The sequence below is a fragment of the Vallitalea longa genome (assembly GCF_027923465.1).
Taxonomy (GTDB): Bacteria; Bacillota; Clostridia; order Lachnospirales; family Vallitaleaceae; genus Vallitalea; species Vallitalea longa.
The window spans coordinates 576,715-634,385 of the sequence record NZ_BRLB01000001.1; the positions used below are offsets into that span (position 1 = coordinate 576,715).

Annotated in this window: 50 protein-coding genes and 1 riboswitch (1 of these 51 running past the window's edge); of the genes, 9 read left to right on the forward strand and 41 right to left on the reverse strand. The window is 30.2% G+C overall.

Annotated features, from left to right (window positions below; genetic code table 11):
- The 3 genes from QMG30_RS02485 to QMG30_RS02495 form a co-directional block, all read right to left on the reverse strand.
- A protein-coding gene (locus QMG30_RS02485; protein WP_281811886.1) for an S-layer homology domain-containing protein crosses the window boundary here: on the reverse strand, nt 1-329 show its 5' end (the start). The gene continues 2,758 nt to the left of window position 1, outside the view; 329 of the gene's 3,087 nt are visible here — the first part of the coding sequence; the start codon lies at nt 327-329; its stop codon lies off the left edge, out of view.
- 25 nt (nt 330-354) lie between these two features.
- Nucleotides 355-4,383 carry a DUF4430 domain-containing protein gene (locus QMG30_RS02490; RefSeq protein ID WP_281811888.1) on the reverse strand — a complete coding sequence of 1,343 codons (4,029 nt, stop codon included), beginning with the start codon at nt 4,381-4,383 and terminating at the stop codon, nt 355-357.
- A 154-nt stretch (nt 4,384-4,537) separates the two neighbouring features.
- A riboswitch (cobalamin riboswitch) is annotated at nt 4,538-4,725 on the reverse strand.
- Nucleotides 4,726-4,869: 144 nt separating this feature from the next.
- Nucleotides 4,870-6,093: an MFS transporter gene (locus QMG30_RS02495; RefSeq protein ID WP_281811891.1), complete on the reverse strand. Its 1,224-nt coding sequence runs from the start codon at nt 6,091-6,093 to the stop codon at nt 4,870-4,872.
- 318 nt (nt 6,094-6,411) lie between these two features.
- Between QMG30_RS02495 and QMG30_RS02500 the strand changes: the two genes are divergently transcribed.
- Nucleotides 6,412-7,329: a helix-turn-helix domain-containing protein gene (locus QMG30_RS02500; RefSeq protein WP_281811893.1), complete on the forward strand. Its 918-nt coding sequence runs from the start codon at nt 6,412-6,414 to the stop codon at nt 7,327-7,329.
- A gap of 76 nt (nt 7,330-7,405) precedes the next feature.
- Here QMG30_RS02500 and pyrE read toward each other — a convergent pair whose 3' ends face one another.
- The 17 genes from pyrE to mgtE form a co-directional block, all read right to left on the reverse strand.
- Nucleotides 7,406-8,080 carry an orotate phosphoribosyltransferase gene (gene pyrE / locus QMG30_RS02505; protein WP_281811895.1) on the reverse strand — a complete coding sequence of 225 codons (675 nt, stop codon included), beginning with the start codon at nt 8,078-8,080 and terminating at the stop codon, nt 7,406-7,408.
- Between the two features lie 134 nt (nt 8,081-8,214).
- A complete protein-coding gene (locus QMG30_RS02510) occupies nt 8,215-9,117 on the reverse strand; it encodes a dihydroorotate dehydrogenase (RefSeq protein ID WP_281811897.1) in 903 nt (300 codons plus the stop codon).
- A complete protein-coding gene (locus QMG30_RS02515) occupies nt 9,114-9,983 on the reverse strand; it encodes a dihydroorotate dehydrogenase electron transfer subunit (protein WP_281811899.1) in 870 nt (289 codons plus the stop codon). The genes QMG30_RS02510 and QMG30_RS02515 overlap by 4 nt, the downstream gene beginning before the upstream one ends.
- A 94-nt stretch (nt 9,984-10,077) precedes the next feature.
- Nucleotides 10,078-13,296, reverse strand: a complete 3,219-nt coding sequence (gene carB / locus QMG30_RS02520; protein WP_281811901.1) for a carbamoyl-phosphate synthase large subunit — start codon at nt 13,294-13,296, stop codon at nt 10,078-10,080.
- Nucleotides 13,289-14,365: a carbamoyl phosphate synthase small subunit gene (locus QMG30_RS02525; protein WP_281811903.1), complete on the reverse strand. Its 1,077-nt coding sequence runs from the start codon at nt 14,363-14,365 to the stop codon at nt 13,289-13,291. The genes carB and QMG30_RS02525 overlap by 8 nt, the downstream gene beginning before the upstream one ends.
- 186 nt (nt 14,366-14,551) lie before the next feature.
- Nucleotides 14,552-15,475 (reverse strand): orotidine-5'-phosphate decarboxylase, encoded by a 924-nt coding sequence (pyrF, locus tag QMG30_RS02530; RefSeq protein WP_281811904.1) that lies wholly within the window; start codon nt 15,473-15,475, stop codon nt 14,552-14,554.
- A gap of 21 nt (nt 15,476-15,496) precedes the next feature.
- Nucleotides 15,497-16,768 carry a dihydroorotase gene (locus QMG30_RS02535; protein WP_281811907.1) on the reverse strand — a complete coding sequence of 424 codons (1,272 nt, stop codon included), beginning with the start codon at nt 16,766-16,768 and terminating at the stop codon, nt 15,497-15,499.
- Between the two features lie 694 nt (nt 16,769-17,462).
- Nucleotides 17,463-17,894: a CBS domain-containing protein gene (locus QMG30_RS02540; protein WP_281811908.1), complete on the reverse strand. Its 432-nt coding sequence runs from the start codon at nt 17,892-17,894 to the stop codon at nt 17,463-17,465.
- A gap of 242 nt (nt 17,895-18,136) precedes the next feature.
- Nucleotides 18,137-18,490, reverse strand: coding sequence for a hypothetical protein (locus tag QMG30_RS02545; protein ID WP_281811910.1), 354 nt, complete (start codon nt 18,488-18,490; stop codon nt 18,137-18,139).
- 31 nt (nt 18,491-18,521) lie between these two features.
- Nucleotides 18,522-18,929, reverse strand: coding sequence for a P-II family nitrogen regulator (locus tag QMG30_RS02550; protein WP_281811912.1), 408 nt, complete (start codon nt 18,927-18,929; stop codon nt 18,522-18,524).
- 118 nt (nt 18,930-19,047) lie between these two features.
- On the reverse strand, nt 19,048-20,283 hold the full coding sequence (locus QMG30_RS02555) for a cation:proton antiporter (RefSeq protein ID WP_281811914.1): 1,236 nt from the start codon (nt 20,281-20,283) through the stop codon (nt 19,048-19,050).
- Between the two features lie 273 nt (nt 20,284-20,556).
- On the reverse strand, nt 20,557-21,630 hold the full coding sequence (prfA, locus tag QMG30_RS02560; RefSeq protein ID WP_281811917.1) for a peptide chain release factor 1: 1,074 nt from the start codon (nt 21,628-21,630) through the stop codon (nt 20,557-20,559).
- Between the two features lie 67 nt (nt 21,631-21,697).
- A complete protein-coding gene (prmC, locus tag QMG30_RS02565) occupies nt 21,698-22,555 on the reverse strand; it encodes a peptide chain release factor N(5)-glutamine methyltransferase (protein ID WP_281811919.1) in 858 nt (285 codons plus the stop codon).
- A complete protein-coding gene (locus QMG30_RS02570) occupies nt 22,524-23,465 on the reverse strand; it encodes a DUF1385 domain-containing protein (protein WP_281811921.1) in 942 nt (313 codons plus the stop codon). Before QMG30_RS02570 ends, prmC begins: the two co-directional genes overlap by 32 nt.
- Nucleotides 23,466-23,664: 199 nt before the next feature.
- Nucleotides 23,665-23,877, reverse strand: a complete 213-nt coding sequence (rpmE, locus tag QMG30_RS02575) for a 50S ribosomal protein L31 (protein WP_281811924.1) — start codon at nt 23,875-23,877, stop codon at nt 23,665-23,667.
- 144 nt (nt 23,878-24,021) lie between these two features.
- Nucleotides 24,022-25,662, reverse strand: coding sequence for a transcription termination factor Rho (gene rho, locus QMG30_RS02580; protein WP_281811927.1), 1,641 nt, complete (start codon nt 25,660-25,662; stop codon nt 24,022-24,024).
- A 740-nt stretch (nt 25,663-26,402) separates the two neighbouring features.
- Nucleotides 26,403-27,731 (reverse strand): magnesium transporter, encoded by a 1,329-nt coding sequence (gene mgtE / locus QMG30_RS02585; RefSeq protein ID WP_281811929.1) that lies wholly within the window; start codon nt 27,729-27,731, stop codon nt 26,403-26,405.
- Nucleotides 27,732-28,188: 457 nt separating this feature from the next.
- On the opposite strand from mgtE, the gene QMG30_RS02590 reads away from it, so the two are divergent.
- From QMG30_RS02590 to QMG30_RS02605, 4 genes are all read left to right on the forward strand, one after another.
- A complete protein-coding gene (locus QMG30_RS02590; RefSeq protein WP_281811931.1) occupies nt 28,189-28,725 on the forward strand; it encodes a MotA/TolQ/ExbB proton channel family protein in 537 nt (178 codons plus the stop codon).
- Nucleotides 28,703-29,449 (forward strand): coiled-coil domain-containing protein, encoded by a 747-nt coding sequence (locus QMG30_RS02595; RefSeq protein ID WP_281811934.1) that lies wholly within the window; start codon nt 28,703-28,705, stop codon nt 29,447-29,449. Before QMG30_RS02590 ends, QMG30_RS02595 begins: the two co-directional genes overlap by 23 nt.
- Before the next feature lie 20 nt (nt 29,450-29,469).
- A complete protein-coding gene (locus tag QMG30_RS02600; RefSeq protein ID WP_281811937.1) occupies nt 29,470-29,862 on the forward strand; it encodes a hypothetical protein in 393 nt (130 codons plus the stop codon).
- A gap of 146 nt (nt 29,863-30,008) precedes the next feature.
- Complete coding sequence (locus tag QMG30_RS02605; protein WP_281811939.1) at nt 30,009-30,869, forward strand: DegV family protein; 861 nt, start codon at nt 30,009-30,011, stop codon at nt 30,867-30,869.
- A gap of 56 nt (nt 30,870-30,925) precedes the next feature.
- Here the strand turns inward: QMG30_RS02605 and QMG30_RS02610 are convergent, their stop codons facing one another.
- Nucleotides 30,926-31,954: a beta-propeller domain-containing protein gene (locus QMG30_RS02610; RefSeq protein ID WP_281811942.1), complete on the reverse strand. Its 1,029-nt coding sequence runs from the start codon at nt 31,952-31,954 to the stop codon at nt 30,926-30,928.
- Between the two features lie 336 nt (nt 31,955-32,290).
- Here QMG30_RS02610 and QMG30_RS02615 point away from each other — a divergent pair, with 336 nt between their 5' ends.
- The gene (locus QMG30_RS02615) at nt 32,291-32,470 is read left to right on the forward strand and encodes a DUF1540 domain-containing protein (protein ID WP_281811944.1); all 180 of its coding nucleotides are present in this window, start codon (nt 32,291-32,293) and stop codon (nt 32,468-32,470) included.
- 47 nt (nt 32,471-32,517) lie between these two features.
- Here the strand turns inward: QMG30_RS02615 and QMG30_RS02620 are convergent, their stop codons facing one another.
- Nucleotides 32,518-32,676 (reverse strand): hypothetical protein, encoded by a 159-nt coding sequence (locus tag QMG30_RS02620; protein ID WP_281811947.1) that lies wholly within the window; start codon nt 32,674-32,676, stop codon nt 32,518-32,520.
- A 173-nt stretch (nt 32,677-32,849) separates the two neighbouring features.
- On the opposite strand from QMG30_RS02620, the gene QMG30_RS02625 reads away from it, so the two are divergent.
- Nucleotides 32,850-33,398 carry a hypothetical protein gene (locus QMG30_RS02625; protein WP_281811949.1) on the forward strand — a complete coding sequence of 183 codons (549 nt, stop codon included), beginning with the start codon at nt 32,850-32,852 and terminating at the stop codon, nt 33,396-33,398.
- Between the two features lie 70 nt (nt 33,399-33,468).
- Here QMG30_RS02625 and QMG30_RS02630 read toward each other — a convergent pair whose 3' ends face one another.
- Nucleotides 33,469-34,455 (reverse strand): YeiH family protein, encoded by a 987-nt coding sequence (locus tag QMG30_RS02630; RefSeq protein ID WP_281811951.1) that lies wholly within the window; start codon nt 34,453-34,455, stop codon nt 33,469-33,471.
- Between the two features lie 125 nt (nt 34,456-34,580).
- The gene (locus QMG30_RS02635; RefSeq protein ID WP_281811954.1) at nt 34,581-35,465 is read right to left on the reverse strand and encodes a LysR family transcriptional regulator; all 885 of its coding nucleotides are present in this window, start codon (nt 35,463-35,465) and stop codon (nt 34,581-34,583) included.
- 300 nt (nt 35,466-35,765) lie between these two features.
- Here QMG30_RS02635 and QMG30_RS02640 point away from each other — a divergent pair, with 300 nt between their 5' ends.
- A complete protein-coding gene (locus tag QMG30_RS02640) occupies nt 35,766-36,761 on the forward strand; it encodes a Gfo/Idh/MocA family protein (RefSeq protein ID WP_281811956.1) in 996 nt (331 codons plus the stop codon).
- A 99-nt stretch (nt 36,762-36,860) separates the two neighbouring features.
- Here QMG30_RS02640 and QMG30_RS02645 read toward each other — a convergent pair whose 3' ends face one another.
- The 10 genes from QMG30_RS02645 to QMG30_RS02690 all read right to left on the reverse strand — a co-directional run bounded on the left by QMG30_RS02645 (nt 36,861) and on the right by QMG30_RS02690 (nt 48,304).
- Nucleotides 36,861-37,979, reverse strand: a complete 1,119-nt coding sequence (locus tag QMG30_RS02645; protein ID WP_281811958.1) for a PRK06851 family protein — start codon at nt 37,977-37,979, stop codon at nt 36,861-36,863.
- Between the two features lie 125 nt (nt 37,980-38,104).
- Nucleotides 38,105-39,589 (reverse strand): SLC13 family permease, encoded by a 1,485-nt coding sequence (locus QMG30_RS02650; protein WP_281811960.1) that lies wholly within the window; start codon nt 39,587-39,589, stop codon nt 38,105-38,107.
- 180 nt (nt 39,590-39,769) lie between these two features.
- Complete coding sequence (locus tag QMG30_RS02655; RefSeq protein WP_281811962.1) at nt 39,770-41,020, reverse strand: MFS transporter; 1,251 nt, start codon at nt 41,018-41,020, stop codon at nt 39,770-39,772.
- An 85-nt stretch (nt 41,021-41,105) separates the two neighbouring features.
- On the reverse strand, nt 41,106-43,112 hold the full coding sequence (locus tag QMG30_RS02660) for an FAD-dependent oxidoreductase (RefSeq protein WP_281811964.1): 2,007 nt from the start codon (nt 43,110-43,112) through the stop codon (nt 41,106-41,108).
- 458 nt (nt 43,113-43,570) lie between these two features.
- Nucleotides 43,571-45,136: a PucR family transcriptional regulator gene (locus QMG30_RS02665; RefSeq protein WP_281811966.1), complete on the reverse strand. Its 1,566-nt coding sequence runs from the start codon at nt 45,134-45,136 to the stop codon at nt 43,571-43,573.
- A 167-nt stretch (nt 45,137-45,303) separates the two neighbouring features.
- Entirely contained in the window at nt 45,304-46,197 is an 894-nt protein-coding gene (locus QMG30_RS02670) for a hypothetical protein (protein WP_281811969.1), read from the reverse strand.
- 35 nt (nt 46,198-46,232) lie between these two features.
- Nucleotides 46,233-47,039, reverse strand: a complete 807-nt coding sequence (locus tag QMG30_RS02675; RefSeq protein WP_281811972.1) for a nucleotidyltransferase domain-containing protein — start codon at nt 47,037-47,039, stop codon at nt 46,233-46,235.
- Nucleotides 47,032-47,544, reverse strand: coding sequence for a hypothetical protein (locus QMG30_RS02680; protein ID WP_281811974.1), 513 nt, complete (start codon nt 47,542-47,544; stop codon nt 47,032-47,034). Before QMG30_RS02680 ends, QMG30_RS02675 begins: the two co-directional genes overlap by 8 nt.
- 31 nt (nt 47,545-47,575) lie before the next feature.
- Nucleotides 47,576-47,758 (reverse strand): DUF6472 family protein, encoded by a 183-nt coding sequence (locus QMG30_RS02685; RefSeq protein ID WP_281811976.1) that lies wholly within the window; start codon nt 47,756-47,758, stop codon nt 47,576-47,578.
- Between the two features lie 102 nt (nt 47,759-47,860).
- Nucleotides 47,861-48,304 (reverse strand): 3'-5' exonuclease, encoded by a 444-nt coding sequence (locus QMG30_RS02690; RefSeq protein WP_281813384.1) that lies wholly within the window; start codon nt 48,302-48,304, stop codon nt 47,861-47,863.
- A 245-nt stretch (nt 48,305-48,549) separates the two neighbouring features.
- On the opposite strand from QMG30_RS02690, the gene QMG30_RS02695 reads away from it, so the two are divergent.
- Nucleotides 48,550-48,951, forward strand: a complete 402-nt coding sequence (locus tag QMG30_RS02695) for a DUF805 domain-containing protein (protein WP_281811978.1) — start codon at nt 48,550-48,552, stop codon at nt 48,949-48,951.
- Nucleotides 48,952-49,097: 146 nt separating this feature from the next.
- On the opposite strand, the gene QMG30_RS02700 is transcribed toward QMG30_RS02695, so the two are convergent.
- From QMG30_RS02700 to QMG30_RS02730, 7 genes are all read right to left on the reverse strand, one after another.
- Nucleotides 49,098-50,270 (reverse strand): iron-containing alcohol dehydrogenase, encoded by a 1,173-nt coding sequence (locus QMG30_RS02700; RefSeq protein ID WP_281811980.1) that lies wholly within the window; start codon nt 50,268-50,270, stop codon nt 49,098-49,100.
- 56 nt (nt 50,271-50,326) lie between these two features.
- Entirely contained in the window at nt 50,327-51,274 is a 948-nt protein-coding gene (locus QMG30_RS02705) for an alpha/beta hydrolase (protein WP_281811982.1), read from the reverse strand.
- A 219-nt stretch (nt 51,275-51,493) separates the two neighbouring features.
- On the reverse strand, nt 51,494-52,954 hold the full coding sequence (locus tag QMG30_RS02710) for a sensor histidine kinase (protein ID WP_281811984.1): 1,461 nt from the start codon (nt 52,952-52,954) through the stop codon (nt 51,494-51,496).
- The gene (locus tag QMG30_RS02715; RefSeq protein WP_281811986.1) at nt 52,951-53,640 is read right to left on the reverse strand and encodes a response regulator transcription factor; all 690 of its coding nucleotides are present in this window, start codon (nt 53,638-53,640) and stop codon (nt 52,951-52,953) included. Before QMG30_RS02715 ends, QMG30_RS02710 begins: the two co-directional genes overlap by 4 nt.
- 119 nt (nt 53,641-53,759) lie before the next feature.
- On the reverse strand, nt 53,760-54,995 hold the full coding sequence (locus QMG30_RS02720) for a hypothetical protein (protein ID WP_281811988.1): 1,236 nt from the start codon (nt 54,993-54,995) through the stop codon (nt 53,760-53,762).
- A 79-nt stretch (nt 54,996-55,074) separates the two neighbouring features.
- The gene (locus tag QMG30_RS02725; protein ID WP_281811990.1) at nt 55,075-56,307 is read right to left on the reverse strand and encodes a hypothetical protein; all 1,233 of its coding nucleotides are present in this window, start codon (nt 56,305-56,307) and stop codon (nt 55,075-55,077) included.
- A gap of 212 nt (nt 56,308-56,519) precedes the next feature.
- Nucleotides 56,520-57,605 (reverse strand): VanZ family protein, encoded by a 1,086-nt coding sequence (locus tag QMG30_RS02730; RefSeq protein WP_281811992.1) that lies wholly within the window; start codon nt 57,603-57,605, stop codon nt 56,520-56,522.
- Nucleotides 57,606-57,671: the final 66 nt, after the last annotated feature.

The following is a 57,671-nucleotide window of genomic DNA, read 5'->3' on the forward strand; positions in this document are numbered from 1 at the left end:
TCTGAATCATTTCCATCGTCATTCTTACTGATTTGGAAGTCTTGTCTGTTTCCATCTATAGTCACTACAGCATCATAATCTTTATCAACTGGGACTACAGTATTAAAACTGTAGTTCCCATCATTATCTGCTGATGTTGAATCGATATAGTATCTTTTATTCTCTTTTTGTATAACAACATTAACATTTTCATTAGGATTGGCCTTACCAGTAATAGTGATTTCTCCTGTTTGATTATCTCTTATGACTTGAGGAGAATCTTGTGCAAATGCTGTTGCAGATGACAACATCATGAATACTACCAGTAAAAGCGATAATAGCTTTTTCATTATACTTTCCTCCATTATATTTTATCTATTCCACTATTAATTGTATATCAGGTAAAGAACCAAAATTACCACTTGTACCTATTCCATCTATTCCTGGACTCCATTCATTGGCTGCTTCGTATATAGAACCATCAGTTAATCCTATCTCTCCAACAAAACCCTCTGGAACTAAAACTTTAAGTTCATCTGTATTTCCATTTTCAGATTGTACTACTTCCAAGCCTTCTACATCTGTATTATATGTTATCATCAATTTTCCAGCATAAGTAGAATTCCATTGACCTGCTACTGATCCTATTGGTGTTGATAGACCATTGAATCTGATTACGATCTCTTCTCCTGCAGAGATGATGTCATCATCACCTTTATCAATGCTATAACTTAGCTCTTTATTCCTTAATCCAACTTCTTCAGCACCATAACTGATTGTATCACCATCTACAAAAGTTACTTCTTGTCCATCAATAACATAAGTTTCATCAGCTAGGTAATAAAATACATCATAATCATTTTGATCTAATTGTTTTTCTGTTATTTCAATACCGGATATAGGGTCTTGTCCTGTACCTTGTTCTTGGTCTTCTTCTTTCTCTAAATCATCTATTGCCGATTGTAATTGCAATCTGATATCATCTATTTCGTCTTGAGTGATATCTTCTTTATCAACTGCATCTTTAGCAGTATCCAATACAGTCAATAGACCATTATAGCTCTTTTCTGTATATGATGTTTTATCAAGTTTCTCTGCTTCATCTATCAATTGTGTCAATTTAGTCTTATCTGTTTTCTTGCCTGTATCTTTTACTGTTACTTGGCAAGTAGCTGTAATATCATTATCTACATTGCTTTTTACAGTTATAGTTGCCTCCCCTTCACTTATACCAGTGATTACTCCATCTACTACTGTAGCTATTTTTTCATCACTTGATTCCCATATGATACTTTTATCTACAGCATCATCAGGTAGTATTGTAGCATAGAGATTCTCAGTATCACCTGTACTTATAGATAATTCATTTTTATCTAGTTCTATTTGTGTAGGCAATATATCATCATTCTCTTCCACAACTATTGAAAAATCAGGTAATGTGGAGAAAGTATCACTGCATACATCAGCTCCGAGGTTAGGTTCTCCTGGACCTGTCATATCTCTTTCTGAACCTAATGAAGAACCCCACCAAGATTCATCAATATGTCCATCAGTGAAATCGTAGACTCCTTCTTTATCGAATGTTATCTTTATCCCATTTGCTGTAGCTAAAGAATATTGTCCAACATTGTCATTGGATTTAACTTCGCCTAGAATTTCATTATCATATTTAACTCTCGTATAATCATCATTTCCCCATGGAGATGGGAAAGTAGGATTATAGATTGTAGCTAATTTATAAACTGGAAGTGTTATTCCTCTGAAACTTACTTTTACTTCATCTCCAGCTTTTATTGTTTCATCTTCTCTTGACATATTTTCTATATCTATTTCTATTTTTCTTGCATCTATAACATAGAATAATTTTTCTGTACCATTTTCATTTGTAGCGTTTATCTCTATGATATTGCTTCTATTTTCAAGAGATACAGTATATTTATTATCATTTGGCTCTATTATATTGTCATTACATAATACTTTTACATCGTTACTACCTGTTAAATCTACGTCAAAAGTATAATCAGTTGTATTTCCCTCAGCATAATATATAGTGTCATAGTTCCTTTGGTCTATACTTGTTTTTATATCTATACCTTTATCTTCCCCATCTGTTACATCTACAACGATATACGCTTTGTTAACGTCAGAACAAGCACCGAAATCTCTATTATATTGGTGAGTCGCATCATATGTAACTTCAATAACACTAGTTCCCACGCTGACAGCTTCTATTTTGTTGACTCCATTATCGGATGTTGCACCAATTTCTACACTATCACCTTTTATAACATTGTAATGGTATGTAGGATGAGCTACTCTGTTACTTATAGGATCATCAATTATTTCAGGTACACGTCTTGCTGTTAAGTCATATGTATCTCCTACTTCCATGATTCTGAAATTGGAATTAAGCCATAAGTCATTTTCAAAATCCTCTGGAATAGTATCAGGAGCAACTACAGGCTTATCATTTTTGTCTTCTACCAATCCTTCAATAGCTTTGTTTAATTCACCTATCTTGGCACTTATTATTAATTCTTTTGAATCCTCGGTACTATTATAACTGTCATCTTCAGTAATTACCTTGGCATCACTGATAGCATCTTCAAGCACTTGGAAAGATCCAACAGTATAATCATCCTTAGAGTATTTTTCTGCTTCTGTGATTTTATGTTTTAATACATCTACTAGAGGTTCTTCCAACGCACCCCAATTCGTAGTATATCTTAATCTGATAACATCTCCATCTTCAGGGAAATACGCTGATACACCAACGTTAGGCAATTCACCGTTTACATAATACATCCACCCTGAACCATTACCATGGTCAAATTCTCCATCTCCATCTATTGATACAATATAACGACTTCCGTATTTATCATTATATGTACACTTCATAGATAAGCCTTTTTCATCTACAAGCCTTTTCAATACATCAAATACATTATCTTTTTCATATAAATCTACGGATGTTCGACTTACTGTATCACCTTTACCTATTATTCTCTTTTCAATAGATAATTGAACTGTTCCTACTGAACTGAAATCGACATCAGACATATCGTATAATGTATTTTTGCCTTCTACTAATCTATCATAAGCAACTAATGCATATAGTCCTTGATCAGTAGCCATACCATCAACATTCTCGTCAAGAACATGTTTAAATCCACCAGTAGAATCTATGTATGTAAGTAAAGCAGTTATTAAACTATTATCATTTTTGACGAATCTACTATCAGTATGAGGATTGATACCAAGTGAAGTCAATGCAACTATGATCTGTGATATTGTCTCTGATGGTTTAGTCAATTCACTACCAACAAATGAGATTTCATATTTTCCATCACTGCCCTGTAGCTTAGATAATTTATCAACAGCTTTATCTATAGCAGCTTTCACATCTTCATTACTATCATAATAAGGTGCTAGAGCTTGAATAGTCATTGCAGTAGTATCTACATCTAATGTATCACCACTTAATGCAAATCCTCCATCTTTGATTTGATAGTCATTAAGTATTCTATTTATTATCTTTTCTCTTGTTATGCCAGTTTCACTTTTATAATCTTTCGCATCTATAGCCAATAATGCAAAACTTAGTTCATTGACACCTTGTCTATGTCCTAATTCTCCATCTGGTTTTATCTCTGGGAAATTCTCAGCCTTATTAAATATATAGTCTAGTAAATTAATACCATCTACATTTGCTGGATTTTTTCCAATTGAAGAAAGGGCTAAGCAGACTCTCTCAACATCTGTGACTTTATCATCCCATCTTCTTTTATCTTTGATACTTTCTTCTTTTACTCTACCTACAACTTTATCATAATAAGTTTCATAATACTTTTCTGGTATTTCTAATCCTGACCTTGCTAGAGAAAATACTGTCCAATCTCCTCCAATAGTAGCAACTCCTGGTTCACCTACCGCATCCAATTGATACTTGACTGCTTGCTTAATGGCCTCATCAACTTTTTCATCTATACTTATAACTTCTTGATGCTGGTTAACTATCAAAGTGTTACTTAAAGTAACTGGATTATGCATATTATCCCATGCGAAAGCCTTGATTTTATATTCGCCATCAGCAGGAATTGGTATACAAGTACCCCAATTCTTATCACTGTTTGCCTTGATTTCATCATTAACATAGTTATATGTAATCATTTTGTTAGTGTTATTCTCGTAAAGTCCAACAATCAAATTGGCTTGTAACGTTTCATTAGTTGTATTTACTACACTAAAGTTAAACATTGCATCTTGATTGTTATCAAAATTTTCTACACTTGCTAGTGTAATATCAAGGGTTCCCCTCTCCTGTGCGTATATAGGTGTAATGCATGATACAATCATTAAGATTGAAAATAAAATTGGTAATACTTTTGTTTTGATCCTTTTCATATTATCCTCCAAAAATTATATTTGGATAGTTAATAATAATTGATATCAAAAAAAGCTATCTCCATATGAGATAGCTTAATTATATAATCAACACATTATTATAAGCATTATAAAAGTTTTAACAGCTTTTACAATTAACCTCCTATCCCAAAGGTTTGTAATAAGATAATTGGCAGGTCTCCTGACTCATGACTTAACCTTAGCTTCTCCTTCTCAAACCTATGGTTCAATGGTTATAAAAGCCTTGTATTCATTTACAGTAATGGGTGTTGTGCTAGAATCTCACTAGCTTCCCTTTTAACAACTAAAATTAATTAGCTGACCAAATATCAATCTTCAATTGTTACTCAATTATAACAGCCTATAATTATCATTTCAATACCCTATAGTACTAATAATAAAAAATTACAAAAAACATTATAATATTAATAAATTCTAATAATTAGTTAATTAAATTAACCTACAACTGAATTTCATTTCATTCTATCATTTCTCGAATATATACTCTTTATCATTTTTTCTACTATATGCTTTTATCAACAAATTCAATATATTAGGAATGAGTATTATGATTATGCATATAAACAAAGTCAACATAAAATGCTCTTTCAGTACAGCTCCCAATATACCTAAAGAGATAGTTATCCCTCCATAAGTAATAAATAAAAATGTGCCACTTACCCTACCAACAAATGCTTCGTCCACCAAAACCATATAGCTACCTTCTGTATAAGTTTGTAAGAATATACTAACTCCCCCTACAATACCAGTGGCAACAAGAGCCACATAGAAATTAGGTGCTAACATAAGTATTATGAATCCAAATACGAAAACAATTGCACCATAAGCCATATATTTATTACTATATTCTTTTGTTTTTATTATACCATTAAGCCATGCTCCAATTATTGATCCTACCCCAATGCTTGCAAATATGAATCCTGTACCCTCTTCTCCATAATTAAATCTGCCTAAAGCAATAATAGCTGGCAAGATATTAAGTATTCCTCCTGCAACAGTATAAAACATCTTATACAAAGCGATTTCTTTTAATGTACCATTTGAAAATATATATTTAAATCCTTCTTTTTGTAGATTTATAAAACTAATTTTTTCCTCTTTTTCTACAACTACAGAAGTTTTATTATTATATCTGATCAATAGCACGAATATCATAGCTACTACGAATGAAGCTGAATTAACTATAACTACTGTATAGAAACCCAAGTAAGCCAATATCATTCCACCACACATAGAACCGAAAATGACAGTAAGTTCATAATACATTCTAAGTCTTGAAATAACTTTTCTAAGTTCAACTCCTTTAAATAACTTTTGAATGATGACATTTTTAGAAATAGTATGTAAAGCACCACATATTGAATTCATGAAGGCAACTACATATACAATATATAATGTATCTGATGATTTAAAAAACAAAACAAACAATATACTAACAGCTCTCACTGCATCCATTAATATTAATGTTTTTTTTGCATTAAAACGATCACTAATACCTCCACCCACGAATGAAAAAATAGCAGAAGGAAGCAAACTGAAAATTAATGTAAAAGACAAAGCTAAAGATGACTGGGTAATAATATATACCATAGCACTTAAAGCCGCTGTGTAAAACCAATTTCCTAGATCAGAAATTATTTGAGCCAATACTAGATATCTAAAACCATTTTTATTTATTTTTGTTGACATAAAACTCCTCCTATAATTACTACTAAATATTATATTATTTGACACTACAATTTATGGATATTCTATTTTCGCTTTACACTAATAAATATTAATTACTCAACTTTCCCATTTCAATATTATATGGGAGTAAGCCAATAATCTACAATAATAATTCAGCTGCATGCAAAATGCTTCTTGGCAGATTGTTTTTATTACTTGTAGTATTATTTTTACTGATATATAATAATTATAATTAATATATTATCTAGTAGTCTAATTATATCATCATAGCCCATAAACATTAAAGAGTATGATATTTCTCAATATAGGAGTGAAATAATGAATTTGTATAGATTTGGAAAAGAATTTAGTGAAATAAGACGTTCTAATAATATCTCTCAACAAAGATTAGCTGATACTATACAATGTAGCCGTAAATATATTAGTCTAATCGAAACAGGAAAAGTAGCTCCATCAACTAATATGATAGTTGAAATGTCTAAAATACTAGGTAACGACATAATAGATTTATTAAAATTTTCTGACTATGATGATCCTGATTTTATGATATCAACTAAAAAGAAAGTAAGTTTATTAATAAATTCATGTGATTATACTGGTCTCAACGACCAACTGACTATAATGGAACATCATACCGATTTTCAAACCCCGCAAAACGAGCAGTATATATTATATCTAAAATCAATATGTGAAATGGAGATAAATCACGATTATTATAAATCAATAGACCTTATCAAAGAATCTTTATTCCTTAAAAAAAATGATGATTTATTATTGTTTTTACATAAAAACAAACTATCCTCTGATAAAATTCGTTCTTATCATAGTTTAGCTATTATATTTCATTTCATAAATGGCTATAAATATAGCATTGAGATATTAGAATATTTATTGACACATAGCAATATTTCATCAAGTCTTTCCAACTTGTCGAAAGTAAAAATGTATAATACTTTAGCTAACACATATATTCTTATGGATAAACATACAAATGCTCTTAATGTGATAAATAAAGCACTATCAATAATAGATTGCATGGATTTAAATGTTCTGAGCATCTTACATTTTAATAAAGCCTATATACTATTTAAATGTAATGAGATTAAAAATAGCAAGGAATACTTTGTCATGACTTACTATGACTATAAAAATCTAAATAACCAAAAACTAATGAAGTACTTAATACATTTTGCTCAAAACAACTGCTCCATAGATATTACTCCCTATATTTTATAATATATGAAACTCCCTATACAAAAAAACTATAATAGCTATCTAATTATAGAATAACTATCATAGTTAATTATTTTGCCTATTTTCCTCTATAAATACTGTAATATTCGTCAATTTTGTCTTTTATATCATCATCAATAAGTACCTTTCCATCAATCTCTCTTTTATATAGATGCTCAACAACCTCATCCATAGTCACTATAGCACATGTTTTCATATTGAACTTCTCTGCCAATTCATTAAGAGCACTCTCATCTCCCTGCCCTTTTTCCATTCTATCCACAGAGATAATCAATCCTTTCACATCTACATCCCCATTAGCTTTAATAATAGGCATAGTCTCATATATGGAAGTCCCTGCAGTAGTAACATCCTCAATGATAATAACCTTGTCACCATCTTTCAACTTACTTCCAAGCAAAATTCCCTTATCACCATGATCCTTAATCTCTTTCCTATTGGAACAATATGAAACTTCCTTTCCATAGCTGTTACTAAGAGCTACAGCCGTAGTAACACTCAAAGGAATCCCCTTGTAAGCTGGTCCAAACAACACATTGAAATCACCATCAAAATTACCCATAATCGCCTTTGCATAAAACTCACTAAGCCTACTTAACTGACTACCAGTCCTATAATTCCCAGTATTAACGAAGAACGGAGTCTTCCTCCCACTCTTAGTCACAAAATCACCAAAAGTAAGAACCCCACACTCCACCATGAACTCGATAAACTCTCTCTTATACTGCTCCATAATATTAATCCTCCTATATCTTCCAATCTTATTATATAACCAAAATTCTTACTTACATCTATCCCAACTTCCACCACCGATGGGAGTAAAGGGGTATGTGAAGTAGCGAACCATACTCCTTTACTCCCCGACCGTTAATCTATATTCCCAATCAATTCATTAACATCTCCAACTCCCATAACATCCATATACCTCTCTATACCTTCAACCACATCAATCGTAGCTCTAGGATTACTAAAATTAGCAGTACCAACAGCAACTCCCGTTGCTCCCGCCAAAATAAATTCTATAGCATCTTCACCAGTACATATTCCTCCAAGCCCTATTATAGGCAGTTTAATACTATTATATACCTGATTCACCATTCTCACCGCTACTGGTTTTATTGCTGGGCCAGAAAAACCTCCAACTCTGTTAGCTAGGATAGGTTTCCTCTTATATATATCAATCTTCATTCCAAGCAAAGTATTAATTAATGATACAGCATCAGCCCCACCTGCTTCTACAGCCCTTGCTATTTCCGTAATATCAGTAACATTAGGACTTAATTTAACAATCAACGGTTGCTTAGCATACTTCTTAACCTCACTAGTCACATACTCAGCCATCTTAGGATCTGTACCAAAAGCTACACCGCCCTCTTTCACATTAGGACAAGATATATTAAGCTCTATCATATCAATATCAGCATCTCTTAGTCTTTTGGCCACTTCAACATACTCTTCAACTGTCTTTCCAGCTATATTAACAATTATATTAGTATCATATTGTCTCAGAAAAGGTATGTCCTCTTCAATAAACACATCAACTCCTGGATTCTGCAATCCAACCGCATTAAGCATACCTCCATATGTTTCCGCAATTCTTGGTGCAGGATTCCCTAACCATTCTTTACTGGCTACACCTTTAACGACTACTCCTCCCAGCCTATTAAGATCAACAAACTTAGAATATTCTCTACCTGATCCAAAAGTTCCAGAAGCAGTCATAACAGGATTCTTAAAATCAACCCCTGCAATATTTACCGAAGTCATCATTCAAACATTACCTCCTTAGCATCAAAAATTGGTCCATCTTTACATACCTTCTTATAAGTATACCCTACTTCATTATCTGCTTTTATCTTACAAATGCATCCAACACAAGCACCAATACCACAACCCATTCTCTCTTCCAAAGAAATCTGAGCATTAATCCCTAATTCTTCTGCCATATCCTGCACAGCAGCCAACATAGGTTTAGGTCCACAAGAATATATATTTCCACTCTTCACTCCAACTTTTCTCATCAAATCAACAACAGTACCTTTATCTCCTACCGAACCATCATCCGTAGCCACATAAACTTCTGCATACTTCCTGAATTCATCAACCAGAAAAGCTCCACTCCTAAACCCAAGAAAGACTCTCTTCTTACCTGGCAATCTCTTAACAACCTCAAGTAGAGGTGGTGCACCTACTCCACCACCAACAATAACATTATCTTCACAATCTCTTAGTGTAAACCCATTACCTAATGGACCTAACACCTCAACTTTATCCCCCGTTTTCAACTCAGAGAACTCTTTTGTCCCCATTCCAACGATCATATATACAATAGTAACTAACCCATTCTCTCTATCTACCTCACAAATACTAATAGGTCTAGGCAATATCCTACTTTCCGCCTTACAATAAACATTAATGAACTGTCCCGCTCTCGCTTCCTCAGCAATCTGCTTCTCTCTAAAAACCATCCTATAAACTCTATCCGCAATTTTTTCATTAACAACTATCTCAGCCAACACTTTATCATTATAACTTTCCTGACACATAATATCTTCCCTTTCTAATCCTATACTCATATGATAACCTAATAAATCATTTCTATATACAATAGTTCCTCTTCCACTATCATTCCCCACGCAATCCCTTTACACTCTCCCGTCTTGCAAAAACCGAAGGGTAAAGTGTTAGAATCACGCAGACCGACCGCTTCTCAGGGTAAGGCAAGTGATTCTAACACTTTACCCTGACCCCTAAATTATATACCTCGGTATCTTCACTACCTAGCTCTGAATCAAGTATATCCAACAACCCTCTAGCCGTATCAAGAGAAGTCAATACAGGAACCGAAGCCTCTATTGCAGCTCTTCTTATCCTAAATCCATCCCTAGTAGAATCATTTGCCTTAGTAGGTGTATTTATTACCAAGTCAAGCATACCGCTTCTTATTAAATCCAGTATATTAGGCACACCTTCACTTATTTTCTTAACTATGCTTACATCAATATTATGTTCTCTAAGAATCTTAGCTGTTCCTTCTGTGGCAAGAAATCTATATCCTCTATTTGCAAATCCTTTTGCAATAGGAATAAATTCTTCTTGGTCATATGGTTTGATAGTCGCTAATATTGTTCCGCCCTTTTTCGGCATATTCATCCCAGATGCTATGAATCCTTTGAAAAGTGCCTCTTCAAAAGTCTTTCCTACTCCTAACACTTCACCTGTTGATCTCATTTCAGGTCCTAAACTAACTTCAACATCAGGAAGTTTTTGTGTTGAGAACACTGGTACTTTTATTGCAATGGTATCCGCTTCCTTATATACTCCCGTACCATATCCTAAATCTTCTAATTTGCTTCCTAACATAACTTTTGTTGCTAGATCTATCATTGGTACTCCTGTTACTTTACTTATATAAGGCACGGTCCTTGAAGATCTTGGATTCACTTCTATGATGTACAATTCGTTTTTATATTCTATATATTGGATGTTAATCATTCCGATAACTTTTAATGCTACTGCTATCTGCTTGGTATGATTAAGTATTTTATCCTTAATTTCTTGTTCTATATTGATAGAAGGATATATTGATATACTATCACCTGAATGAACACCAGCTCTTTCAAGATGTTCCATAATTCCCGGTATTAGAATATCTTGACCATCGCATATAGCATCTACTTCTATTTCTCTACCAATTAAGTACCTGTCAATCAATACAGGATTCTTACTATCTCTTTCAAAAGCTTGAACTAGATATCTCTCTAATTCTATTTTATCATAAGTAATTTCCATTCCCTGTCCACCAAGTACATATGATGGTCTAACAAGTACCGGATAACCTAATAATTCTGCTTCATCTAATCCTTCTTCGAGATTCCATACTGCTTTACCTTTCGGTCTCTCTATTCCAAGTGATTCCATCAGTTCATCAAATTTCTCTCTATCTTCTGCTTCATCGATCTGCTCAGGTTTAGTTCCTAATACGTTTACATTCATTTCATCTAAGAAACCTGCAAGCTTAATAGCTGTTTGTCCTCCGAATTGAAGTATCACTCCATCAGGATTTTCTTTTTCTATTATGTTGAGAACATCTTCTTCTGTTAACGGTTCAAAATATAGTTTATCGGCAGTATCAAAATCTGTACTAACGGTTTCTGGATTATTATTAGCTATTATTGTTTCTATCCCTGCTTTTCTAAGGGCTATGATACTGTGTACACTACAGTAATCAAATTCTATACCCTGACCGATTCTAATAGGACCAGAACCTATAACCATGACTTTCTTCTTATCCGATACTTCTACTTCATCGTATTCGTCATATGTTGAATAATAATAAGGAGATAATGCTTCAAACTCTCCTCCACATGTGTCTACCATCTTGAATACTGCTTTTATATGATATGCTTTTCTAAGATTATAGACTTCTACAGGTTTACATCCTACAAAATCAGCGATTGCTTTATCTGAAAATCCTTTTTTCTTAAGGAATAACATCCATTCTCTATCTATATCATCTATTGTATTACTTCTAAGTTTCTCTTCTTCATTAACTATTCCTTTTATCTTATTTACAAAAAATTCGTCTATTCCAGTAATCTTGCATACTTTATCTATTCTATAATTTCTTCGTAATAATTCTGCTAAATCGAATAATCTCTCGTCATCAGGTATCTGAACTCTTCTTTTTAGTTCTGCTAAACTTCTTGTAGCTGCTTTCTTATGGTATAACGAATATTCTCCTATTTCCAGAGAACGAATTGCTTTTAATAATGCAGCTTCGAAGTTATTTCCTATGGCCATGACTTCACCGGTTGCCATCATTTTGGTTCCCAAAGTCTTCTTAGCCCTTCTGAATTTATCGAAAGGCCATTTTGGTATCTTTATTACACAATAATCTAATGTAGGTTCAAAACATGCTTTCGTTTTTTTAGTTACAGCATTACTGATTTCATCTAATCCATAACCGAGAGCTATCTTAGCACTCACTTTCGCTATAGGATATCCTGTAGCTTTTGATGCTAAAGCAGAGGAACGACTTACTCTTGGGTTAATCTCAATAACTGCATACTCAAAACTTTCTGGATGAAGTGCTAACTGAACGTTACATCCTCCTTCGATTCCAATTGCATTTATAATATCTATGGAAGCTTTTCTTAGCATCTGATATTCAACGTCCGATAGAGTCTGTGAAGGAGCTACTACAATACTATCTCCAGTGTGTACACCAACAGGATCGATATTTTCCATATTACAAACTGTAATACAGTTACCAAATGAGTCTCTCATTACCTCATATTCTATCTCTTTCCAGCCTTTTATTGATTTTTCAAGGAGTACTTGACCAACTCTACTAAGTTGAAGTCCCTTTGCTAATATTTGTTTTAACTCTTCTCTGTCTTCGGCGATTCCTCCACCGCTGCCTCCTAGTGTATATGCAGGTCTTACAACAACTGGATAACCAATCTTACCAGCGAATTCTACTCCTTCTTCCATACTGGTCACTATTTTACTTTCGATAACAGGTTGATTGATTTTCTCCATTAATTTCTTGAAATCTTCCCTATCTTCACCTTCTTTTATTGCTTCTATAGAAGTTCCTATTACCCTGACATCATATTTATCCAATATACCACTGTCATAGAGCTCTACAGCTATATTTAATCCTGTTTGTCCACCCATTCCTGCTATCAAACTATCTGGTCTTTCTATCTTGATGACTTTTTCTAGATACTCAACAGTAAGGGGTTCAATATAAACTTTATCCGCAATTTCCTTATCTGTCATGATTGTCGCAGGATTACTGTTAACAAGTACAGTTTCAATTCCTTCTTCTCTAAGTGCTTGACAAGCTTGAGTCCCTGAATAATCAAACTCAGCTGCTTGACCGATTACGATAGGTCCTGAACCAATTACTAAAACTTTTTTTATACTCATATCTTTAGGCATTATGTCTTCCTCCCTTACTTATAGTATCAATAAACTCATCAAAAATCCCAGCTGTATCATATGGTCCAGGACAAGCTTCTGGATGAAATTGTATACTATATATGCTGTATTTATTATGTCTCATTCCTTCAATTGTATTGTCATTAACATTTATATGTGTCACATTGACATCTTCAGGAAGTCCTTCACCAGTTACCACATAACCATGATTCTGAGAAGTTATCATTATTTTACCTGTCTTCATGTCTTTCACAGGATGATTGGCTCCTCTATGACCAAATTTCAATTTCTCGGTATTACCTCCCAAAGCTAATGCTAATAGCTGATGCCCTAGACAAATACCAGTTATAGGTTTTTTCCCCACTAACTTCTTAATCTCAACTATAGATTCTGGTATATCTTTAGGATCTCCAGGTCCATTTGATAAAAACACCCCATCAGGTTCAACCGCCAAAATGTCCTCTGCATTTGCACCGGCAGGAAATATTGTTAATTTACATCCTCTTTTTTTGAAAGAATCTATGATATTCTGTTTGATTCCAAAATCCATTATAGCTATATGTAATCCTTGTCCATCTTGTACCTTAATTTCTTTGGTCGTAACCTCTTTAACAGCATTCTTGTTGCTAAATCCATCCAACTTTAATTTGATCTGACTATCTGTCAAGTCTCTTACAGTAATAATTCCCTTCATAGTACCATAATTTCTTATAATCTTAGTAAGTGCCCTAGTATCTACACCTTCTATACCTAATATTCTATTTTCCTTAAGATATGTATCAAGTTCAAACTCACATCTCCAGTTGCTAGGCTCATTACATTTCTCTCTAACTACGAACCCTCTAACCTTAGCTCCTTTAGACTGCATATCATCAATATTGATTCCATAATTACCAATCAAAGGATATGTCATTGTAACTATCTGTCCATAATAAGACGGATCTGTCAACACTTCCTGATAACCTGTCATCCCTGTATTAAAAACAACCTCTCCAACTGTTTCCTTAAGATACCCAAAAGCTCTCCCATGAAAAACAGTACCATTCTCAAGAATCAATCTAGCCTTCATATTAGCAAACTCCTTTTAAAGTCATCTATTATCTATAAACAGTAACTAAATTTTACTTTTATCTTTTTTATCTATATACCACAGACGGTGAGCCAGGCAATTTAAACACGGACGTTTGACTTGACGGCAAAACATACTTCTTGACTCCCTGACCGTGCTACACTAAATACTTATAATTAAGAGATTCTATCTCACCCTATTCAGGTCATCCCTCATCCTAATAACAGCTTCTCTAGCTGCCTTACCAAATTCCTCTTCTCTAAACTTCTTCTTATACTCATCCTTAGTATAAGCCGCTATAATCCCTCTTGATGAATTCACTATAGCTCCTAATCCATCCTTATTGAAGCATCCTGCCAAATCCTCAGCAGTAGCACCCTGTGCTCCATATCCAGGCACTAAGAAGAAAATCTTAGGCATAATCTTTCTAAGCTCCGTACTCTGTTTTGGATAAGTCGCTCCAACAACAGCTCCTATCCTGCTATATCCAAGCTCACCCATTGACTTCTCGCCCCACTGAGCTACGAGCTTTCCTACTCTTTCATATATCTTCTCACCATCAACTACAAGATCCTGTATTTCACCACTATTTGGATTAGATGTCTTAACTAAAACAAACAGTCCTTTATCATATTTATTGCAATTTCCTATATAAGGTTCAATAGAATCATATCCTAGGTATGGATTAAGAGTGATATAATCCTCTCTATACACCTCAAATGACTCTTCCTCAACTTCAACCCTACCAATATGTCCGTTAGAATAAGCCATTGCAGTAGAAGCTATATCACTTCTTTTTATATCTCCTATTACTATAAGCCCTTTTTCCTTAGCATAATTGATTGTATTGATGTAAGCGTTCAAACCATGAACACCAAACTGCTCATACATTGCAACTTGAGGTTTTACCGCTGGTACCAAATCAAATATATTATCTATTATCTCTTTATTGAAGTTATAAAACGCATCTGAAGCACCTTGAAGAGTCTTTCCATACTTATCATATGATTTTTCTTTTATATACTCTGGTACAAAATTAAGTCTTGGATCTAACCCTACAACAGTTGCATTATTCATCTCTTTTATTTTTCTTATTAAACTATCTATCATCTTTCTATTCCTCCTTGATTATTATTCAAATACTACTTTTCCATTAACTATTGTATATTTAACCTTTCCTTTTACATGTCTATTATGGAAAGGACTGTTTTTGCTTTTGGAACTGAATTTGTTTATATCGATTTCATATTCTTGTTTAGGATCAATGATTGTTATATCCGCTACTTTTCCAATCTCTAAATTACCTTTATCAATACCTAACATTTTAGCTGGAGTATAACTCATTTTCTTAATCAGTTCTATAGGTGTTAATATTCCTGTTTCAACTAATTCAGTAATTCCTAGTGGAACAGCTGTTTCTAATCCTACAATTCCATTAGGAGCTTTTTCATATCCTCTATTTTTTTCTTCTGAACTATGTGGAGCATGATCTGTAGCTATTATTTCAATCAATCCATCTTTCAGAGCTTTTTTTATAGCTTCAACATCCTCTTTACTTCTTAATGGCGGATTCATTTTTGTATTAGTATTATCTAATGTAACATCTTCTTCTGTTAATGTATAATGGTGTGGACAAACTTCAGCAGTTACATCTACGCCTCTATCTTTAGCATTTCTTAAGAACTCTATACTTTCTTTTGTACTAATATGACAGATATGAAGTTTAACTCCCGTTTTGGATGCTAATATTATATCTCTTGAAACTATTATATCTTCTGCTTCTGTAGGTATTCCTATAACACCTAACTTATTAGCAACTCCTTCATTCATTATCCCTTCTTTAGCCATATTAGCATCTTCACAATGTGATAATATAGGTATGTTCTTTGTTTTTGCAATCTTCATTGCATCATTTAACATTTTTGCATTCATAACTGATTTACCGTCTTCACTAAAAGCACATGCTCCAGCCTCTACCATAGCTTCAATATCTACCAATTTTTCCCCGTCTTGACCTAAAGTTATTGCTCCGATAGGCAAAACGTTTACAACTGATTCTTTTTTAGCTTTATCCCTAATAAATCTAATTAATTCTGGTGTGTCTATAGCAGGATTCGTATTTGGCATAGCACATATAGTAGTAAATCCTCCTGCTGCTGCACTTCTGCTTCCTGTAGCTATTGTTTCCTTATGTTCGAAACCTGGTTCTCTTAGATGTACATGTACATCTATAAGTCCTGGTGTCACCCATAAACCATCTGCTTCCAATATTTTATCTGCTTCTTGGCAACTAATATTTTGTTCTATTTTATTTATCATCTCATTCTCAATAAGTATATCTAGCTTTTTCATTGAACTATATTTTGGATTAATAACCGTTCCATTTTTAATCAATAACTTCATTTAATAAACCTCCTTCAACTTATAACCTTATTAATAAAGTCTACATACAGAATTGAATATAAATATCTTTTTTTAAAAAAGGGAATACATATGATAATAACTAAGTGTTATCATATATATTCCCTAATATAGCAAAATTTATTTTTTTCAATTACAAATGAGGACAGCATTTCCATAATAATATTATCTGTCTTACCATTATCATTTACAATATTTCTATAATTTTTTATACAATAAAAGAACGCACCGATGTCTCGCATCATTATTTCCTCCCTTGCTGGTCTCTCTGTACCAATTTAAAGGTCGACTTGCGTACTGTCGAATTTGCCTTATACATTTTTATAAATGATAGCATAACCAATTGCAAAAGTCAATAACTTTCTATTTAATTTTAGTGCTTATAAATATATAATATAATAATTTTAATAAGTATTAATTTTATTAAAATTGCTTATATAACCTTTAATAAATTAAGCAATTTCTAAATATTTTTTATTATTTCAATTTATCAAATACATTTTATTAATATTATATTATTTATTAGGTATATTTAGATATATTGGTATATATTTTAATGACTTTTTATGGTTTGTTTTGAAATAATGGCAGTTCTATCCAAATAGAACTGCCTTCGTCAATAAAAACTATAATTAATATAATCAATTAAACATTTATCAATATAACAGAAGCTACTTTAACTAAATCTGTCATAATCATCTTCAGTTATATCATTTAATACTTCCCCAGCCTCGTCTTCATAAGTTCTAGCCTGTGATAAATCCTTTAATGAGATTATTCCTACTACATTTTTGTCTTCCACAACAGGAATTCTTTTGACTTGATTATGAGACATAAGATCTGCAACATCTTTTACATTCATATCTGGTGTAGCAGTAACAACATCTTTTGTCATTATATCTTTACATTTTGCATTTTCAACATTAACATCTTCAGCAATAGTTTTTAATACAATATCTCGATCAGTTACAATTCCTATCAATTGATTATTATCTTCAACAGGAACTGATCCAATATCTTCATCTCTCATCTTCCTAGCAACTTCTTTTATAGAAGTATCCTCACAAACAGAAACTATATCTGATGTCATAATTTCTTTAGCTTTCATAATAGTCACCTCTCCTTTTAATAAATATATACACAAATATTATTAGAAGAAAGATAATTTTATATACATAAAGTTAATGAACTACTAAATATACCCTTATAAAATGTAAGTTGCCAACCATATAAATCAACCTGAATATAATATGGTCAATTATTTAATATATATATCATTTTTATCAATTGCATATATATATATATGATAAAAAAAATCTCCAACCCTTTTTAGCTGGAGATTACTTATAACTATATTCTTATACCATGACTTCTATAAATAGGGACAGTAAACATGATTCCTTTTCCTGTACCACCTTTATCTAATTCTAGTATTTTTTCAATTTCATTCATAGTCTTTAATACAGCTTCCTCTGTTGGAAGTGCAACAAATATTGTTTTATTATATTTTTTATTATCCGCATTGTTCATATAATTAAATGTCTTGTGGGATATTTTTGCATTAAAGCCATCCAATGTTGATAATCCAAATGTATCAACAACTGTATACCGTGATATATTTAATTCTGCTAACTTTTTCTTTATGCTTTTGGACTTTTTAATATCATTTATCACTATAAAAAGAATATATTTACAATTTACCATATATCATCCTCTTTTCTTAAATAGGATTAAATTAATAATATTCACTTTCAAATTCTTTAGCCAAAATCTTCTTATTTTCTCTACTTTCGATGTGACGTTGTAATTCTCCGCCTCTCATATGTGTAACTGGCAATACAAACATAATCCCTTTATTAGGCTTTTTCATATCGCCACCCAATACTTTTTCGATATGATTCATTACCAAGTCAACTTGGTCTTCACGTTCAATAACAGAAAATAATGTTTTGTTATAATGAGTATCACCATCAATAGATTTCATAAAACCGCCAATTACAGGTATGCTATAAATGTCTTTGCTGATAGCAGTAGCACCCATACTATCAATTACAGTTGCCCCTCTTATACCTAATTGTTTCATTTTGAATAAGACTTCTGGTAAATATTCAGGCTCATTCAATACTATAAACAATACAAACACACTATCACTCCTTTATGCTTTATTATTATTAAGTCCAAATTTGGACTATTAATAGTCATTGATTAGAACTTATTAATTATCTCAATAATATGACATTCCCTATTAAAATATCATTATACTATTTGCCGTCTGATACTTCAACAGGTTTTTCTTTTTTAAATAATAATTTTAGAAGCGGAGGTGTCACAATTGTTGATATCACTACTAATAAAACAACACTTGTAAAAGTTTGATTTGTTATTATTCCACTGCTTAGTCCCTGATTAGCAACTATTAATGCTACCTCAGCCCGGGCTATCATACCAACACCTATTTGTAATGAATGCTTTCCATTAAATCCTGATATCCTTGCACTAACACCACAACCAACAATTTTACCTACAACAGCTATTGTTACAATTACTAAAGCATAGCCAATATAATTAACTATATCACTTGTTATTACTGCATTAAGTCCTATACTAACAAAAAATATTGGTGTAAATAACGCATATGCAAATGATTGTATTTTACTAACAACACGGTGTCTGTAAGGAGTTGCAGCAAGAGCTACTCCTGCAAAATATGCACCTGTAATTGCTGCTACACTAAACATTTCAGCCATATAAGCAAATATGAAACATAAAATTATCGCAAATGTTACGATTCTATCTCTCCACACAGAACCTTGCGCAAATTTTGTTATTCCTTTTGAAATAATTATTCCTGCTAAAACAGCTATAATGAAGAATGATACTATTTTTATCATCAATTGTTTTATATCTGTATCTCCTGAAGGATTAACCATACCTGATACTACCGCTAATAGAACGATTCCCAATACATCATCAATTATAGCCGCACCTAATATGGAAATTCCTTGTTTACTACCTAATTGTTTCATATCTCTAAGAACTGAAACAGAAATACTAACAGAAGTTGCTGTTAATATTGTACCTATATATAAAGCAAACATTAATTGATGATGAGCGTCACCATCAGGTAAAAAATTCTTAAAAAACAATAAAGGAACCAAAGTTCCTAATCCTAACGGTAACAGAACACCACCCATTGCTATTATTGAAGCACCTTTTCCAGATGACTTAAGTTCTTTCAAATCAGTTTCCAAACCGGCTAAAAACATTAAAAATATAACACCTATTTGTGATATATCATGTATTAGATCATTTTTGCCATCTACTAAATTAAATACTGTCGGACCAATTATTATTCCCACTAATATTTGTCCAAGAACTGGTGGCATTGATACCTTTGAAGCCAACCATCCACCAATTGCGGCTGCTACTAAAAGTATTGCCAGCTGTAGTAAAAATTCATACCCTTGTGCATGTTGCATCATTGCTGATAAATCCATTTTTTATGCCCCCTAATATAATTTTAAATTAGCACAAATTAGATTCTACTACTATTATGTGCAATATGCAATGGTAATAATGTCAAATATAAAAGTATATTAGTTATTTTTTTCGTAATATATATAGAATTTTTGTCGAAAAACGCTATTATTTTAGTTTAATATGACAAAAGTGCACAATAAAATATGAGTTTACTCATACCCAAAGATACTTATTTGAATTATGTAACTTCAAAATAGTCAAAGTTAATATATTAACTTTGACTATTTTTATTATACATTTGCAATGTTTTTTAATTTTTGAGTTTGATCAGCTGTTATTAAACTATCAACGATTTCTTCTATATCTCCATCCAAAATACTATCTAGCCTGTGTAGAGTAAGTTTTATTCTGTGATCCGTAACTCTTCCTTGAGGGAAATTATAGGTACGTATTTTTTCACTTCTATCACCTGTACCTACCTGGCTTTTTCTATTCTCAGCTAATTCTTTTTGTTGTTTCGCTTGTTCCATGTCAAACAATCTCGAACGAAGTACTTTCATAGCTTTATCTTTATTCTTGAGCTGAGATTTCTCATCTTGGCAACTAACTACTAAACCAGTTGGCAAGTGAGTTATTCTAACAGCAGAATCAGTTGTATTTACACACTGACCTCCATTACCAGAAGCTCTGAAAACATCTACTCTTACATCATTCATATTAATCTCAACTGCCACATCTTCAACTTCTGGCAAAACAGCTACTGTTACTGTGGAAGTATGAATTCTTCCTCCTGATTCTGTAACAGGAACTCTCTGAACACGATGCACACCACTTTCATATTTTAATTTTGAGTAAGCACCTTTTCCTGTAATCATGAATACTACTTCTTTAAAACCGCCAACACCACATTCATTAAAACTTATTAATTCAACTTTCCATCTACTTCTTTCAGCATATCTTGAATACATACGGAATAGACTTCCAGCAAATAGAGCTGCTTCATCTCCTCCAGCTCCGCCTCTAATTTCAACAAACACGTTTTTATCGTCATTAGGGTCTTTGGGTAATAATAAAATTTTTATTTCTTCTTCTATTTCAGTTAATCGTTCTTTACTTTCATTAAGTTCTTCTTTAGCCATTTCCTTCATTTCTGGATCTTCTTCTTCTTCGAGAATAGCTAAACTGTCGTCTATATTAATTTTAGTATTCTTATATTCCTTATATTTTTCAACAATGGGCATTAAATCACTATGTTCCTTCATAAGCTTACGCCATTTGTCTTGCTGACTAATAATCTCCGGATCATTAATCATTTCTGATATTTCTTCAAATTTACTTACTATGCCGTCTAATTTACCAAACATAACTACACCTCTCTATATTAAGTTAGGGAATTTATAATTATGAATATTATATTTTATTTGTAATCCCTTATTTATTATATGCACCAGCAACCACTCTATTAATACCTGCAAGATCTTTATATATTCTAATATCATCGTATCCTAGTGCTTCTAGAATATTTTTAACGTCTATACCTTGATCATATCCTACTTCATATAAAACATAACTCCTTTTCTTGGTCCTATTTTTTATTTGTCTGGAGATCTCTCTATAAAAATATAGTCCATCTATTCCTCCATCCAAAGCTTTTATAGGTTCGTATTCTTTTACTTCTTTCATCAATCCATCGATATCACTACTTCTTATATAAGGTGGATTAGATATGAATAGTTGAAACTCTATACCTTCATCTATATTTTCAAATAGATTACTTTGTATGAATTGGATTCTATCATCGACATCATTAATTATTGCATTATGTTTAGCGATATCTATAGCTTCACTTGAGATATCAACTGTAGTAGCATGTACATTTTGGCAATCACAACATATACTGATAGGTATACATCCTGTACCTGTACCAATTTCCAATATACTGGTTATATCGTTTTCTTTTATATATTTAATTGCTTCTATTACAAGAATTTCCGTATCTTGTCTTGGAATCAATACATTTCTATCCACTTTAAATGTTAATCCCATGAATTCTTGATATCCAATTATATATTGAAGGGGTTTCCCCTTAGCTCTTATATTTATAAGATTATTATATCTATCATAATCTTCATCTGATAACAATTCATTTCCATTAACTAATGTATATATTTTATCTACCTGAAGTACATGTTCCAATAATAGATTTGCATCTATTCTAGCATCAAGTACATCATTTTTAGATAGAGTCTTTATACCATCATCCAATACATTCCTTATGGTCTTCTTCATCAGTAACTAAGACCCCTTTCAAAGAAGCTATAGCAACTTCTATCTGTGAATCATCTGGTTCTCTTGTTGTCAAATTTTGTAACAATAATCCTGGTTTAGCTATAATATTAGCTAATTTTGATTCTGATCTGCCTAACCATCTGATAATTTCATAAGATAAACCAGCTATCAATGGCAAGCATAATAATCTCACTGCGAATCTTAACCAAAATGTTCTAACATCAATAATCATCAATACCAATATACTCATAAGAACTACTATCAATAAAAAGTTAGTACCACATCTTTTATGTTGTCTTGATTGTTTTCTAATATTTTCAACTGTCAATTCTTCTTCACTTTCTAAACAATTTATTGATTTATGCTCTGCTCCATGATATTGAAAGACTCTTTGTATATCTTTCATCAATGATATTATCTTTAAGTATGATAGGAATATTACAACACGTATTACACCATCAACTAGATTAATTAGATTTTCACTTGGCAATATGTCTTTTACCAACTGTGATATACCTAATGGTAATAATACAAATAATCCTATAGCTAATATTATTGACATTACCACTGAAAAACCAACTATAACATTATCTAATTTATCTCCGAATATTTTACTAAGAAACTTATCGAATTTATCAGGTTCTTTTTCCTTATCCTCTTCTTCAACTTCAAAGAATTCTGCTGAGAAAGTGAGGATCTTCATACCAATCACCAATGATTCGATAAATGCCAACATACCTCGAAACAATGGTAATTTAAAAAATTTCACTTTTTCTGAAAAACTGGTATATTCTTTTTTATCAACAATAATCTCTTTATCTGGCTTTCTGATAGCTACAGCATAGGTGTTTTTATTCTTCATCATAACACCTTCTATTACAGCTTGACCTCCTATATCAACTCTTTTCAATTTATATCACTTCCATATATTATTATTTTTAGGACTAATTAATTATAACATGATATCTTTTATTAATCTACTTTTCATTTATATATTAAAAAACCAAGAAAAAAGGGAATATGTCACATTTTAGAATTTCAAAAAAACAGAAAAATATTTACATTTAATGAGAAAAAAAGTTGAGGTTAATCCTCAACTTATCTACTTATTAGTTATTTTCTTGATTAATACCGTATTTACGGTTGAATTTATCTATACGTCCGCGAGCAGAAACTGCTTTTTGTGTTCCTGTGTAGAATGGATGACATTTGGAACAAATTTCAACATGAATATCCTCATTTGTTGATCCTGTTACAAATTCATTACCACAGTTACATTTAACTTTAGCTTGATGATATTTTGGATGAATCCCTTGCTTCATTTGTTTCACCTCTTTCAAATATTAGCCTTAATATTTATATGCCGACCTAAGTCGAACTTATATTTTAAAACAGCTTTTATATTATAACACATGAAATTACAGTATGCAATACTTTTAATTATCGTATTTAAAATAATTTATGATCTATCTGTATTTATCCAATAAATTGTTGTTGATTGTATTGAAGAAATCTTTATTGTTTTTGGATTTGACAAAAACTTTCAAGATACTTTCTGTAACTTCATCTGAACGCATATTACTACTTGCTTTTCTAAGCCTGTAAACTGCATCCATCTCTTCTTTAGTATATAGAAGGTCTTCTCTTCTAGTACTGGATTTTGCAATATCAATAGCTGGGAAAATTCTTTTTTCAGATAGTTTTCTATCAAGAACCAACTCCATATTTCCTGTTCCTTTGAATTCTTCAAATACAACTTCATCCATTTTACTTCCCGTTTCTACAAGTGCAGTAGCGAGTATTGTAAGGCTTCCACCTTCTTCAATATTTCTAGCCGCACCAAAGAATTTCTTAGGCATATGGAGTGCTGCTGGGTCAAGACCTCCAGATAAAGTTCTACCACTAGGTGGAATAGTTAAGTTATAAGCTCTGGCAAGCCTTGTAATACTGTCAAGTAATATATATAGGTCTTTTTTCTGTTCGACCATTCTTTTTGCTCTTGCCAATACCATTTCTGAAACTCTTTTATGATGTTCAGGCAATTCATCAAAAGTAGAATATATAACTTCTACATTTTCGCCCTTAATAGAACGTCTGATATCAGTTACTTCTTCTGGTCGTTCATCGATTAATAAAACAATAAGATGACAATTTGGATGATTGGTTGTTATGGCATTAGCAATTTTTTTGAGTAGCGTTGTTTTTCCTGCTTTTGGAGGAGCTACAATCATACCTCTTTGACCTTTACCAATTGGTGCAACAAAATCAATTAGTCTTGTAGCATACTCTGAAGAAACGGTTTCAAGACGAACTCTTTCATTTGGGAAGATAGGTGTCAAATCTTCAAAATTTGGTCTCTTTGAAGCATTAGCAGGTGAATCGCCATTTACAGACTGGACATATAGTAATGCTCTAAATTTTTCATTTTCTTTTGGAACTCTAATATTACCAATTATTAAATCTCCAGTCTTTAAATTAAATCTTCTAATTTGTGATGGTGATACATAAACATCATCTTCACCCGGTAGATAATTAGCACATCTAATAAAACCGAATCCATCTGGTAATACTTCTAATACTCCATAAGCTATTTCGCCACTATTTAGATCTTGAAAATCTGAAGGTACATTTTTATTAGGTTTATCCCTATGAACTTCCTTTTTGATTTCCCTATTCACTTCTTTGGCTACATTAGTGACTTCTCTTTTTATTTCTTTTTTTTCTTCTTTTATTTTAATGTTTTTATTTTCTACTTTATTAACAACATTTTCTTTATTTTTAAGTTCCTTGTTATTCTCTTCTTTTTCAACAACTTTTGGTTGAACCTTTTTTTCCTTTTTGGATTTAGGCTGTTTCATTTCTTTTTTCTCTAATTTCAATTCAGGTTGTGAGGTCTTTTCTACTTTTTTTTCTTGTTTCAATTCTAGTTCTTGTTCTGGTTTTTTTTCTGGTTCTACATTATTTTCTTCTTTTTGTTGTTTAGCTTCAACTTCTGTAAGAATTTGCACAAGTTCTGCTTTTTTGAATGTTGTAACACTTCTAATGCCAATCTCTTTTGCTTTCTTGCGAAGCTCAGCTAAAGTGAATTTTTTGAAATCTGTACTCATTAGAGCACCCCTTCCGTTTTTAATTAATTATTACTCCAACCGAAACTATGTAAATAATTATATCAAATAAGTTATATTAGTTAGACTTAAAATATTAATAAAAATTTTCCAATATAAATATTTGCTAAAGTTTGTCCCCCTAATGATTATTAATAAGCAAACATTAATAAATTAAATTTATTACAATTTAATATTTAATATATAAAATACATATTATATTAGGAATACTAATGATAAGTCATATGAATATAAATTGGACATGCTTATATTGAACTATATTTAGTTAAGATTTGTTTTAGTCCAATATCGTTTTAGTTTTAGCAATGCTAATTGTCTGTTAAATGATAATAATATAATAACTAATTTATTATATATGGAAATATCTTATACATCATATATATTATACCATAAAAAAGTAAATTAACACATTTTTATGGTAAATATTTTTATTTTTATTTAAGCTCTATAATTACTATCAAATATGTTTTTCTAATTTATTTAATAGTCTTTTGTTGGAGCTAAAGTATTTATTGAATTATATACATGGTTATTTTTCTATAACTTTTACATAACTGTTCTAAATAATCAACTCTAATCAAATTTAGTTGTTATTACTATTTTTTCCTCCTCGTTTGCATTCCATACAATATATTATAATAATCAAATTTACCTTAATAATATTCTCTATATTTGATATTCAAGTTATTGTATCATAAATAACTATAATAATGCAAATAATTCTATGCCAAAATTAGTGATGCTACTCTAAAAAATATTAGTAAAGTTGTTACATCCACTATTGTGGTAATCATTGGACTTGCCATTATCGCTGGATCAAGTTTTAACTTCTTAGCTAATATTGGAAGTGTTCCACCAATAATCGCTGCAAAAGTAGTTGTACATATTAATGTTAAACCTACCATGCCAGCTTTTAATATGTTTCCATCTGTAAAATATATTCTAATGCAGTTTAATACGCCAAGTGTACTACCAACAATTAAGCCTACTCTTATTTCTTTCCATAACACACGAAAAAAATCTGGAAATTTTATATCCCCTAAAGTAATACTTCTTATTATTAAAGTTGCTGATTGTGCACCAGCATTACCACCTGTAGACATAAGCATGGGAGTATATATTGCAAGTGCAAATTGAGCGATTAGATAATTATTCTGATCCATAACCATTTCAGTTAAATAAGCTGAAAACATAAGTATAACTAGCCAAGGTAATCTTTTTTTTGCTAATACAAGCACTGATGCATCTAAATATTCTATTTCTGTAGGCTCTATCGCAGCCATACGTTGAAAGTCCTCAGTTGTTTCTTCTTCCATTACATCAACTATATCATCAATGGTAATAATACCAACTAATCTATTCTCATTATCAACCACTGGTAATGATAAGAAATTGTATTTCTTAAACACTTCTGCAATATACTCTTGGTCATCATGAGTATTAACAGATATAACACCTTTTTCCATAATACTTGAAATAATAGTATCCTTTTCACTTAAAACCAGATCTTTTAATGATACAATACCTTCTAGTGTTCTCTTTGTACCTGTCACATAACTTGTATAAATAGTCTCTGTATCAAGACCGATACGTCGTATTTTATCCATGGCTTGATTTACTGTCATCTCTTTTTTCAGACCGACAAATTCTATAGTCATAAGACTTCCAGCTGAATCTTCTGGATAATTCAGAAACTGATTAATTAATCTACGCTCAACTGCTGTAGAATGTTGTAATATCCTATTTACTAAATTAGCAGGCACTTCTTCAATCAAGTCGATTTTATCATCGAAATTCAATTCATTTATTATATCTGCAAGTTCCTTATCACTAACTAATGATGAAATTTCTGATTGTCTTTCAACATCAAAATAGGAAAAGACCTCAGCAGCTACTTCTTTTGGCAGCAATCTAAAAATTAATAAGGATTCTTTTACTTCTATGTTTTCTAGTAATTCAGCTATATCAGCCTCTTGGAGAACTGATAATCCATTTTTTATCTCAGATAGTTGTTTGTTCCTTAATAGCTCTCTTAGTGTTTTTAAATCCATATAAATCCTCCCTTTATGTATTTCTACCATACATAAAACAAAGAGAATCTTTATTTAAAACTCTTGGTTTAAAGATGGTAGAAAATATTTAATTTTATTATGACTACACCCAGGTCCTGCGTCCATGCTACCATCTCCTTTCCAAGTTATATTTATAAATTATATTACATATAGAATTTCAGTTGAATTTTATATAATAATTGAGATTTTACATGACATGATTACTTTTTAATATTCTTTACCATATTAACTTAATTAAATAAGCTATAGAACATTTTTTCTTATCATTGTTACTTTACTACACTATTTAAATATTGTCTAGCTTTTTTTAATATATTCATTCCTTGATCACTTGGTGACAAATTACATTTTTTTCTATGCAATAGCTCATTTTATGGTATAATTTGTTATGTGAAAATTAATCTATTATATAAACATAATTTTTAGGGGGTAACCTATGAAGTTTTTTGTAATTATATTTAAAAATTTACTTGGCTATGATGGCTTAATTATTATTCTAGCTTTAGTTAATCTTTTTTATATTCTACCGAAATTAAAAAAATCTAATGCTAAGTTAGAACACTCACTACATCCAACCATATATATTCCTATACAACAGATTATTGATTCAATTAGAAAGAATAATGATTCTGAAATAGATTTACACTTATTACGTAAATTGAAAGAAGAAGAAACAAAATGTTATCATGTGTTTGTATCAATAACAACAATTTTCCCTTTAATGGGTATACTCGGAACCATTATATCACTACTTAGACTGGTTTCTTTTAGTAGTGATACAATAATGCTGAATTTCACAACAGCATTAACTTCAACTTTTTGGGGATTAGTTTGTGCTATAATCTTTAAAGCCATAGATGGAACCATATCTCCTAAAATAGCTTTCAATGATGACAATTTCAATCTTTTGATTAATAGAATAGATAGATATACTAATAAAGGTGATGAAAATGAACCAAAAAACATTTCTTGATTTAACCCCATTGCTTGACGTTGTTTTAATATTACTTTTTGCATTTATGTTAAATGTGAATGCTACTAATTCTGAGAAAGATAGCGAACTTAATGGTGAGCAACAAATAAATAGTGAGTTACAGTCTACAATAGAAGAAAAAGACGAACAAATAGCTAAGTTAGAAAATAATATTATAGAACTTAAAAATAAAGTTGATAATCTAAGTAAGGATATGGACGAAATCTCTTTTGATATCGCTAATGAAAGAGAGACGTTAATGACCGTATCTAATAATATGGCTGAATGGTTTACTAATAATAAACACACATTAGAAGAATTAGCTGATAGTGAAGATATAGGAAAATTGGCTGATGATGATTCCATACTTGAACAAATACACAAATATGAAACAATATCAAAAAAATATTTCTTTATTGATATTAAACTAAAATCCAATAAAAACAAGTTCTTTATTAATGGAAAAGATACCAATACTTATATTGCACTAGAAGAAATGACATCTGTTGAATCTAAGGAAAACAAAAAAGAACAAATAAAAGATATAATCGAAAAGATTATTGACGATAGAGAAGGTGGCTATACTTTTATACTAATTACATTAAGTGAAGAGGACCATGTATATAGATATGCATTCAATTTAGTTTGGGATGCTATAAAAGAACTGCAACAAAAACATGGTACAGATAAAATATTTAAGACTAAATACGTTTTACAAAATTAATTGAAAAGGAGAATTTCAAAATGTCACAAGGCAGAAGAAAAAAAAGAAAAGGTAAATTATTCTTAACTCTAATAATACTAGGGTTACTGGTTTTTCTAGGAGCTGATAATTTTGGGTTTAATTGGTTCAACTTCAAGATTGATTTAAATAATTCTTCTAATACTGCACAATCCAACAGTAGTAATAATCAAGAGAATGACTACATTAATATTGTTGTTAAAGATGATATAATTACATTCAATGATAAGGCAATCAGTATAGATGACCTTGAGTCAAAATTAGCTAAATTAGATCCTGAAAATACCACAATCAATCTTATGGACAATGGAGCTTATAATGAAACTTTTACCAAAATAGAAAATTTATTAAACAATAAGAATCTCCAAACGATAACATCAACAATAATAGAATAATACAAATTATATATTGCATATACCTTTATATAAGATGAACTAATTATATGATATATTTACAATCCACCCCAAAAATAGCAAAACATATAGTATTAATCAAAAAATTAGTGTACAATATAATTATAATTATCTGAGGAGGGAAACGTATGAACGTAAAAATTATAACAGACAGCGCATGTGATTTACCTGACGATATTATTAGTAAATTTGATATAGACGTTTTTCCATTAATGGTTTATATGAATGATAAAGAATATAGAGATAACGTAGATGTTAAACCTGCAGAACTTTTTAAATATATGCGTGCAGGTGGTGTAGCGAAAACAGCTCAAGCCACTTATGAAAGTATTCATTCCATGTTCAAGAAATATGCTACTTCTAATGAGCCATGTATCTATATAGCCTTTTCTTCAGAACTATCTGGTACTTTTCAGACTGCTAAAATAGTTGAACAAGATATTAAAGAAGAATACCCTGATTTTGATTTAACTGTTATCGACTCCAAAGCCGCTTCTTTAGGTTTTGGTTTAATAGTTTATCTAACTGCACTACAAGCAAAAAAAGGCGTTCAAAAAGAAGAGCTTATAGAAAAGGTATACTATTATAAAGAACACATGGAACATATATTTACCGTAGATGATCTAGAATATCTCTATAGGGGTGGTCGTGTTTCAAAAACAGCTGCTGTACTTGGAACAGTACTTAATATTAAACCGATCCTTGATGTAGAAGATGGTAAATTGATTCCTATTGAAAAAGTAAGAGGAAGAAAAAAATCCATCAGCAGAATGATTGAAATAACTGAAAAGCGCGGTGACAGACTCGGTGAACAGATTGTTGCCATAAATCATGCTGATGATATTGAAACAGCTCTAACAATAAAAGATAAGCTGCAAGAGAAATTTGGTATCAAAGAATTTGTAATAAGAGATGTTGGATGTGCAATAGGTGCTCATTCGGGACCAGGTACATTATCTATATTCTTCTTAAATAAATTAGATGATTAAACAATATATGCGTAAAACCTTTAGTTAAAAAACTAAAGGTTTTTTACTGTTTTCTTTTATCTTTTTCCATTCTCTTTAATATGACCATTATTCAGTAGAAATTCATATATTGTAGTGTTATCGTTTTTACAATCATATGAACTCACACATAAGTAATTTTCTGATAGATAAATATTTCCTGAAGTGTCTAAATAAACATCAACATCAGGTCCATCTTCCATAGTAACTAAATTAATTCCAATAGTTACTAAATAGGAAGTTTCTATAGAACCAGGGAAATATTTAATTTCATCATAATCAACTATATTTCTCTGTCTTGTTATATTATCCATAAAAACTGGTAGTAGTGTTTCATTAACATTACATTCCAGAATAACATTACTATAATAATTAACATATCTAGAAGATACCATGTAAAGATTATGTTCTATAATTTCACCTAAAATATAATTACCGTCAAAAGTATAGTCTTTTACTATTTTGGGTGAATAAATATTATTTAAATCATAAATTTTAACATAACATGTACCTCTATTCACATCATAACGATGTTGATACTCAACTGTAGTCTTTTCCTCTTTAGTAGAAACAGGTAATTCACCTAAATGAAATCCGGATCTATTTCCAATGATTATCAACTTATCATCGTCAATAAAAATTTCAGATATGTTTGTCTCATGTTTCAAATAGATTTTTGTTATAACTTCTAATTTTTGATGATTAGTAGCTACAATATATAATATATTATTGTTAACGATATATATGTACTTATTATCTATTCTTATCACATCCCCTCCAACCATACCTTCATTATCATCATCAAAAATCAGATTTTCTCTATCAGATGAGTTATTGAATCCAGTTATATTTCCAGTACTATGAAGTGCATTATTATATACTATATTATCTTGTATTAATCTGACAAATTCTTTTTTTGATTTTATTGTAGGTAATTCAAATGAATTGATTTCTTTAATACTATCTACTTCATTTTTCACACATGCAGATTTATTGATTATTATATAACTACCTATACTGACCAATACAATCAAAAGCATTCCTATTCTACAAATATTTTTTTTCATAGCTGATCCCCTATTATTTTATATTGTTTTAGACGATTTTATTATCCATATTGTTCCATATATACTATAATAAACTTCTTTTTTGATTTTTTCCTACTATTGTAAATAATATATTTTTTTGTTTGATATACATTTTTTGATATGCATAATACATCTATTTTAGGAGAAATTAATATTATGGTTAATTCATAAAAAGAGCTAAATATATATGATAGTCATAAAATATTTTTATGTATTAATCTATAACTTTTTTTGTCGTTGTGCACAAATCTTCCAACATTAAAGAATTAGAAACAAATATTTATCTTGAAAATGAATTAGAGAGGAGTTTTATTAATGGAATTAGGAAATTATAATGCTAGTATTGGATGTACGGTAGAAGAGTGTAAGTACCACACTAACAATGATTACTGTTCACTTGATCACATAAAAGTAGTTAATTCAAGTGAATCCAATTTATCTAATTCAATTAAGACACAAGAAATTACTGATTGCGCTAGTTTTGAAGCTAAATAATTCAAAAATAGATAACCTTGAAATAAAGGTTATCTATTCTTCATTAATCATTCAAAATCATCAGGATTTAATTCTTTTGCAAATTCATCATAATCATCTGTCGGAGTAGGATTAAGTTTATTATTCATATTGTAGCTATAATCTGGTACATCTTTATTATAATTGACATTTTTATTTTTATTTCCATTTTCTTCTTTTTTATTCATATCATTACTCCTATCATTATTTATTTTATAAAATAGTTATATAAGTATTTTAACCATATATCTTTTCAATATTACATAAATTGTTCTAGAATATTTAAAATCATATTTTTATATATAAATACTTATCCCCAAATTAACAGCTTTTCCATAATATAATATAGGAGGTGATTTATGTGAGTCCTTACATTAAGACAGATGAAAAAAAACATTACGATATAGATGAAAATCCTAATCAACAACAATATAATCCCTGGAGTGTTTTCCCAGGTCTAAGATTTGATGGTTATTATGAAGGAGAACCTCATCAACAGAATCCTTATGATTTTAATCCACCGATGCAACAACCAAACTATAATGATAATGACACTAATAATGAAATGCCTAATGAGTATAACAATAATTTTAATCCATGGAATGTATTTCCTGCTTTTAGAAATACCCCCCCTAGAAATGAAAGGAATCCTAATCCAAAAAAATCTAAGCCTAGAAGAAAAGATGGTAAAAAGGAACCCTCATTAAAATATATTCCTGCACCAGTTATTAAAGATAATATTGGTAAGATAATAAGCACTTATATTCCTGGTTATGGCAGAGTTAATGTTTATATCAAAGGTATAAATAGAGATGGAATGGTACATTTGGTTATTATCGAACCAGAACCAAAAGACTATATCTACATTCATAATTCAGATATGGTTGGTATCTACCCGCCAACATTATAAATTAAGGTATATAATATCATATTAATAAAAAACGTGTGCTTTAGCACACGTTTTTTTCACAAATTATTAATCATAAGATATTCCTAATTACCAGAAGACTTCCTGTTGATAAAATAGCAAATAATACTGTTCCTATAATTAATGCTTTTACACCTTTATTTAATATACTTTTTAAATTAACGGATAATCCCATAGCTGTCATAGCCATTAATATAAATATCGAGCTTACTTTAGTCAATATATCAGTGATACTAGTTGGAATTATCCCCAATGAATTTATAATTCCCGCTATTGCAAAATATAGTACATACATAGGAAACTTAGCTTTCTTACTATCAGTTCCTCTCTTGTTGAATGTAAGACTTAAAACTATTGATACTGGAACAAGCATTAGAACTCTTGTCATTTTAACAATAGTTCCTATTTCTCCAGCTTCATTACCTCTAGCAAATGCAGCAGCAAGAGCATGTGCAACACCATGTAGCGAAAGTCCTGACCAAGCTCCATATTGAATCGCTGATAAGTCCATTTGGCTAGCTGCTACCCCTGAATAGATTAACACCCCAATTGCACCTAAAAAGCTCACTATAGATACTGATATTACTGAGTCATCATCATCTGCACCAATACATGGAGCCATAGCAACTACAGCAGATGCACCACATATACATGATCCAACACCAATAAGAGTAGATAATTTCTTGTTAACTTTAAATATTTTTCCTAACATCACTGATAAAATTAGAGCCACTGGTACATATACCATAACCATTATTAGTATTTTGGGTCCCAATTGTAATAATGAATTAATATTTAATTTAAATCCCAGTAAAACTATTCCTACCTTAAGTAATTTTTTCAAAGAAAACTTTACTCCATCATTAAAAACTTTTTGTGTCCCTATAGTATTATTGTAGATAATACCTATTATAATAGCTATTGTAAGTGCCTCTAAGTTGATATAGACCTTAAGTGTATCATTTAGTAACATTGATGCAATAGAAATAGCTAATACAAAAACAATACCTGGTACATACTTTTTAATCATTTTATCCATTAATATTCATTCCCTTTTATTTTTTTCAAAAGTAATTATACCAGTACATACTCATAAGTGGAAATTATAAAAAATTATATTAGCATAAAATTATCTTATATCAAATTAATACGATGTATGATCTCTCAATTATCTCCTTTGCAAAAACCAATGAAATCATTTATGAAATCATATTGAGACTCATCTAAATATACAAAATTAAATTCTCTAATGATATCAAAATTCTTAATAGGAATTATTTTTATTGTATTGGCATTTACAGATGCTTTTATTGCCTCTTTTGATATGATAGTACACCCTAAATTAGATTCTACCAGAGATATCAATGCTGTTATATCACCTATTTCCATATAGATGTTCATATCTTTTAAACTATACCCACTATTAATAAGCTTATTTTCAAAAACTTTCCTAGTTCCTGAACCTTTTTCTCTTAGAATTAATTTGTTTTTCAACACTTCCTCTATTGTTACTGATTCCTTTGATGCAAATGGATGTAAATAAGAAACTGCCAATACTAATTCATCATCTCTAAGTTTTTCATAATTAACTTTAGATTTATTAAAAGGTCCTTCAATCACACCTAAATAAATATCTCCGTTATATAGTCTTTTTATTATTGATTCAGTATTTTCCACATATAAAATAATATCTGTATTTTCATGTTTTTTCCTATATCTACCGATAAGCTTAGGTAGCACATAACCTCCTATTGTCAATGTAGCACCTACGTAATATCTATTGAAGATAGATGATTTATTATGGAGTTCGTATTTAATCAGTTTACTCATTCTATTAACTTCTTCTGCATGATTAAAAAGCAACGTCCCTTCACTTGTCAACTCCATTTGTTTGCCTTTTTTGTTAAATAACTTTACTTTATAATACTCTTCCAATGCTTTTATATGTTGAGAAACTCCAGGTTGAGTAATATTCAAAATATCTGCTGCTTTAGTAAAATTTTTAGTTTTGGCTACTGTAATAAATGTTAATAATTTGAAATCAATCATGGCATTCCCTCTATTCGATAATTAATATTTATTCTATCAATAAATTACTATATTTAAAAGGATTAAAAAAAAAATATAGAAATATTTAATTAAGATAATTGCATAATTACCTTCCAGTAATTTCTATATTACAATGTGTTTGATTCCTTTTATCCTTATAAGCTACATATTTTGCGTATAGAATTAAATTAGGAATTATGTGATTATCTCAATATTTATGTATTGTATATTACTATGTAATATTATAAAATTAGGTTGTATAATAATAACTAAAAACTCCAAGAAAGGATTTAATAAATTATGAAACCATTGAAACTCGGAATTCTAGGTATTTCTCGTCATTTCTTCTTAAGATGTTATCAGCCATTGAAAGATTCTAATAGCATTGAGATTACTGCTATAGCATCACGAAGTGAACAAAAAGCTAAAGAAGCTGCAACCAAATGGAATATCGACACATATTATAATTCTTATGAGAAATTATTACAAGATGATAATATAGAAGCGGTTTATATCCCATTACCTAATCATCTTCATAAAGAATGGATTAAAAAAAGTATTGATGCTAGTAAACATGTTATTTGTGAAAAACCTATTACCTTAAATTCGCAAGAAGCATTAGAAATTTCTGATTATGCTAATAAAAAGGGTAAAGGTATTAAATTGATGGAAGGTTTTATGTATAGATTTCATCCCAAATGGATAAAAGTCTATCAAATCATTGAACAAGGTGAAATTGGAGATGTACTATCAACTCATATTATATTCACCTTTAATAACACTAACCCTAATAATATAAGAAATATTAAAGAATATGGAGGAGGTTCAATATATGATTTAGGATGTTATGCCGTATCTACAGCTAGATATATTTCAAATTCTGAACCAACTCGTGCTATAGGTGTCGCTACGTTTGACCCAAATTTCAACACTGATATTCTTACATCTGCAATTATTGACTTTGGTAAATCCAGATGTTTATTTACAATCAGTACTCAATCCTATCCTCAGCAAGAAGTTTCCATATATGGTACAAGTGGCAAGATTACTATACCCATACCATATAATGACTTCTATGATACCAAAAGCAATATAATTATTGAAACTAGTGTTGGTAAAAGAAATGTTGAATTCAACCCTGTTAATCAATATCAATTGGAGTTTGAAGCTTTTGCTAAAGCTGTAAGAGAAGATCTTGACGTACCTTTAAACATTAATGAAAGTATTAATAATATGAAAGTGATTGATGCTATTTTTGAATCTATTGATATGAATAGATGGATAGATATTCAATAAACCTCTATTACGCAAAACAATAAAAATGGATATATTATAATCTCTATAGGCTTGTTAACAGATTATTTATATACCCATTTTATTATTTATGAATAGAATTTATGATTTTACATTAACTTCTTGTATATATTCTAGTATTTTATTTAATGTGTTCTTCTCATTTTCTTTAACCTTATCAAAATCCATATGTGGAACATACAATGTTTCTAAATAGTCATGTGATTTCTTAGCATCATGTATAGTTTTAACTGCAGTATCAAGTAATTCTTTATATAATCTATAATCATATTGTAGTACATCAAAATACTGATTGAGAATAGTATAATCGATGTATTTATTCATATCAATAATTTTAGAGTTAACAACATCTAGATTGTGGAAATCATTGGTTGTAATAAAGGCTACCCCTAATTCTTTAATAATGAGATGTTCAAGTTTATTAACAGGATCTATAGGACAATAAAAGGCTTCAACATCAAGACCTCTCTTCATTGCCTCTTCCATAATTAAATGGAGGAGTTTTGATGTATAAGTTCCTGGTTCACCAATTATTCTATATACTTTATCATTACAACCTACAACGGAATCCAGATGATTAACGAATCCTTTTGGAGTTATGGCACTAGCGAATAGTTTTCTAATTTCTCCTACTTTTTCAGATACAGCTACATCTTTAAATACTTTTGTTATTACTTTATCTGCTTCTATATAAACTCCTGATTTATTAACTGCATCTTGATGTATTAGAAGAATATCGTTATATAGATTTTTAGCTGCTGCTAAATATTTATATGCACGTTTAAATAATTTACTTACAGCACTATTGACTTGAAGTATTTGTTTTCTGTTTTTTCTTATGCCTTTTTCATCCCAGTATTCACCTAAATTGATAATGTAATCTACTGCTCCTGGATTTTTCGGATCAACTACATGTGGTGAAGTCCCATCAACTATTGCAACTTTTATAGCTGGTATCAATACACCATCTAGCGAATCAGGGTCAGATGAACAATGCAAGTATTCTACGCTATAGTTCTTTTCCTCCATAGCTTTACCAATTCTTTTCATATATGTTGATTTGCCAACCCCTGGTCCTCCCTTTAGACAGATAATTCTAGTTGCTTCCTCTTGACTTAAAATATTATCATAGTATGAAAAAAATCCTTGTGTAGTATTACCGCCAGGAAATAGATGTCTGATTTTACATGTTTTTTCCATGAATCAAAAACCTCACTAAAAATTATTTATATATTAATAATATTATTAGTGAGGTTGAAAATATGTGATAAATTTATAATGGTTAATTAATAAATTATTAGTTTTTCCCATAATGTATTATTGTATCATAGCAATCCAAAAATTAAATTAGCTACTGGCACACCTATCAAAGAAGTCACTATAATTATAATAACAATCATAATAGACTCATATTTATAGATAAGTTTCGGAGTTAACCATTCATTACCGTGTGTTATAGCACCCATAGCTGAAGCTGCAGGCAAAAAAAATCCTAACATACATGTAAAAGCAAGCAATGTGACAATAACAGCAGGGTCACCTCCTGCATTAACAACAAATACTATAGCAATCGGTGTTATTATTGAAAGTGTAGCCATATCATTTATCAAATTTGTAGCTATAACAGATATCGCTACAATAATAGTCATCAACCAAAATAAAGAATGTCCTTCTAAAATTGGATTCAATATATGTACTATAGCTTCAATAACTCCTGTACTTTCTGAAGCTAACGCTGTTGAAATTGTTAAAGCTGTTGCAATCATAAGAAATAATCCCCATGATATACCTTCTTTAAATGACTGTGCGATATTAGTGAAATTTTCTTTATCTTTGGTTATAAGAGCTAGCACTATGTTTATCCCTATCATAATACCTAGAGAACCTAATTTGTCTACAAAGAAGACTCTAAATATATTTCCTTCGGGTAATAGATTAGGTATCATCATTGTTATAATAAGAAGTGCAATTAATCCTAACATAATCTTTTGCCTTGAATTTATTTTTAAATCTTCGTCATTTATCTGTATAGGTCTAAAACTAACTTTAATCCTTAATATATATTTGAAAAATAGTATTAGAGCTACAAAAATTGCTACATTTATTATAAGTACCGTTACAGAATAAGCTAATGGGTTTACAATAACACCGGGTATTACACTATCTAATATTCCAAAAGACATTAATACAAATCCAGTGTATGGTGCAATCACAGATCCTGTTGTACCTGCTATGACTATCATGATCAAGACTATAGTTGGATAAGGATCATGAGGTTTAAGATCCAGTTGATCCGCTACGTCATAAAAGATTTTCCAGAGCAATAATATAACTGTAAGTGCATTTATTGTCAAAAATCCTGTAATCGCTGCTGCTATCATAAAAACAAATGCCAATGCCCATGGTCCTTTTCGTGCAAATTTTATAGATAGTATCTTTCTTGAGATTATAGGTAGAATTCCTGTATTGTCTATTGAATAACATAATAACATACTAAACATAACTATCCATAAGACTTCATGTCCAAAAGCTGAAGAAATTATTTCTGAAAGTGTTCCATATCCTGTAAAACTCATAGCAATTAAAGCTAAAAGACTCGGCCAATCCATCTTTTGTGATGTCCATGCATAAATACAGCCAAGAAATATACCAAGCATATGCATACCCATTCTTGTTACAGTTAAAAATGTAGGTAGATAACCAAAACCAAACATTAAAAATATAATAACAACCATATCAATATAGTGTTTATTATGTACAGTTCTTGTACATTTTCCTTGCTGAACTATCTTATTATTTTCATTAGTCATTTTATGTCTCTCCTCCAAGCAGGACCAACCTAAAATATAATAATATGAAAACGCTACTATTTCATATGTTTAAAAAATAAGTCTTTCCAATAAGACAAAAAAGTAGGGCTTTTAAGCCCTAAAATCACATAAGCTTTTATTTATATGTCTCTATAATATTTTCAACTTTTTTATTATATTTTATCCTTTAACATTTGCTAAATTCTTTTTAGATGTAGCAAGTCCAATCATTATTATAATTGCTATTGCAATTGCAATGTAAATAACAAAAGCAATATTATAAGATTGTTTAATATCGTACACCAATTGTAAAGCAGGCATACCAATCGCCGCTCCTATAGTACGTGCAGAAGAAACGACACCTAAGATTCCTGCATACTCCTTCAAACCAAATACTTGCTTAACAGATAACTGGATAGGAACTAATGGCATTATCATACCATAAGCAATCAAACCAGCTACTACATACATTGTATAAGAAGGTAGAACTGCTGCATTCATCATCAATAGAATTCCCACAATAAATGCAACTGCACCCGATGTTATAACAGTTCTAACACCTAATTTATCACAAAGGAAACCACATGGAACCGTTGCAACTACATTAACAATAGAATAAATACTCATCATAACACCTGCATAAACAGAACTATATCCTAGACCTTGTGCATAGACTGCCATTGTCTGCATGGTAGAAGTTATGGAAAAAGACAACGCAAAAGCACAGAATAACAATAAATAAAAACTCTTTGTTTTCTTAGCCTCAGCAAGAGTAAGTCCTTCAACAGCAATCTTACTATTTGTGTTTTGTTTAGTATCAGATTCTTTATCAGCCCATAAAGGACCAACTTCTGAATCAGGATTATCTCTAATTAGCAGAATTCCTACAGCCATAATAACTGCAACGAATATTAAATTATTTCTATACGCTACCTGATATCCATAAGTTTGAATCCAATTACCGATGATTGGACTAAAGATCATACTACCGGCATATCCAACAGAAGTTGCAATTGCCAATAATGTACCACTGTTTTTAGCAAACCAAGAATTTATTAATGTTGGCGCAGTAACGACAACACAAAAAGTTATAGTAATTCCTAATAAAACAGCAGATAAATAGAACACGATTAAACTTTGTGCTATAGAGTTGATAAAAAGATAAAGAACACCAGTAATTCCTCCGATCATAGTCATCTTACGAACACCGATCTTTTTTACAACTTTACTTAAGGACATACAAAGAATTGCCATCACAATACTAGAAATGGTAATTGTTAATGTAAAAGAAGCACGAGAAAACTCTGGAAATTTTTCTAATATAGGAGCAATATATAAAGATTGTGTGTTATATATTAACCCAGTTACTGAAAAAAGAATCATTCCAGCACCTAATAAAACAACCCATGCATACCAACTTTTCTTATTCATAGTTAAACCCTCCTGAATGTCTTATTTATTTAGTTCAACCCAAGGCAGACCTTGTTTGCTGCCTTGAGGAATTAATATTTGAAAATCAGATTATTCTAGCAGCATGAAATCCTTCATGAACAGCTTGCATAATTTTCCTAGGTCTGTTTACATCTCCAACCGGAACTATTGTAATCCCCTTGGAATTCTTTCTAAGATCTTCTAGTAGATTTCTGTTTGATCTTAATCCCAATGCACAAATAACGGCATCACTTGAAAAGTCAACTTCTTTTCCATTAACCGAACATTTAACATATTTTCCAGTCATCTCTTCAATTCTATGTTTAACCTTGACTTCAACACCTAGCTCTGCTAATTTTGAATTAAGCACCCATTTTGTACTCATGGTCAAACCCATTGCAGGCTCAGGAGTCAAATCTACCATAGTGACTTTTTTCCCTTTTTCTGCAAGGAACATGGCCACTTCACAACCAACTAATCCTGCTCCACATATGGTGATATCTGTACCATCAGGAATATCTCCGTCTAATACCTTTAGTGGGTCTAAGATTGTAGTATCGTCTGTTCCTTTTATATGGGGGATAAATGTTGTTGCACCCGTTGCGACAATCACTGTATCAAAACCTTTATTTACAAGTAATTCAGTTGTTACATCTGTACCTGTTTCTATATTTATATCACTATTTTCCACTGCATTTATTATATAGTTCGTATATTCACGATAATCCTGCTTGAAATCGGGCAAACTTACATAATATAGTGCTCCACCAAGTCTATTGTTCTTTTCAAAAAGTGTTACATCATGGCCTCTTTCACTAGCTGTTAATGCGGCCTGTAATCCAGCAGGACCTGCTCCAACTACAGCTACTCTTCTCTTGGAATCTGTGGGAACTACATATGTATAACCCTCGTATTCTTTACCTGCTTCAGGATTTACTGCACAGGAAATACCACAAGATTTGTTGACTTCACCAAGGCAATCATTACAACGTAAGCAACGACGAATAGTTTCCGCTTTTCCATCGGCAAGCTTTTGTACATAATCTGGATCTGCAATGATCTGACGTCCTATACATATAAAATCAGCATCTTTTTTCTCGAGTACTTCTTCACCCATTTCTGGAGATATACCAGCTGCTGCTATTACAGGTATCTCAACATGTTTTTTAACTTCTGCAGCAAGATGTACAAGGGTTCCTCTTTTAGTATAGTTAGGTGGTACCCACATTGAAGTCGCAACTCCATTGCTTAGATTTTTTCCTTCTGGAGAAGCCTCCCCATTCATAACAGCATTATAGTCATCAAATTTTGAATCCCATGTACCTGCAGAAACATTTATGGCATCTGCACCTGCTTCTTGTACCCATTTTGCAAATACGACTGCTTCATCAATAGTTACTCCATTTGGAACACACTCTTCAGCTGACATACGATAAATCAAAGGAAAGTCTTCTCCTGCATGTTCTTTAATAGATTTAATAGTCTCTAATGCAAATTTTGCTCTGTTTTTAAGACTTCCTCCATATTCATCCGTTCTTCTGTTTGTATATGCAGAAAGGAATTGTAGAGGCATATATCCATGAGCTCCATGTAATTCCACCGCATCAAAACCACATTGTCTTGCTCTTTGGGCTGCTAAACCATATTTTTCAATTAAATCTTTTATCTCTTCAATAGTCATTTCTCTTGGAGTATCATTAGGTAATCTGAAAGTACCTATTCCTGAGGGCGATTTAGGTTGAACTCCAGTTACACTTTCACTGGAAAAACATCCACCATGTGCTAGTTGAAGACAAATTTTAGCCCCTCCTGAATGAACAGCATGAGGAATTCTGCTTGCTCCTGGCATAAATTTTCTACTTGTTAACTCAATTTCTCCAGGAATAACACAACCCTCTGGTTCAGGAGCACAAACCTCGGTTATTATCATTCCTACTCCACCGTTGGCTCTCCTAGCATAATAGTTAACGATTACGTCCGACACAGTTCCGTCTGCACCAGCTAGATTTGTTCCCATACCTGGCATGATAGTCCTATTTCTAAGCTCTAGATTTCCTATTTTACCTGGTTTTAATAACTTTTCGTAATTCAATTAATTAACCTCCTCTAAATCAAGTACAATTATTTATTTTGACTTATATAAGTTCTATTGTGCTAACCGGCTTTGTTAATACTTTAACAGTATATTTAATATAAAGTCAATACCACTAACTGATATTTAAAACTTCGTACAAATTGGTAATGGTCAATTTAGATTTTTGTACAATCTTTTTATTGTTTCAGTAAGTATATATTACGCGTTAGTATCTATAGTGCAATTAATAATCAATAGGTATTGTTAAAATCAGATATAATTTTCGACTAAATTGAGCTTATTTCATTGACTAATTTCTAACAAATTAACCCGAACTATTTTTCTATTAATTATGTGATTATGATACGTACAAAATATAGCACGCAAAAAAACCCCTATGGTGTAATCATCTATACTACCATAGGGCTATAATTATTAATATAAAAATAGTTAATTGAGATTATCGAATCCATTTTTTAATCTACTTGAAGTATTTTTATAATTTGAATTGACATGTACAATTTGACAAAATCACTTCCACTCTCAATGTCCATTTGTAAAATTTCTGATATCTTGCTCAAACGGTATCTTAAGGTATTTTTATGGATATATAGATAACTGGAGGATTCGGATATGTTTTTACTGTTTTCTAAATAGACTACCAATGTATGAAATAAGTCTGAATTATTAATTTTATCATATTCCATTAATTTGTATATCTGTGGTATACAGAATTCTTTTAAATCCCTGACTTTTTCTAGGTTCGTAAGTATATTTATAAAATAGAAATCTTCATATTTATATAAATAATCTTTATTTTTCAGCCGGCTTCCCATTTGTATTAGATTCATTGTTTGTTTATAATACTTGCTAAAATCCAATATATTGGTAAAATAACAACTTAGACCAGCGACAAGACTATTATCTTTCAAGAAATTTACAATGGTTTTCTCTATAGTATCTGGGATTGATATCTTATCATATAAATCTATTAACATAGTCAACATACCATTATAATACACCGATTTGAAATATGGCAAAAGTTCATCAAGATATCTTTTTAATGCCAACAAATTAGTATCATTCATATTTTTTTCATTGTTATACCGACGTGTAATATTTAGTAAAAAAAAGTTTTTATCAAGATTCCAATTATATGGCTTAGCCCTTTCTACAAATACTTCGATAGAATTGAATTTATCCTCTATTAATTCAATCAATATATTCTCTATAGGTTCATCATTAAAAAATATTTTATTTGGTATCAACTGGAGTTTGATAGATAGTACCTGAGCAAGGAATTCCATAACAAAGAAATCAACTTCATCAAATTTCTTTACTAACTCTTGAATATTCAAAAATGCAACCATTTTCCCATCAACTAATATGCGCATTAGTAGCCTTTTTATATTTTCACCAGGTCTAGTATGCACATAAGGGGTTTTACTTCTTTCTACTGCATTAACAATTTTTGATATGTTGTATTGTTGATAAATATCATATGAATTGTATCCCTTGGCAAAATTCTCTTTTATCGCTTCATCACCATGAGAGATTAAAACATCTTTACAAGATACAGCTAATATATTTGTAGAAAGATTAAATAGAATTATAGGATTTTTTATAAAACTTGAAGCAACTTCTAATATATGTTCAACACTCCTATTGTTTACTAATGCATCTATTATAGCCTTCTGAGCCTTAGTTGTTATTTCGTAAAAGTTTATAGCTTTTATAGAATCGTTAAGTAGCCTTTGGGCATTTGTAATTTTTGAAAAGCAAACAATTTCCATATTGTTAACTAACTCTAAGTTGCTTTTATAATCATCAATAACAAATAGGCAAATATCCTTCAAATCCATGTCAACTAATTTATATAAATCCGATGATTTAATTATATATATTATATCTTCAAAAAAAACTATTTGATCTTGCTCACTGTACAACTTTATTGAAGAATATAATTTATCAATGTTTCTAGGCTCGTTGTAACTATATTTATACTTGTTTAGTTTTGATAATATATTAGTAATTGTAAACATAGATCCTCCTAATATTAGAAATAAATAATACAATAATTAAATGTTCTTCATGATTATAGTATGTGTCACATGTATATTATCATAACTTATATTTTTTTGATTCAAATTATTATTACTAATGATCTACTTCTATAATTCAATAACATTACCATTATTAAATGTAACAATTACCTTATAACTATAATCAGGATAGTTATCACAGCGACTCCCGTTTCGGAATGCATAATATTAACTATATAATTACCATATTCATTACCATTATTATCTGTAGAAATTTGGCTATACTCTATTTCAGGAACTTGTGTAGAATCAAAATCACCAGCAGCTATCATTAAATTAATTCTTTCTATAGCTTTTGAATTTACTATGTTATACTCAGTAACATCTTTCATAAAAACTTCCTTATTTTCATAGAATGCTTTAGCTACCACTCTTTTAATCTTAAGACTCTGTTCCCCAAATGTCTTATTCTCTAATGAGAATGAAAAATCTGTACCTTCATCATTAGTACTTGTACCTCTTCCCATTAATCCTACTCTATTATCAAACTCATTCTTTACATTATCATAGTATGAATCAGAATTAAGCTTATTCCTGCTTCCATCAGCTGATTTTTGATACATATCAATTATATAATCCTCATTATATGATAACTCAACTTGGCAAGAATAATTCAAACCATCAGTGGTTATACACTCATATTCTTTTCCTACTGTTTCATCATGTGTAGATATATTAAGACAAACTTTCGAATCTCCATCTGTCTGTTTTAGTGTAAACTCAATTAATGTATTAACAATTTCCTTATCTGTATCTATACCGTTATATGTAGACTTGTAATCTGACACAACATTTTGCTGCTCTTTCAAAAGGTTCTTTACTTCATTTGAAATACTATTGTTCATATTGTTTATTGCATTATCTAAATTAGATTCCACACTTGAAAGACGATTTTCTAAGAATTCAACTTCTTCTTTGAATTTTGTATTTTGATGTATAATCAATATTATTATTACAATTAACCCTATAATCAAGATATTGTATTTTTTATTGTTATCCATATATCATCACTCCCTTTTTAGTTATTTGTAAATATTCATTCCCATACATTAGACAAAGTGCTTCTAAATAGATTATCTAATGCATCAAGATCATTGTTTTTTTTCATATTCAACTTTTTAACAAAATTATTGTAATAATCAATTTTTTCTTCTAAAAAATCATTTATTATATTTACTCTCTTGTGTTTATCTATTTCATTACCACTCCGTTTTATAGCAAGTAATTTATCTATTTCATCAACTAAGTTTTCATTTAAAACAAGGTCATTCATAAGGTCTTCAAACAACATTGGTGGTTGTGTTCCATACTTCTCAGTCCACATACATGCCATAATTGGTCTAAGTACATAAAAATATTTTTTCACCTTTACCTCATTGCCCTTGAGATATTCCCTATAGTTACTTTCTGCCATGTGCAAATAGTGGTGAATGCACGATTTAGAAGAAAAATAATCCTTCAATAAGTCCTTGATTTCATTAACCATGTTGGTACTTTCACGATATATAATTGGTGAACTCAGCCATTCAAGTAATGTAGGATTTGATTTTTTAAACAGCACTAGCGTTTTGCGTAAATCCCATCCATTAATATCAAGCAAATCGTTAATAGGTAATTCAATAACATCCCTTTTTTCTCTAATGGACAAATACCATTCTGGTCTATGAATATATATAAAACGTACATCATAGTCACTATCTTCGGATTCAAAGCCCCAACCCCTGCTTCCTGATTCAACTGCATATAGTATTTTTACTTGATACTCTTTTTCTATATCTTCTAACTTCTGTAGTATGACATCTCTCATATACTTATCCCTTCTTTCACTTAACATATTACTCATATGATCTTCCCATTTCCAAAAAAATTGCAAACATCCCCCAACTGATATAATCAATATGTGAACTCTCTCCATAATAGTCTACCAACCATGATGAAGCACATTTCAAATAAGTAAACGGGTTAAAATTATACCATCTATTTCCATTTTGAGAATCAATACCAAAATACTTAAGCTCGTTATTAATTAAACTTTCATCTTTTTCTATACAACTCAGATCATTGATTTGAAAGAATAAGATATCTTTAAATGTATTATAATTACCATCTTCTTCATCAATCATTGGTGGTTTTTTACTAAATTGTATTTCATCATGAAAACTACTATTAGGAACTTTACTAAATGCTTTATCCAATATTGTTATAAAGTCAGAAATTCTGATTTCATTTTTCATATTAAAATCTTTTGAAGTATATTGAATTCCTATAAGATACTCCTTAAGGGAAATGTTACTATTTCTATTAGTCTTAATAATATCCTCTATATTATTTTTTATATTTATTATCACTTTCCACCTCATAATATTTTTTTATTATATACTAAAATGCTTGTTTCCTAACAATAGTATAGTCATCACCCATACGAAAATAAGGACAACCATCATGTCGGCTATATGATAATTTCTCTACATCGTCCTGATCCAAGCTCAGTGAACAATAATATTCATCAGTTTCTCCATCATAGGTTAAATATAGACAATAATCACATTGATTTTTTTTCATTCTTAACAATCCTTTCATTAGATAACAGCGAAGGTAATACTGGCACATCTATTAGGTACATTATAGTAAAATGATTATAGTGTGTCAATTAACACATTATAATCATTTCTTTAGAATTGGAATAATATCTTTATTAACTCCTATTATCATTACTACATTGAATTCTAATCCTTTTATTGAATGCATAGTAATCAACTTAACGGAATCGTTATCAAAATTAGGATTTCTTTTGTCTATAATATCAGCATTGACACCTCTTTTAATTAAAAAATCCTTGGCATTATATAACTGACCTTTTTTTCTTGCAATTATTGCAATATCTTTAAGATTATATTTTTTATATAATCTAGTGCTGATTTCATTGCTGATATATTCTAATTCTTTTTCTTCTGAACAAAAATGCATATATAATGGGTATTCTCCCTGCCTATCTATAACGGATGGTCTTACGTAATTAATATTACTTGTTACATTATCATCCTTTTCAATTAAACTATATGCTGCCTTTGCAATTTCAGTAGTCGTTCTATAGTTCTTTGAAAGTATTCTAGCTCTATCCTGCTACTCCCTTGATTAACATATGTCCATTCGGTTTTGTTTCAATTATTCTCTTTTGATCTATATTTAACTACATATATTCATCCCCATAATAATTTTATATGCATATAATATCACTTTTTATATTATTATGCCACATATTTTACATTTTTATTAAATATTGTATAATTATTTTATATTTTATAATTTTATGGTATTATATTGTTATATATTATTTAATAGGAGGGTTAAATGTGAAACAATTAAGGGGAATGTTTTTTAATTTTAAAGGTAGGCTAAATAGATTAAGGTATTTTTTATATGGGCTACCATTATCAATAATTATAGGAATAGCTTATTATATAACAATGTATAATTTGTATTTCTCAATGCGAACAAGTACATATATTTTAATCATAATTTATTTTTTAGTACTTATAATATGCTTTATATCAGGTATAAGTCTTACTATCAGAAGATTGCATGACCTCAACTTATCTGGATGGTTCGTTCTTATTGAACTTTTATCTCTAATACCATTCGTAAAAATTATTCCTGCAATTTTTGGACTATATCTACTCTTTGCACCAGGTAAAAATGATGGTAATTATTATGGTGATGACCCACTAAATTATGATCATTATCCATATGAATAGAAAGTAATTATCTAATTACCTTATATGATAAAAAATGGTAGCAATCATTTAACCTGACTGCTACCATTCTATTCATTACACCTATACTATTACTTATATGTCTATTAGTATGGTATTTCTACCATCCATATCCATTAACTATCTTACTATTTATATGCCTGCTTAAGTATATTGGTTGCATCTTGTAATGTCACTTCATATGGGTCTCTTTCGAATAATCCGCCCATAGTATCCATCGCATTCTTAGCATACATTTCCAGATTATCTTTCTTTATCCCATAATCAGATAATTTCAGATTATCAACATTACAATCTTTTTGGAGTTTCAATAACATATTAATGAAATCCATAGAGTTATTAGCATTTTTGTTTCCCAGTGCGATTGCCATATCTATAAATTTGTCAGGTATCTTGTCCATAAAAAATCTATAATAAGCTTCAGAAATCATTATCAAACCAGCTCCATGAGGTAACTCTGTATGATATGCACTTAGTGCATGTTCTAATGAATGTTCTGATATACAACTAGATGTTGATTCAACTAGACCAGATAAAGTATTTGCAAGGGCTATATCAGCTCTGGCTTCTTTATCATCACCATCATTAACAGCTTTTGCTAAGGATCTTCCAATTAATTCAATGCTCTTAAGGGCATACATATTGCTCATTTCATTAGATATATTTGCAAGATACCCTTCTGTGGCATGAAATAGAGCATCAAATCCTTGATATGCTGTAAGTCTTGGAGGTACACTCATCATTAAATCAGGGTCGACAATTGAAATACTTGGAAATGTATCTTCATTACCATAACCGATTTTTTCATTAGTATCTTCTTTAGTTATTACAGTCCATGGATCTGCTTCTGTTCCTGTCCCTGCTGTAGTAGTAATTGCTATAATTGGTAATGGTTTATTTTCCATTGGTAAACCCTTGCCACTACCTCCATGAATATAGTCCCAATAATCCCCTTCATTAGTTGCCATCACAGCAATACTTTTTGCAGCATCAATACTACTTCCACCACCGAGACCTATAACAAAATCACAATTACATTTTCTAGCTATCTCTGAACCTTCCATTACATTATCATATGTTGGATTTGGTTTAATTTTATCAAATACTTCATATTCACTAGAATTTTTCTGTAGAAGGCTACATAACTTATCTAAATAACCATAACGTTTCATAGAAGTTCCTGAAGAAATTACTATTAACGCTTTTTTCCCAGGTAATTTAATCTCACCTAGTTTATTAATCATCCCACTACCAAATAATATTTTTGTTGGTATATAATACTTAAAGTTATTTCTGTCCATAATATTATCCCTTTCCCTTAATAAATTTTTATGATGTTACAGCTAATAATTAGCTATCAATTAACATATTCATCAATAAACGAAATTATAGCTTCTTCATATTTTGCTTGTTCATCCCAAAAAGCACATAAATGTTTTGAATTATTGAATGTAACTAATCTCTTATTATCATGTGGTATCGCTTCATATAATTCTTTTCCCATATAGTATGGGCATTTCTTGTCTATTTCACTATGAATTATTAATGTAGGTATACTACTTTTTTTCATTGCATCAACAATACTAACATTTTTATATGTATAACCATACACCTGATTATTTGATAAATTACCTAATTTAGTTAAAAGTTCAGTTGGCATCGGAATAAAAAATGAATCAATCTGCCAACCTATTTCATCATACATACTTGTATATCCGCTATCTATAATTGCAAAATCCAGATTTTCACTTCCATGGTTACTTCCTGAATAATAACCAACGGTAGCACCACCCATTGATTGACCTAGAGCACCTATAATATTATCTTCTGTCATCTTACTATTAACATAATCAATAACAGTTCCCAAATCCTCTTTTTCATAATATCCAAAAGTCACAGTCTTAGCAGTATTATCCCCATGAGCTCTCGCATCATATAAAACAACATTGAAATCCTGCTCCAAAAAAAATTCTGCAATAGGATACATTGCTTTGTGATTTGATTCATGCCAATGAACTAAAACAATGGTTTTATTATCATAAGTATTCTCTTTCAATAAATAAAATATTGGTATACTATGTCCATCCTCTGTTATTAATTCATCTTCTTGAATCATATCATAACATTTATCATGAAAATCTTCTATGTCATAACTCATATCATTCAAATATAATTTTACAATTTTATCGGTATGTATTTTTGTCATTCTTGCTGGAATAAAAGCTAGTAAAAATCCCACTAATATAATTAATAATGCACCAACTATAAATATAACGGAACTAAGTTTTATTAACTTCTTTTTCATCAATATCTCCTAACTAAGTTATTAATAATCGTTCAGAACATATTAGATTATGAACTTTATCTTATCAAATAATCTAGGAATTCACAAGTTAATTGAGAAAAATACTTTTGATTAAGCTAATATCACAATAAGCTATCCCAAATATCAATAATATAATTCACCTTGTCATTTCATTTAATCAAGTTAATTATAATATTTGGAACAGCTTACATATTTGTGCTAATCTTTAATTGGTATATTTAGTCTAAATACCGTACCTTCATCTGAATCCATAAGTTCAATAGTTGAACTTTGTTTTTCCAACATTTTCTTTACAAGACTCAATCCAAGACCTGTACCTGACAATTCCTTGGATTTGTTCTTGTCAACTGTATAGAAAGGTTCAAATACTCTTTCCTTACATTCATCAGGTATTCCTATACCCGTATCTTCAATTTCTATCTGATTGAAATCTCCTTTTTTTATGCTTGTAACTGATATTCTGCCATTTGTTATATTATATTTTATTGCATTGTCAATCAGATTAATGAATATCATCATAAAACTTTCTTTATCCATACATACTTGGCAGGGTGTTAGTTCTGATCTTATTGTAATACCGTATTTAGAAGCTTTTGCCTTCAACTTATCAATTATATCCTGTAATAGGATATCAGTATGGATAATCTGTTTTCTTATCTCAAATTCATACTTGTCTAAACTGGATAGATGTAATACTTTTTCTACCATCAAATTTAATCTTTTCAGTTCTTTATCAACAACGATATAGGATCTATCCGCTAATTTTTCATCGTCCTTATATAGGTTCATCAAGTCAATCTGAGTCTTAATGACAGTTATAGGTGTTTTGAATTCATGTGTAATATTGCTGATGAATTCCTTTTGTTTCTTTTCTAGATTCTGGACACGTTCCAGAGCTATTTGCAGTTTGGCTTTTTCATCTGTCAATTGCTTTATATTATCATCTATTTTGACTGCCATAGTCTCTATACCTGTACTTAGCTCACCAAACTCATCTTTACTGCTAATGATATTTCCTCCTATATCATATTGTCCATCTTCTATTAGTCTAACAGATTCTTGTAACTTCTTGATTTTATTCACTATGTTTATAAAATATACTCTCCCCAATATGAATGTTATAATTATAGAGACTAAACCAAATCGAAGAAGTAATCCCCAAGTATTCCAGTAAAACCTGTTTTCTCTACCTAGACTATATTGTAACTGCATAACTCCAATTTGTTTATCAAAATCATAGACAGGAGCCATATATATTATTGTATCTTCAACTTTCTTGTATACGATTTGATTACCTAAAGCTATTGTCAGTATATCATTATTGTCATTATATGTATTTTCTCCTGAACTATATCCTAACTTTTTACCTTTAATATCAAATAATATTGGATATATACCCAAAATCCTTTCCAGCTCATTAATTAGTTCATTAGGATTCCTATTATAAAAAACCTCTAGATTTTCATAATCCGTTTCATAATATTTTTCTCTGATGAATAAGTTAGCTGTCTTACTACTTTCTTTTAGATACTTTTCATAATCTTCTATTTGATTATTCTTGATACCTTTCATGGTAAGCAAACTGATTGTAACTAGATTAGTTATTAACAACAGAATGATAAAAATCGTCAATCTATGTTTAAGGCTTACCTTCATCATATACACTCCACCATTTTGTACCCTACTTTCGGTACAGTCTTGATTAACTGACTATATTTTCCCAAATGCTTTCGAATACGTTGGATATGAATATCAACAGTTCTTGTTCCTCCATAATAATCCATATCCCAGACCCGATCCAATATCATTTCTCTTGTAAAAGTCGTCCTTACGTTTTTCATTAAGAATATCAGTAAATCATACTCCCTCGCTTTGAGATTAATCTGTTCATCATCTATATAAACAACTCTTTCTAATGTATTAACTTTTATACCTTCAATTGTTAGTATATTATCGTCATCTTTTTCTATATTATTATGTTTCTTATTGATTCTTCTTTCTAGTGATCTTACTCGTGCCAGTAATTCCTGTATTTCAAAAGGTTTTGTAATATAATCATCTGCACCTAGTTCCAGTCCAAGTACTTTATCGAATAGAGTACTCTTGGCTGTAAGCATTATGATACCCATACCGTTAGTATCTTCAATATTTTTACAAACATCATATCCATTATATTTGGGCATCATGATATCTAACACTAGTATGTCAGGACGCTTTTCTTTAACTAATTCTAGAACTTCTTTACCATCATATGCTTTATATACATGATAATTCTCACGTTCCAGAGCATATGATATTGCATCTGTTATATGCTTTTCATCATCAGCTACTACAATTTTTGTCATTCTCCCACCTGCTTATATTATATTTACCTATAATTGAAATGCTTTGCAGAATAAGAATATAATTCTGTTCTTATTCTGCAAAACCAGTTTTTTATTTTATACTATAATTATCATTATTTTTAATCATTTAAAATTACTATTTTACTATTCCTAGAACGAGCACCATTAAATATTATTTTATTAGAATCGTCGTTAAAAAAACAACCATAATACCCGCCTGATACAGTTATTTTCTTATCTGTATTAAAATCATATATTATCTTCTCCCTTTTTTCACTAGGAGCTACCTCATATATTAACTTAGTTTCATCTGGTGATAAATAAAAATTCTGTACAAAATCAGCAGGTGTTGTACCTATTAATTTTATATTATTACCCTCATTATCTATTTTCCATAATTCATCTTCGAATATCAAAACTTTTGCTACCTTACCAATTATTAATTCTGTAGAATCCTCATACTCTTCTTCTATATTGCCTTCCCTAAAAGTATTGTTTTCCATGTTATAAGTATAAGTATAACACTCTAAGTCAGAACTACACCAATTAGCATTAAAAGACCTTAATTGTACTTCTTCTCCTTTTATATATATATATTCTATTTGATTATTCTTCTTTTCGTATTCGTATCTTTCCTTATCCATTTTTAAACACCTATCAAGCTCATTCTCAGAATAGCCTTGTTCTTTCATGGCTTTTACAGCCCCTTTTTTATATTCTTCAAATGTTGAAACCCAAGATTTCAAATTATTTGTTAAATCTACAGGTAATTTTATTTCACTTTTACTCTTGCTCACTAAATCGTATCTGAATAATTGAAGTCCCTTTGTATAGTACAATTGATTGTTACCAACATATTGATGATCACCTACATTTTCATCTACCTTGACTAACTTATCATTTTTCAAATCATAAATAAATATTTCATTAAGATCAAAGCATGCTCTGTTTCCCATTCTATATAAAACAAAATCCTCTATGGGTTGTTTATATTGATAATAACACTTTCCCGCTACTTTTTCATTAGAACTTTCAATAAATTTTTCTGGATTCCTATTATCTGTCAAATCCTTAACTGTATTATCTCTAATATCATAAATAGCTATATTTTCATAACCATCCTTATCAGATTTCCCTAATATTCTATTATCATCTAACCATTGATAACCATGAAAATCCTCTACATCAATGATTTTCTTAATTGACAGAACATCGTTTATTTCCTTTTGTTGATTATCAAGTGTTTTGATATTATTTCCCGTTTTGGCCTCTACCATTTTGCTTGAACATGCTGTGAAGGTGCACATTAGCATAGCTACGATTAAAATACTTGATACTATTTTTCTATAATTCATTATCATTTTCTCCTTAATTTTTGATTAAGACAATAGCATAATTATCTCAATAAATATCATTACTTACTTTTATTATCTATTAATCATTTAAAATCACTATTTTACTATTTTTATAAGGAACATTACCATTGAATATTATTCTATCTGAATCATTATTGAAATAACAACTATCATAATCACCTGATACTGTTATTTTCTTATCTGTATCAAAATCATATATTTTTTTCAATGTTTTTTCATTAGGATATTCCTCATAGAATACTTCATAGATCAACTTAGTTTTATCTGGCGACAAATAAAAATTCCTTACAAAATCTATAGGCGCTGTATCAATTAATTTTATATTATTACCATTGTTATCTATTTTCCATAATTCATTTTCCTGGAATAATTCTTTTGCTACTTTACCAATTAATAATTCTCCAGAACGTTTTCCTTTATGCTCATGTTTTATTTTTCCTTCTCTAAAAGTATTGTTTTTCATGTTATAAGTATAGTACTTATCATTAAAAGAATCACATTGTATTTCTTCTCCTTCTATATCTATACCAACTATTTTGTTATTCAATTTTTTATATTCGTAATATTCCTTATCCTGTTCTATGAACTTATCTATAACACTTTGAGACAAAGTTTTATCATTTTTCATCTCCTCTAAATCTTTTTTTTCATATTCTTCAAAGGTTGAAACAAAAGATTTTAAATTACTTGTGAGATCTACAGGTAATTTTATTTCAGTTTTACTGTTGCTCACTAAATCATATCTGAACAATTGAAAGCCTTTTGTGTAATACAATTTATTGTTACCTGCATATTTAGAAGCACCTACATTCTCATCTACCTTCACTAACTTATCATTTTTCAAATCATAACTTAATATCTTATAAGGTTCACTGCCTCCAGTTTTTACACTAAACAAAACAAAATCTTTTATGAGTTCTTTATATTGATAATGACACTTTGCCTCACTTTTTTCTTTAATTGTGTCAATATATTTTTCTGTTCCCTTGTAATTGGTTAATTCTTCAACTGTATTTTTTGTAACATTATAAATAGCTATGTTTCTATAGTCATCGTTTTTATAAGAAACCCCTAATATTCTATTATTATCTAACCATTTATAACCTTTAAAATCTTCTACTTGAATAGTTTTTTTAATTGCCAGTACATCGTTCTTATTCTTTTCCTGACTATCCAGGGTTTTGATATTCTCTCCTTCTTTTGCCTGTGCTTTTACACCTGAATAACCTGTAAAAGTACATATTAACATAGCTGCGATTAAAATACTCATAACTCTTCTTCCATGATTCATTATTGTTTCCTCCTCATAATTAAAATAAATTGTTAACTTGTATTAACTAAGTTCTATTATAGAAGGAACAATTTTCAGAAGTATATTTAAAATGTTTCCGAATTGTAAACTATTTTAATTACATACAATTAGGAAAAACTTATTCAACGCAAAAAACTGTACTTCGCTAAACAAACGAAATACAGCTTGATGATTACATATACTATAATTCTTTAATTTGATTTACTAGATTTATAATCAATAATATTCTTGGTTTTGCTTATCTTCTCATAGAAAAACGGTTCTTTTTTGATTATGGAAGCCAGTACGCTTATAAAAACCAAAGTATCAATAGTAAAGACTAGACCAAATATAATAAACTGTGAAACAAAATATTGTTCGCTAATATTAATGAACAATTTATTCAATAATCCTAAACCATAATATAAAATGCCATATCTTATAAGTAATTCCTTAAATGTTATTCTATATCCTTTTCCTCGAACTCTTATAGATGTCAATAGCTTACCAATAGTTTTACCATTAGTTAAATACTCTATGACAATAAAGTAAATAAATACACTTGATACATATTGAATAAAATCATTGGTATCAATAAATATCACTATAATAGCCCAATCTATTGATAATGCTAAAAATCTCCTGATGAAGCCTACATTCATATTGTCCAGATCTACATTTCTGTCTAGCCTATTGTAACTAGGAAGAAAAAACGTCACAATAGGAGCTGCTACAAAACCTACAAAACACCCTATAGTGTTTAATATTAGATCGTCTACATCAAACAGTCTATACGGTGCATTATAGATTCCGTACAAACCTGTTATCTGTGTCAATTCAAAAAACAACGAAACCAAAAAACCTATTAATATGGTTTTCTTGAAACTCTTTCTGAAATAATACCTCAAATAAATTCCTAAAGGAGTCAATAACAATACATTGAATATAGCTTGTAAAAAAGCAGCCTCCCTAAAAAGATATAAATAAGTAGAAGGTTTAGATATAATTACATTAGTCTCGTTTATTATATCTCTTATAAAACTGAATGGGATAATCTGATACATCTGTTTACCCGCAGGATATAGACCCAACACATCTCTAGTATCAGGCAGAGGTAATATGACCAAATAATAAGCGGTTATGCAATAAAGTAAAAACGAATATGTAACCAATACCCTTATCTTATTTACATAGTGATACTTTGTATACTGATATATCAAAAATGGAATTGTCAATAAAAAAGCGACCACTGGAAAAGTTAGCAGTGCTATGCGAATAGGAAATAAATGTGATTCCATATATAATGATTCCTTTCTTATAATGTCTAATTGATGTATATATAATGTTATTTTTAACTAATAATT

What these genes read in the sequence shown, in the direction of transcription:
- QMG30_RS02615 (WP_281811944.1), top strand. Translation starts at nt 32,291, where the DNA reads ATGGAATTAGGAAATTATAATGCTAGTATTGGATGTACGGTAGAAGAG.
- QMG30_RS02705 (WP_281811982.1), bottom strand. Translation starts at nt 51,274, where the DNA reads ATGAAAAAGAAGTTAATAAAACTTAGTTCCGTTATATTTATAGTTGGT.
- QMG30_RS02700 (WP_281811980.1), bottom strand. Translation starts at nt 50,270, where the DNA reads ATGGACAGAAATAACTTTAAGTATTATATACCAACAAAAATATTATTT.
- QMG30_RS02665 (WP_281811966.1), bottom strand. Translation starts at nt 45,136, where the DNA reads ATGTTTACAATTACTAATATATTATCAAAACTAAACAAGTATAAATAT.
- QMG30_RS02495 (WP_281811891.1), bottom strand. Translation starts at nt 6,093, where the DNA reads ATGTCAACAAAAATAAATAAAAATGGTTTTAGATATCTAGTATTGGCT.
- QMG30_RS02535 (WP_281811907.1), bottom strand. Translation starts at nt 16,768, where the DNA reads ATGAAGTTATTGATTAAAAATGGAACGGTTATTAATCCAAAATATAGT.
- QMG30_RS02610 (WP_281811942.1), bottom strand. Translation starts at nt 31,954, where the DNA reads ATGAAAAAAAATATTTGTAGAATAGGAATGCTTTTGATTGTATTGGTC.
- QMG30_RS02720 (WP_281811988.1), bottom strand. Translation starts at nt 54,995, where the DNA reads ATGAATTATAGAAAAATAGTATCAAGTATTTTAATCGTAGCTATGCTA.
- QMG30_RS02525 (WP_281811903.1), bottom strand. Translation starts at nt 14,365, where the DNA reads ATGAAGGCTAGATTGATTCTTGAGAATGGTACTGTTTTTCATGGGAGA.
- QMG30_RS02605 (WP_281811939.1), top strand. Translation starts at nt 30,009, where the DNA reads ATGAACGTAAAAATTATAACAGACAGCGCATGTGATTTACCTGACGAT.
- prmC (WP_281811919.1), bottom strand. Translation starts at nt 22,555, where the DNA reads ATGAAGAAGACCATAAGGAATGTATTGGATGATGGTATAAAGACTCTA.
- carB (WP_281811901.1), bottom strand. Translation starts at nt 13,296, where the DNA reads ATGCCTAAAGATATGAGTATAAAAAAAGTTTTAGTAATTGGTTCAGGA.
- QMG30_RS02540 (WP_281811908.1), bottom strand. Translation starts at nt 17,894, where the DNA reads ATGAAAGCTAAAGAAATTATGACATCAGATATAGTTTCTGTTTGTGAG.
- QMG30_RS02590 (WP_281811931.1), top strand. Translation starts at nt 28,189, where the DNA reads ATGAAGTTTTTTGTAATTATATTTAAAAATTTACTTGGCTATGATGGC.
- QMG30_RS02490 (WP_281811888.1), bottom strand. Translation starts at nt 4,383, where the DNA reads ATGAAAAGGATCAAAACAAAAGTATTACCAATTTTATTTTCAATCTTA.
- rho (WP_281811927.1), bottom strand. Translation starts at nt 25,662, where the DNA reads ATGAGTACAGATTTCAAAAAATTCACTTTAGCTGAGCTTCGCAAGAAA.
- QMG30_RS02555 (WP_281811914.1), bottom strand. Translation starts at nt 20,283, where the DNA reads ATGGATTTATCAGCAATGATGCAACATGCACAAGGGTATGAATTTTTA.
- QMG30_RS02500 (WP_281811893.1), top strand. Translation starts at nt 6,412, where the DNA reads ATGAATTTGTATAGATTTGGAAAAGAATTTAGTGAAATAAGACGTTCT.
- pyrE (WP_281811895.1), bottom strand. Translation starts at nt 8,080, where the DNA reads ATGGAGCAGTATAAGAGAGAGTTTATCGAGTTCATGGTGGAGTGTGGG.
- QMG30_RS02545 (WP_281811910.1), bottom strand. Translation starts at nt 18,490, where the DNA reads ATGGTAAATTGTAAATATATTCTTTTTATAGTGATAAATGATATTAAA.
- mgtE (WP_281811929.1), bottom strand. Translation starts at nt 27,731, where the DNA reads ATGGATTTAAAAACACTAAGAGAGCTATTAAGGAACAAACAACTATCT.
- QMG30_RS02600 (WP_281811937.1), top strand. Translation starts at nt 29,470, where the DNA reads ATGTCACAAGGCAGAAGAAAAAAAAGAAAAGGTAAATTATTCTTAACT.
- QMG30_RS02645 (WP_281811958.1), bottom strand. Translation starts at nt 37,979, where the DNA reads ATGGAAAAAACATGTAAAATCAGACATCTATTTCCTGGCGGTAATACT.
- QMG30_RS02655 (WP_281811962.1), bottom strand. Translation starts at nt 41,020, where the DNA reads ATGAATAAGAAAAGTTGGTATGCATGGGTTGTTTTATTAGGTGCTGGA.
- QMG30_RS02510 (WP_281811897.1), bottom strand. Translation starts at nt 9,117, where the DNA reads ATGATGACTTCGGTAAATATTGCAGGGGTTGATTTTAAGAATCCTGTT.
- QMG30_RS02675 (WP_281811972.1), bottom strand. Translation starts at nt 47,039, where the DNA reads ATGAGTAATATGTTAAGTGAAAGAAGGGATAAGTATATGAGAGATGTC.
- QMG30_RS02630 (WP_281811951.1), bottom strand. Translation starts at nt 34,455, where the DNA reads ATGGATAAAATGATTAAAAAGTATGTACCAGGTATTGTTTTTGTATTA.
- QMG30_RS02730 (WP_281811992.1), bottom strand. Translation starts at nt 57,605, where the DNA reads ATGGAATCACATTTATTTCCTATTCGCATAGCACTGCTAACTTTTCCA.
- QMG30_RS02595 (WP_281811934.1), top strand. Translation starts at nt 28,703, where the DNA reads ATGAACCAAAAAACATTTCTTGATTTAACCCCATTGCTTGACGTTGTT.
- QMG30_RS02640 (WP_281811956.1), top strand. Translation starts at nt 35,766, where the DNA reads ATGAAACCATTGAAACTCGGAATTCTAGGTATTTCTCGTCATTTCTTC.
- QMG30_RS02620 (WP_281811947.1), bottom strand. Translation starts at nt 32,676, where the DNA reads ATGAATAAAAAAGAAGAAAATGGAAATAAAAATAAAAATGTCAATTAT.
- QMG30_RS02650 (WP_281811960.1), bottom strand. Translation starts at nt 39,589, where the DNA reads ATGACTAATGAAAATAATAAGATAGTTCAGCAAGGAAAATGTACAAGA.
- QMG30_RS02725 (WP_281811990.1), bottom strand. Translation starts at nt 56,307, where the DNA reads ATGAATCATGGAAGAAGAGTTATGAGTATTTTAATCGCAGCTATGTTA.
- QMG30_RS02670 (WP_281811969.1), bottom strand. Translation starts at nt 46,197, where the DNA reads ATGGATAACAATAAAAAATACAATATCTTGATTATAGGGTTAATTGTA.
- QMG30_RS02685 (WP_281811976.1), bottom strand. Translation starts at nt 47,758, where the DNA reads ATGAAAAAAAATCAATGTGATTATTGTCTATATTTAACCTATGATGGA.
- QMG30_RS02635 (WP_281811954.1), bottom strand. Translation starts at nt 35,465, where the DNA reads ATGATTGATTTCAAATTATTAACATTTATTACAGTAGCCAAAACTAAA.
- pyrF (WP_281811904.1), bottom strand. Translation starts at nt 15,475, where the DNA reads ATGATAGATAGTTTAATAAGAAAAATAAAAGAGATGAATAATGCAACT.
- rpmE (WP_281811924.1), bottom strand. Translation starts at nt 23,877, where the DNA reads ATGAAGCAAGGGATTCATCCAAAATATCATCAAGCTAAAGTTAAATGT.
- prfA (WP_281811917.1), bottom strand. Translation starts at nt 21,630, where the DNA reads ATGTTTGGTAAATTAGACGGCATAGTAAGTAAATTTGAAGAAATATCA.
- QMG30_RS02715 (WP_281811986.1), bottom strand. Translation starts at nt 53,640, where the DNA reads ATGACAAAAATTGTAGTAGCTGATGATGAAAAGCATATAACAGATGCA.
- QMG30_RS02710 (WP_281811984.1), bottom strand. Translation starts at nt 52,954, where the DNA reads ATGATGAAGGTAAGCCTTAAACATAGATTGACGATTTTTATCATTCTG.